General features: G+C 63.0%; 52 protein-coding genes (2 of these 52 running past the window's edge). 27 read left to right on the plus strand and 25 right to left on the minus strand.

What is annotated here, in order from left to right:
- Positions 1-1148, minus strand: the start of a protein-coding gene (locus JJB74_RS12220; protein WP_200592143.1) for a branched-chain amino acid ABC transporter ATP-binding protein/permease. Its footprint begins 1423 nt before the window's first position; 1148 of the gene's 2571 nt are visible here — the first part of the coding sequence; it begins with the start codon at positions 1146-1148; the stop codon falls past the left edge of the window.
- Positions 1145-2020 carry a branched-chain amino acid ABC transporter permease gene (locus JJB74_RS12225; protein ID WP_200592144.1) on the minus strand — a complete coding sequence of 292 codons (876 nt, stop codon included), beginning with the start codon at positions 2018-2020 and terminating at the stop codon, positions 1145-1147. Before JJB74_RS12225 ends, JJB74_RS12220 begins: the two co-directional genes overlap by 4 nt.
- Before the next feature lie 287 nt (positions 2021-2307).
- Between JJB74_RS12225 and JJB74_RS12230 the strand changes: the two genes are divergently transcribed.
- The 11 genes from JJB74_RS12230 to hpxZ all read left to right on the plus strand — a co-directional run bounded on the left by JJB74_RS12230 (position 2308) and on the right by hpxZ (position 12416).
- Positions 2308-3261 (plus strand): polysaccharide deacetylase family protein, encoded by a 954-nt coding sequence (locus JJB74_RS12230; RefSeq protein WP_200592145.1) that lies wholly within the window; start codon positions 2308-2310, stop codon positions 3259-3261.
- A 70-nt stretch (positions 3262-3331) separates the two neighbouring features.
- Positions 3332-4066, plus strand: a complete 735-nt coding sequence (locus JJB74_RS12235) for a GntR family transcriptional regulator (RefSeq protein WP_200592146.1) — start codon at positions 3332-3334, stop codon at positions 4064-4066.
- A gap of 2 nt (positions 4067-4068) precedes the next feature.
- Positions 4069-4992: a LysR family transcriptional regulator gene (locus tag JJB74_RS12240; protein ID WP_200592147.1), complete on the plus strand. Its 924-nt coding sequence runs from the start codon at positions 4069-4071 to the stop codon at positions 4990-4992.
- Between the two features lie 76 nt (positions 4993-5068).
- A complete protein-coding gene (atzD, locus tag JJB74_RS12245; protein ID WP_234484131.1) occupies positions 5069-6184 on the plus strand; it encodes a cyanuric acid amidohydrolase in 1116 nt (371 codons plus the stop codon).
- Complete coding sequence (locus tag JJB74_RS12250) at positions 6184-7671, plus strand: amidase (RefSeq protein WP_200592149.1); 1488 nt, start codon at positions 6184-6186, stop codon at positions 7669-7671. Before atzD ends, JJB74_RS12250 begins: the two co-directional genes overlap by 1 nt.
- The gene (locus JJB74_RS12255) at positions 7668-8912 is read left to right on the plus strand and encodes an FAD-dependent monooxygenase (RefSeq protein ID WP_234484132.1); all 1245 of its coding nucleotides are present in this window, start codon (positions 7668-7670) and stop codon (positions 8910-8912) included. Before JJB74_RS12250 ends, JJB74_RS12255 begins: the two co-directional genes overlap by 4 nt.
- A complete protein-coding gene (locus JJB74_RS12260) occupies positions 8909-9409 on the plus strand; it encodes a VOC family protein (protein ID WP_200592150.1) in 501 nt (166 codons plus the stop codon). Before JJB74_RS12255 ends, JJB74_RS12260 begins: the two co-directional genes overlap by 4 nt.
- A 10-nt stretch (positions 9410-9419) precedes the next feature.
- A complete protein-coding gene (locus tag JJB74_RS12265) occupies positions 9420-10391 on the plus strand; it encodes an ABC transporter substrate-binding protein (RefSeq protein WP_200592151.1) in 972 nt (323 codons plus the stop codon).
- Positions 10391-11254 (plus strand): ABC transporter ATP-binding protein, encoded by an 864-nt coding sequence (locus tag JJB74_RS12270; protein WP_234484133.1) that lies wholly within the window; start codon positions 10391-10393, stop codon positions 11252-11254. The genes JJB74_RS12265 and JJB74_RS12270 overlap by 1 nt, the downstream gene beginning before the upstream one ends.
- Positions 11251-12018, plus strand: coding sequence for an ABC transporter permease (locus JJB74_RS12275; protein ID WP_200592152.1), 768 nt, complete (start codon positions 11251-11253; stop codon positions 12016-12018). Before JJB74_RS12270 ends, JJB74_RS12275 begins: the two co-directional genes overlap by 4 nt.
- Positions 12019-12038: 20 nt before the next feature.
- Positions 12039-12416, plus strand: a complete 378-nt coding sequence (gene hpxZ / locus JJB74_RS12280) for an oxalurate catabolism protein HpxZ (RefSeq protein ID WP_200592153.1) — start codon at positions 12039-12041, stop codon at positions 12414-12416.
- Positions 12417-12553: 137 nt separating this feature from the next.
- Here the strand turns inward: hpxZ and JJB74_RS12285 are convergent, their stop codons facing one another.
- The gene (locus JJB74_RS12285; protein WP_200592154.1) at positions 12554-13789 is read right to left on the minus strand and encodes an MFS transporter; all 1236 of its coding nucleotides are present in this window, start codon (positions 13787-13789) and stop codon (positions 12554-12556) included.
- A gap of 147 nt (positions 13790-13936) precedes the next feature.
- Here JJB74_RS12285 and JJB74_RS12290 point away from each other — a divergent pair, with 147 nt between their 5' ends.
- The 5 genes from JJB74_RS12290 (at position 13937) to JJB74_RS12310 (ending at position 19298) form a co-directional block, all read left to right on the plus strand.
- Positions 13937-14848, plus strand: coding sequence for a LysR family transcriptional regulator (locus JJB74_RS12290; RefSeq protein ID WP_234484153.1), 912 nt, complete (start codon positions 13937-13939; stop codon positions 14846-14848).
- 460 nt (positions 14849-15308) lie between these two features.
- Positions 15309-16544 carry a PQQ-dependent sugar dehydrogenase gene (locus JJB74_RS12295; RefSeq protein WP_234484154.1) on the plus strand — a complete coding sequence of 412 codons (1236 nt, stop codon included), beginning with the start codon at positions 15309-15311 and terminating at the stop codon, positions 16542-16544.
- Entirely contained in the window at positions 16531-16851 is a 321-nt protein-coding gene (locus JJB74_RS12300; RefSeq protein ID WP_200592157.1) for a c-type cytochrome, read from the plus strand. The genes JJB74_RS12295 and JJB74_RS12300 overlap by 14 nt, the downstream gene beginning before the upstream one ends.
- A 252-nt stretch (positions 16852-17103) precedes the next feature.
- The gene (gene opgC / locus JJB74_RS12305) at positions 17104-18369 is read left to right on the plus strand and encodes an OpgC domain-containing protein (protein ID WP_200592158.1); all 1266 of its coding nucleotides are present in this window, start codon (positions 17104-17106) and stop codon (positions 18367-18369) included.
- Between the two features lie 182 nt (positions 18370-18551).
- Positions 18552-19298 carry a family 16 glycosylhydrolase gene (locus JJB74_RS12310; protein WP_200592159.1) on the plus strand — a complete coding sequence of 249 codons (747 nt, stop codon included), beginning with the start codon at positions 18552-18554 and terminating at the stop codon, positions 19296-19298.
- A gap of 39 nt (positions 19299-19337) precedes the next feature.
- On the opposite strand, the gene JJB74_RS12315 is transcribed toward JJB74_RS12310, so the two are convergent.
- From JJB74_RS12315 to JJB74_RS12365, 11 genes are all read right to left on the minus strand, one after another.
- Entirely contained in the window at positions 19338-20489 is a 1152-nt protein-coding gene (locus tag JJB74_RS12315) for a sugar phosphate nucleotidyltransferase (protein ID WP_200592160.1), read from the minus strand.
- 18 nt (positions 20490-20507) lie between these two features.
- Positions 20508-20849 (minus strand): STAS domain-containing protein, encoded by a 342-nt coding sequence (locus tag JJB74_RS12320; protein WP_200592161.1) that lies wholly within the window; start codon positions 20847-20849, stop codon positions 20508-20510.
- A gap of 37 nt (positions 20850-20886) precedes the next feature.
- Positions 20887-21903: a hypothetical protein gene (locus tag JJB74_RS12325; RefSeq protein ID WP_200592162.1), complete on the minus strand. Its 1017-nt coding sequence runs from the start codon at positions 21901-21903 to the stop codon at positions 20887-20889.
- Positions 21904-21909: 6 nt separating this feature from the next.
- A complete protein-coding gene (locus JJB74_RS12330; protein WP_200592163.1) occupies positions 21910-23349 on the minus strand; it encodes a DUF3131 domain-containing protein in 1440 nt (479 codons plus the stop codon).
- Positions 23343-24731 carry a DUF3131 domain-containing protein gene (locus JJB74_RS12335; protein ID WP_200592164.1) on the minus strand — a complete coding sequence of 463 codons (1389 nt, stop codon included), beginning with the start codon at positions 24729-24731 and terminating at the stop codon, positions 23343-23345. Before JJB74_RS12335 ends, JJB74_RS12330 begins: the two co-directional genes overlap by 7 nt.
- A gap of 41 nt (positions 24732-24772) precedes the next feature.
- Positions 24773-26119 (minus strand): DUF3131 domain-containing protein, encoded by a 1347-nt coding sequence (locus JJB74_RS12340; protein WP_200592165.1) that lies wholly within the window; start codon positions 26117-26119, stop codon positions 24773-24775.
- Complete coding sequence (locus tag JJB74_RS12345) at positions 26116-27963, minus strand: glycosyltransferase (RefSeq protein WP_200592166.1); 1848 nt, start codon at positions 27961-27963, stop codon at positions 26116-26118. Before JJB74_RS12345 ends, JJB74_RS12340 begins: the two co-directional genes overlap by 4 nt.
- A 207-nt stretch (positions 27964-28170) precedes the next feature.
- Positions 28171-28653 carry an ATP-binding protein gene (locus tag JJB74_RS12350; protein WP_200592167.1) on the minus strand — a complete coding sequence of 161 codons (483 nt, stop codon included), beginning with the start codon at positions 28651-28653 and terminating at the stop codon, positions 28171-28173.
- Between the two features lie 125 nt (positions 28654-28778).
- Positions 28779-30485 carry a SpoIIE family protein phosphatase gene (locus JJB74_RS12355; protein ID WP_200592168.1) on the minus strand — a complete coding sequence of 569 codons (1707 nt, stop codon included), beginning with the start codon at positions 30483-30485 and terminating at the stop codon, positions 28779-28781.
- Positions 30479-30622: a hypothetical protein gene (locus JJB74_RS12360; protein WP_200592169.1), complete on the minus strand. Its 144-nt coding sequence runs from the start codon at positions 30620-30622 to the stop codon at positions 30479-30481. The genes JJB74_RS12355 and JJB74_RS12360 overlap by 7 nt, the downstream gene beginning before the upstream one ends.
- 226 nt (positions 30623-30848) lie before the next feature.
- The gene (locus tag JJB74_RS12365; RefSeq protein WP_200592170.1) at positions 30849-32720 is read right to left on the minus strand and encodes a CocE/NonD family hydrolase; all 1872 of its coding nucleotides are present in this window, start codon (positions 32718-32720) and stop codon (positions 30849-30851) included.
- Between the two features lie 461 nt (positions 32721-33181).
- On the opposite strand from JJB74_RS12365, the gene JJB74_RS12370 reads away from it, so the two are divergent.
- Entirely contained in the window at positions 33182-34249 is a 1068-nt protein-coding gene (locus tag JJB74_RS12370) for a TAXI family TRAP transporter solute-binding subunit (RefSeq protein WP_200592171.1), read from the plus strand.
- A gap of 46 nt (positions 34250-34295) precedes the next feature.
- Here JJB74_RS12370 and JJB74_RS12375 read toward each other — a convergent pair whose 3' ends face one another.
- The 4 genes from JJB74_RS12375 to JJB74_RS12390 all read right to left on the minus strand — a co-directional run bounded on the left by JJB74_RS12375 (position 34296) and on the right by JJB74_RS12390 (position 38623).
- Positions 34296-35000, minus strand: a complete 705-nt coding sequence (locus tag JJB74_RS12375; protein ID WP_200592172.1) for a TetR/AcrR family transcriptional regulator — start codon at positions 34998-35000, stop codon at positions 34296-34298.
- Positions 35001-35165: 165 nt separating this feature from the next.
- Positions 35166-36413 carry a sensor domain-containing phosphodiesterase gene (locus JJB74_RS12380; RefSeq protein ID WP_200592173.1) on the minus strand — a complete coding sequence of 416 codons (1248 nt, stop codon included), beginning with the start codon at positions 36411-36413 and terminating at the stop codon, positions 35166-35168.
- 361 nt (positions 36414-36774) lie between these two features.
- Positions 36775-38025, minus strand: a complete 1251-nt coding sequence (locus JJB74_RS12385) for a TAXI family TRAP transporter solute-binding subunit (protein WP_234484134.1) — start codon at positions 38023-38025, stop codon at positions 36775-36777.
- Between the two features lie 166 nt (positions 38026-38191).
- Positions 38192-38623: an HIT family protein gene (locus JJB74_RS12390; protein ID WP_200592175.1), complete on the minus strand. Its 432-nt coding sequence runs from the start codon at positions 38621-38623 to the stop codon at positions 38192-38194.
- 405 nt (positions 38624-39028) lie between these two features.
- On the opposite strand from JJB74_RS12390, the gene JJB74_RS12395 reads away from it, so the two are divergent.
- Positions 39029-39448 (plus strand): PACE efflux transporter, encoded by a 420-nt coding sequence (locus JJB74_RS12395; protein WP_200592176.1) that lies wholly within the window; start codon positions 39029-39031, stop codon positions 39446-39448.
- 175 nt (positions 39449-39623) lie between these two features.
- On the opposite strand, the gene JJB74_RS12400 is transcribed toward JJB74_RS12395, so the two are convergent.
- Positions 39624-41858 (minus strand): NADP-dependent isocitrate dehydrogenase, encoded by a 2235-nt coding sequence (locus JJB74_RS12400; RefSeq protein WP_200592177.1) that lies wholly within the window; start codon positions 41856-41858, stop codon positions 39624-39626.
- A 993-nt stretch (positions 41859-42851) separates the two neighbouring features.
- The gene (locus tag JJB74_RS12405) at positions 42852-43229 is read right to left on the minus strand and encodes a hypothetical protein (protein WP_200592178.1); all 378 of its coding nucleotides are present in this window, start codon (positions 43227-43229) and stop codon (positions 42852-42854) included.
- A gap of 305 nt (positions 43230-43534) precedes the next feature.
- On the opposite strand from JJB74_RS12405, the gene JJB74_RS12410 reads away from it, so the two are divergent.
- The gene (locus tag JJB74_RS12410) at positions 43535-44101 is read left to right on the plus strand and encodes a DedA family protein (RefSeq protein WP_200592179.1); all 567 of its coding nucleotides are present in this window, start codon (positions 43535-43537) and stop codon (positions 44099-44101) included.
- Positions 44102-44192: 91 nt separating this feature from the next.
- Here the strand turns inward: JJB74_RS12410 and JJB74_RS12415 are convergent, their stop codons facing one another.
- The 4 genes from JJB74_RS12415 to sdhC are packed head-to-tail and all read right to left on the minus strand — an operon-like array spanning position 44193 to position 47478.
- Positions 44193-44903, minus strand: coding sequence for a succinate dehydrogenase iron-sulfur subunit (locus JJB74_RS12415; protein ID WP_200591181.1), 711 nt, complete (start codon positions 44901-44903; stop codon positions 44193-44195).
- Positions 44904-44916: 13 nt separating this feature from the next.
- The gene (sdhA, locus tag JJB74_RS12420) at positions 44917-46695 is read right to left on the minus strand and encodes a succinate dehydrogenase flavoprotein subunit (RefSeq protein WP_200592180.1); all 1779 of its coding nucleotides are present in this window, start codon (positions 46693-46695) and stop codon (positions 44917-44919) included.
- Positions 46696-46697: 2 nt separating this feature from the next.
- Positions 46698-47066, minus strand: coding sequence for a succinate dehydrogenase, hydrophobic membrane anchor protein (gene sdhD / locus JJB74_RS12425; protein ID WP_200592181.1), 369 nt, complete (start codon positions 47064-47066; stop codon positions 46698-46700).
- 1 nt (position 47067) lies between these two features.
- Positions 47068-47478: a succinate dehydrogenase, cytochrome b556 subunit gene (gene sdhC, locus JJB74_RS12430; RefSeq protein WP_200591178.1), complete on the minus strand. Its 411-nt coding sequence runs from the start codon at positions 47476-47478 to the stop codon at positions 47068-47070.
- Between the two features lie 187 nt (positions 47479-47665).
- Here sdhC and JJB74_RS12435 point away from each other — a divergent pair, with 187 nt between their 5' ends.
- Positions 47666-48601, plus strand: a complete 936-nt coding sequence (locus JJB74_RS12435) for a LysR family transcriptional regulator (RefSeq protein WP_200592182.1) — start codon at positions 47666-47668, stop codon at positions 48599-48601.
- A 370-nt stretch (positions 48602-48971) separates the two neighbouring features.
- On the opposite strand, the gene JJB74_RS12440 is transcribed toward JJB74_RS12435, so the two are convergent.
- Positions 48972-49163, minus strand: coding sequence for a hypothetical protein (locus JJB74_RS12440; RefSeq protein WP_200592183.1), 192 nt, complete (start codon positions 49161-49163; stop codon positions 48972-48974).
- A 319-nt stretch (positions 49164-49482) separates the two neighbouring features.
- Between JJB74_RS12440 and JJB74_RS12445 the strand changes: the two genes are divergently transcribed.
- The 7 genes from JJB74_RS12445 to JJB74_RS12475 form a co-directional block, all read left to right on the plus strand.
- Positions 49483-49656 (plus strand): CsbD family protein, encoded by a 174-nt coding sequence (locus JJB74_RS12445; protein ID WP_200592184.1) that lies wholly within the window; start codon positions 49483-49485, stop codon positions 49654-49656.
- 120 nt (positions 49657-49776) lie between these two features.
- A complete protein-coding gene (locus tag JJB74_RS12450) occupies positions 49777-51384 on the plus strand; it encodes a gamma-glutamyltransferase family protein (RefSeq protein ID WP_200592185.1) in 1608 nt (535 codons plus the stop codon).
- Between the two features lie 13 nt (positions 51385-51397).
- Positions 51398-51862 carry a hypothetical protein gene (locus tag JJB74_RS12455; RefSeq protein ID WP_200592186.1) on the plus strand — a complete coding sequence of 155 codons (465 nt, stop codon included), beginning with the start codon at positions 51398-51400 and terminating at the stop codon, positions 51860-51862.
- Between the two features lie 470 nt (positions 51863-52332).
- Entirely contained in the window at positions 52333-52545 is a 213-nt protein-coding gene (locus JJB74_RS12460) for a hypothetical protein (protein WP_200592187.1), read from the plus strand.
- 69 nt (positions 52546-52614) lie between these two features.
- Positions 52615-52953: a hypothetical protein gene (locus JJB74_RS12465; protein WP_200592188.1), complete on the plus strand. Its 339-nt coding sequence runs from the start codon at positions 52615-52617 to the stop codon at positions 52951-52953.
- Positions 52954-53540: 587 nt separating this feature from the next.
- Positions 53541-54854, plus strand: a complete 1314-nt coding sequence (locus JJB74_RS12470; RefSeq protein ID WP_200592189.1) for a dicarboxylate/amino acid:cation symporter — start codon at positions 53541-53543, stop codon at positions 54852-54854.
- A gap of 128 nt (positions 54855-54982) precedes the next feature.
- On the plus strand, positions 54983-56355 hold the 5' portion of the coding sequence (locus tag JJB74_RS12475) for a sensor histidine kinase (protein ID WP_200592329.1). Its footprint extends 493 nt past the window's final position; only the first 1373 of its 1866 coding nucleotides appear in the window; the start codon lies at positions 54983-54985; its stop codon lies beyond the right edge, outside the window.

Raw genomic sequence — 56355 nt, forward strand, 5'->3', positions numbered from 1 at the left:
GCGAAGCTGACCTCGCTGGCCGCCCGCACGCCGCCGAACACCATGCTGAGCGATTCGGCGCGCAATGCGCGACGCTGGCGCGGCGCAAGAACCGCTTCCGGGTTCGCCATGTTCAGCGTGTCGCCGGGTCGCGCCCCCGCCTGCGCATGACGGCGCAGGCGACGGTGCAGCGCGCCGACGATGCCTTGCGGCGCAATCCACAGCACGACCAGCAGCAGCGCGCCGAATACCAGCAGCCGGTACTGCGCGAGTCCGGCCAGCAGTTCGGGCAGGATGCCGACGATGACGGCGCCCGCCAGCGGTCCCGCGACCGTGCCGGCGCCGCCTATCACGACGACCAGCACGAAGAGTATGGATTGCATGAAGCCGAAACTGTCCGGCGTCACGAAGCCCGACAGCGGCGCGAACAGTCCGCCCGCCAGGCCGGCGAGCAAGGCCGATACCGCGAAGGCAGTGGTCTTGATCACCAGCGGATTGAGGCCGATCGACTCGGATGCGGTTTCGCTGTCCATCACCGCGCGCATGGCCGCGCCCCAGGTGCCGCGGGACAAGCGCGTGAACCCGGCGACGAGCACCATCACGGCAGCCACCGCCAGCAGCGCGATGCCCTGTTCGGTGGACAGGCCGCCGAAGGAAGGCGCCGGTATGCCCATGATGCCGTTCTGTCCGCCGGTCACGCTGCGCATCTCGATGATCGCGTGCTGCACGATGAAGCTGAACGCGATGGTGATCATCGCCAGGTAAGGGCCCTTGACCCGCAGCGCCGGCAGCGCAAGCAGCATGCCCAGCGCACCCGCCACCAGGGCCGCGATCGGCCAGGCCAGCCAGAAGCTCCAGCCCAGCGTGGCCTCAAGTATCGCGACCACATACGCGCCCACCGCGTAGAAGCCGACATGCCCGAACGAAACCTGGCCGGTAAGGCCGAACAGCACGTTCAGGCCAATGCCGACGATGGCGGTCAGCATGACGTTGGCCAGCACGAAGACGTAGTAGCTGTTCAGCGTGAGCGCCAGTCCGAAGGCGGCGGCGAAGGCGATCGCCCAGAGCACGAGCTCGGCCGGCGTGCCCAGGCCGAGCAGCCGCCCCCTGGGCGCCCGGGTATCGGCGCGCGTGTCGCGTGCGGCAAGCAGGATGGACGAGGGCTTCATACCTTTTTCACCTCTTTTCTGCCGAACAGGCCGTTGGGACGCAGCGCAAGCATGACGATCACCAGCGCAAAGCTGATGATCTGGGTGTAGCCGGAACCCAGCGTAGCCGTCACCAGCGCCTCGACGATGCCGAACAGCAGTCCGGCCAGCATCACGCCCCATGCGCTGCCGATGCCGCCGAGGATCGCCGCTGAAAACGCCTTGAGGCCGAACAGCGTGCCCATGTCGGCATTCACATTGAACAGCGGCGCGATCAGCACGCCGGCCACGCCCGCCAGCAGCGTCGACAGCGCGAACGCCGCGGTGACGACGCGCCTGATCGGTATGCCCATCAATTGCGCGGCCGCGCGGTTCTGCACCACGGCCAGCATCGCGACGCCCCAGCGGGTGCGGCGCGCCACCGTGCTCAGAAGAGCGGCCAGCGCCAGGCCGAGCAGCGGGATCAGCAGATGCAGGGGATAGATGCCCAGGCCGAGTCCGCCGATATCGACAGGCGTATTCGCCAGCGGCGAGGGCAGGCTGCGCGGCTCCTTGCCGAAGGTGTGCAGCACCAGGTTGTCCAGCACGATGCCCAGCGCCACGGTGGCGATCAGCCAGGCATTCGAGCCGCGGCTGGCGAAGGGACGCACCGCCAGCGCCTCGACCAGCGCCCCATATGCCGCGCACAGCGCCAACGCGATCGGGATCGCCAGCCACATCGGCCATCCCAGCGTTTGCGCAAAGCTGTAGCAGAGCACCGCGCCAAGCATCATGGAGCTGCCCTGCGCGAAATTGACGGTGCCGGAAACCGCATAGGTGATGTAGAAGCCGAGGGCCATCAGGCCATACATGCTTCCCAGGCTGAAACCGCTGATGAGGGCCGATAACAGCATGAATCAGCTCCTCGCTTGCACTTCATGAGGCGGCACATCGGCGCGCCGGGCAAAGCAGTTCATGGTGGTTCCCCTTGAAACGTTGCAACGGGTTGGCTTTCCCGGCACGACTTATGCAAAGCCCATGCCATCGCAACAGAAAACAGGCTGCTTTGCCGGCAATCAGACGGAGCGATTCGCAGCAATCGCATTCAACGTTCCGCTGCGATGCCCGCCGGCAGTGCGCGCTCATGCAAGAAAACGATGCACGACGCACCCTCTTTGAACATGGACCTGGACCTTCAAGCATGAAGAACAACGACTTCGGACCGCTTCCCACGCACGACCGCTTTCCCTATTCCGCGATCGGCGCGCGGCCGCGCTACCGCTGGCCCAACGGCGCCGGGCTGGCTGTCTACATCGGCTTCAATATCGAGCACTTCGCTTTCGGCGAAGGCATGGGCGCCAGGCTGGGCCCGGCGTGCCCGGAACCGGATGTGCTGAATTACTCCTGGCGCGAATACGGCAATCGCGTTGGCGCCTGGCGCTGCCTCGAGATGTTCGATGCGCTCGGCCTGCCTGCCGGCGTGCTGGCCAACACCGCGCTCTACGATCACTGCCCCGAGCTGCTCGAGGCCTGCGTGCGGCGCGGCGACGAGCTCATCGGCCACGGGCATACCAATGCGATGCAGCAGGGCACGCTGCCCGAGCCCGATGAGCGTCTGTTGCTCGAGCATTGCCGCGAGCGCATGCGCGCGTCGAGCGGCAAGGCGCCGGCCGGATGGCTGTCGCCATGGATCTCGGAGAGCCGGGTCACACCCGATCTCCTTGCCGAGACCGGCTATCGATATACGCTGAACTGGGCCCACGACGATCAGCCGATACGCATGCGCACCCGCAGCGGCAAGACCCTCTGGTCGATTCCGTATCCGCAGGAAATCAACGACATCCCGATGATCATCGCCCGGCAAATGGATGGACGGGACTTCGCCGCGATGATCACGGACCACTTCGATGAAATGCTGGAGCAGTCCCGTCGCGAACCGCTGGTGATGGGAATCGCGCTGCATCCCTACCTGGTCGGCCAGCCCTATCGCCTGCGCCATCTGCGGCGCGCGCTCGAGCATGTGTGCCGCGCGCGCGACCGCGGCGACATCTGGTTCACCACGCCGGGAGCCGTTTGCGATCATGTCGATGCGCTCGGTCTTGCGGAAGCCGGCAGCGACACCGCGCATCGCGTCCTGATGAAAGGCGCCGCATGACTTCCCTGGCGCCCCAGCAAACGATGCAGCCGGATTCCCGGTGTCCGGATGAACCGGCGATGACAAGACGATGAAAAGACACCCCAGGCTCGTAGCCGCCCCTGATGCCGAACCTGCGTCCACCGAAAGCGCGGACGCTGCCGCGCAGCGGGTTTACCAGACCATCTTCGACAGCGTGATGAGCCAGCGCCTGTTGCCCGGAACGAAGCTGCCGGAAGCGGCGCTGTGCGAGCTGTTCCATGTCGGGCGGACCACCGTGCAGAAGGCGCTGCAGCGACTGGCGCATGAATACATCGTCGAGCTGCGCCCGAACCGCGGCGCGATGGTGGCCATGCCCACGCCGCAGGAAATGCGCGAGATCTTCGAGGCGCGCCAGGCTCTGGAGGCGGCCATTCTGGGGCTGGCGGCGCGCAACGCCACCGACGAGGACCTGGCGCGGCTGCATGTCCACCTGGAACGCGAGCATGCGGTCATGCATACCTGGAGGCAGGCCGAATGGGCGCGGCTGGCGAGCGACTTCCACCTGCGCGTCGCCGAGCTGTCCCATAACGCCATCCTGCAGCGCTACCTGGCCGAGTTGCTGTCTCGCTGCTCGCTGATCGTGGCCTTGCATGAGCCCGGCGGACATGCTTCCTGCGAGCATGAGGAACATGCCGGCATCGTTGCCTGCCTGGAGCGGCGCGACGCCGAGGGCGCGGTGCGCGCGATGCAGGCGCACCTGGCGGTGCTGGAGCAGCGCATACAGCTCGACAGTGAAGGTTCGGGCAAGAACCTGGCGCGCATGCTCGGCTTCGACGAGCGATGACCATGCTGCATCCGCCGCGGCTTTACGTGTATCTCGATGCGGTGGCCCGCGCCGGGTCGATCCGCAAGGCAGCCGAACAGCTGCATGTGGCCTCGACGGCGCTGAACCGCAGAATCCTCGAGGCCGAGCAGGCGCTGGGCACGCCCCTGTTCGAGAGATTGCCGCGCGGCGTGCGGCTGACAGCGGCCGGCGAAGTCATGCTTTCCTTCGTACGGCGCAGCCTGGCGGAGCTGGAATCCGCCACCAGCCATATCGAGCAGCTGCGCGGCCTGATGCGCGGCACGGTGCGGCTGGCCTGCGCCGAATCGGTGGGCACGGATATCGTGCCGCGCATCGTCGCGCTCTGGCAGGCCCGGCATCCGGGCGTGCAATTCCGCCTGCAGGTGGGCGGCACCCAGAGCCTGGTGGCGGCCCTGCTCGACGACGAGGTCGAGCTCGTGGCCGCGCATGACCCGCCGCCGCATCCGCAACTCGAGGTGCTGGCCGACATGGCGCAGCCGCTGCATGTGATGATGCGTCCCGATCATCCGCTCGCCGCGCGCGGCAGCCTCAAGCTGGCGGATTGCCAGGCCTATCCGGTCGCCCTTGGCGACGCCTCGTTCGGCAGCCGGCGCCTGCTGGATGCGCATGTGGCGCGCTCGCGCCTGCGGCTGCAGGTGGTGCTTGAGTCCGGTTCGGTGGAAACCATCAAGGCCTACGCGCGCCATGGCGGCGCGCTGTGCTTTCAGTTCGAAGCCGGCACGCGGCGCGACTGCGCGCTGGGCGAGCTGGCGAGCGTGCCGCTGAGCGACGCCGCGCTGGCCGGCAGCCGGCTGCAACTGGCGGTGCGGGCCGGGCGCAGCCTGCCGATCGCGGCGATGAAGTTTGCCGAAGCCTTGCAAGCCGAGTTGTTCCGGGTTCAGCGGCATTCCGACCTGCCCGCATGAGCGCACACAATTTGCGCTCGCTGCGATCGAAATTCGGCGCTACCTGCGCGCACTCGGCATGCCGGAAGATGGGCACATGAGAACCGATGTCCACCTCCTTTCCATGGCCCATCCGGGCGACGTCTCCGCCCTGGATGCCCTTATCCGCAGCGGCGCGATTTGCGCGGCACGGATCGTCGCCGTCATCGGCAAGACCGAAGGCAATGGCGGCGTCAACGATTTCACGCGCGCCTATTTCACCCAGTCGCTGATGCACCTGCTTGCACGGCATCTCGGGGACGAGCCGGCGCGCTTGGCCGCGCGCATCCCGTGCATCCTGTCCGGCGGCACCGAGGGCGTGCTGAGCCCGCACTATGTCGTCTTCTGCCGCGATCAAGCGACGGGCGATGACGATGGCGAAGGCGGCGCGCTCGCGCTCGGGCTGGCCTTCAGCGAAGCCACCCCGACCGAGCGCATCGGTCGCGCCAGCCATGCACGCCAGGTCGCCGACGCGGTGCGCGCGGCCATGCGCGATGCCGGCATCGAACGCACGAGCGATGTGCATTTCGTGCAGGTCAAGACGCCGTGCATCACGGTTGCGCGCGCCGAAGAAGCGCGTGCGCGCGGCGTCGAGCCCGTCACCGGCGACCCGAACCGCGCGATGGCCTATGCCAGGGCCGCCGGCGCGCTCGGCGTGGCGCTCGCGCTCGGGGAAATCGACGATGACGTGCTGAGCGACGCCGCGCTGCTGCGCGACATGCATCTCCATTCGGATCGCGCCAGCGTGTCTTCCGGCGTCGAGATCGCCGGCAATGAAGTCATCGTGCTGGGCAACAGTCCGCGCTGCAACGGCCCTTATCGGATCGCGCACCGGCCGATGCGCGACGCGCTCGATATCCATGCCGTGGTGGATGTGCTTGCCGAGCTTGGCCTGCAGGCGTCGCCGCAGATCGATGGCGCAAGCCTGCAACGCATTGCCGGCGTGTTCGTCAAGTGCGAGCCGCAGCGCCAGGGCCGGGTGCGCGCTTCGCGCCACACCATGCTGGACGACACCGACATCAATGCCCAGCGCCATGTGCGCGGCGCGGTCGGCGGGCTGGTGGCAGGCGTGATCGGCGATGGCCGCATCTTCGTCTCGGGCGGCGCCGAGCACCAGGGACCGGACGGCGGCGGCCTGGTCGCCGTCATCGCCAATACGGCACGAGACGACTGATGCGAGCCGAGCCGTGGATGCTGTCAGCCTCCGCGCTTGCGCGGGCTTATCGCGACGGCGACTTGTCGCCGGTGCAGGCGCTGCAATCGGTGCTTGCGCGCATGGATGCGGTCAATCCGGCGATCAATGCTGTCGTCACCTGCGACCGCGAGGCCGCGCTCGCGGCTGCCGCGCGCAGCCAGGCGCGCTGGCGCGAGGGCAGGGCGCTGTCCGCGCTGGACGGCGTTCCCTTTACCGTGAAGGACAATCTCGCCACCGCCGGCATGCGCTCGACCTTTGGCAGCAGGCTGTACGCCGACCATGTCCCCGACAGCGACGAGCTGCCGGTGGCGCGCCTGCTGGGCGCGGGAGCGGTGTTGCTGGGCAAGACCAATGTGCCGGAGCTGGCGCTGCACGGCTATACCGACAATGCCCTGTTCGGCGTCACCCGCAACCCCTGGAATACCGCGCTCACGCCCGGCGGCTCCAGCGGCGGCGCGGCCGCGGCCGTGGCTGCCGGCATCGCGCCGCTGGCGCTGGCCACCGACGGCGGCGGATCGATCCGCCGCCCGTGCGCGCATACCGGCTGCGTCGGCCTGAAACCCGGCACGGGCCGCGTGCCGCGCAGCGGCGGCTTTCCGGTGTTCCTGCACGATTTCGAAGTGGCCGGCCCGATCGCGCGTTGCGTCGACGACCTGATCCTTGCAATGCACGCCTTGTCGCCATCCTCGTCGCAAGATGCCCGCTCGGCGGTCTTTGCCGACATGCCGTTCTCGGCCGCGCCGCATGTGAGCGCGGCGCGCATCGCGTTGATCGATGCGCTCGGTGATGCGCCAGTGGATGCCGAAAGCGCGCAGGCGGCAGAGGAGGCGCTGCGCTCGCTTGCCGCCCTGGGACACCGGCCGGTGTCATTGCCGCCGGCGCAGCGCGCAGCCCTGGTGCGCGCGATCACCGCGATCAACGAGGATGCCTGGCCCGTGCTCAGCACGAGCGGCCTGGCATGGCTGATGGCGACGCATTTCCCAGGGCGCGAGTCCGCGCTGTCGCCGCCGCTGGCAGTCCTGCTGGAGCAGGGCCGCGCGCGCAGCGGGGTCGACATGATGCGCGCCCTGGAGGCGATACGCCATCTGCGCCAGACGCTGGCGCAAGTGTTGCACGACATCGATTGCCTGTTGCTGCCGTCGGCGGCAAGCCAGCCGTGGCAGGCGGCCGAACCGCATCCGCCTGACATTGCCGGCCAGCCGGTCGGTCCGCGCGGTCACGCGATTTTCACCGCCTTCGTCAATGCCGCCGGCCTGCCAGCCGTGGCGCTGCCCGTCGGCATGAGCACGGGCGGCATGCCGCTGGGCGTGCAGCTGGTCGGCCGTCACGGCGCCGACGGCTGGCTCTGCGCACTTGGCCGCCAGCTCGAAGGGACGCATCAGTTTGAACCGCTGTGGCGCCGCCATGCGACGCACGAAGCCGGTGCAGGCGCACCTGGCATGCAATCCGCTAGAGAGAACGCATGAACATGACTTCCGCTACTTCCCCTTCCTCATTCGCTGCACGTCCGCTGCGCATCGTCATCGTCGGGGCCGGCGTGGCCGGCTGCATCGTCGCGCGCCTTCTGGCGGGACGCAGCGATGTGGAAGTCATCTGCCTCGAGCGCGTCGCGCGCGACGATCACAGCGAGGCCGGCACCGGCCTGAACATCGGGCCCAACGCGATCAAGCTGCTGCGCGCGCGCGATCCGGCGCTGGCTGATGCCATCGCTGCCGCGAGCTGGCCCTGGAAGACCTGGCGCACGTCGCTGACCGATGGCACGGAACTGTTCTCCCTGCCTCTAGCCGAAGTCGCCGATAACGATGGCGTGCGCATACGCTGGTCCGAGCTGTATCGGGTGCTGCGCGTGGCTGCCGGCGATGCGGTCCGCTATGGCGTGGAGATCACCGACATCGGGCGCGGCGTTGACGGCCGCTGCCGCCTGCGCTATGAAGCCGATGGGCAGACCCAGCAGCTCGACGACATCGACTTGCTCATTGGCGCCGACGGCCGCTATTCCGCGACGCGTCGCGCGCTGTCGGGCGCGCCGGCGATGCGCCAGGTCGGCGTGGCGATCTTCCGCCTGCTGGTGCCGGACAGCGCGGGCGGACTCATCGACGATTACGAGCAGTGGTTCAACGGCGCGCACCGGCTGCTGGCGTTCAGGGTGCCTCCCGGCCATGTCTACATCGCCGGCACCTTTCCCTTGCGTCCCGACCACGAGATCGGCGCGCACGACAAGTCGGCCGATGCATTGCGCCGCTATTACCTGCCGCCGAACGCCGCGCCGAGCGCGCAGGCGCGCTGGCTGACCGAAACCCTGTGCGCCAATGTCGAGCAAATCCACTGGGCGCGCCTGCAGGAAACCGCGGTCAGTTACTGCGACGGCGCCGCGCCACTGCTCTACCTTGGCGACGCCGCGCACGGCATGGTGCCGACCCTGGGGCAGGGCGCGACCCAGGCGATCGAGGATGGCTGCGTGGCCGGCGCGCTGATCGCCGCAAGGCTCGCGGCGGGCAGCCGCGATATCGGCGAGTGGCTGCGCGCCTTCGAAACGCTACGGGCCGAGCGCATCCGTTTCGTGATGGATTTTTCGCTGGAAGCCAGCGACACCTTGTTCGCAGGCGCCGATCCGGTCGCAGGCGCGCTGAAAAAGATGGAGCCGCCGTTCCGCGCCAAGCTCGCCCGGCTGTATCGCGATGTCACGCCGCAGGGAGCAGGGGCATGAGCGGCGCCGCCATCCATGGCCTGTTTCATGTCGCGATCAAGACCGCGGACCTGGAAGCGACGCGCCGCTTCTACATCGACGTGCTTGGCCTGGTCGAAGTGCCCAGGCCCGACTTCGGCTATCCCGGCGCATGGCTGGCCTGCCCACACCCCGGCGGCGGCGCGATCGTGCACATCTATGCCGGCGGCCCGGCGCTCGGCACTGAAGGCCAGGCGCCGCAGGGCAGCGCCGCGATCGACCATCTGTCGCTGTCGTGCAGCGGCTTTGCGCAGTATCGCGAGCGCTTCGCCGCGCATGGCCTGGACTGGCGCGAGTTCCTGGTGCCCGGCACCAGCCTGTGGCAACTGTTCGTCTACGACCCGAGCGGCGTGCAGCTCGAACTGACTTTCGAAGGCCGCGCCGAACCCGGAGATCCGCCTGACATGTCGCCGTCTCGGGCCTATGTCGCCGGCTCCAGCTTCTTCGATCGGAACACCTATCCCCTGTTATCAGCCTGAAGGATTGCCCATGAAAATCTCCACTCTGTTCCGCTACGCCTTCAGCCTCGCCGCCGGCCTTGCCGCGATCTCGATCGCGCATGCGGACGACAAGGTGCGCGTCGGCGTATTCGCGTCCAGTTCGGCGCTTCCCTATTTCGTCGGCCTGGAGCGTGGCTACTTCAAGGAAGCCGGCATCGCTGTCGAAACGGTGACGCTGGCATCGGCGCCGCTGATCGTGCAATCGCTGGTTACCGGGGACATCGATGCCGCTTCCAACCTGGTGACGCTGGAAGGCGCGAACATCAGCCAGCGCCGCCCCAACACGCTGACCTACATCTCGCTCAACGGCCAGAATGCGCAGTACATCACGGAACAATTCGTGGTCAAGGCCGGCTCTGCCGCCAAGAGCCTGAAGGACCTGAAAGGCGCAAAACTGTTCTCGGCGCCAGGACCGGCCAATATCGGCACCGCGAAGGCGGTGCTCAAGGCGGCGGGACTGGAAGAGAACCGGGATTACACGATCCAGGAGCAGCAATTGTCGGTGCACCTGGGCGCGCTGCAGGCCGGCACCTTCGATGGCGGCTATACCCTCGAACCGGTGGCAAGCACCATGATCAAGCAGGGCGTGGCGCGCAGGCTCGAGGCTGGGTTGATTTCCACTTACCTGCTCGGCAACGCCTCGGCGCAGGCCTATGCCGCCGGCGGCGCGCTGTCCAACAAGCTCCTGGCCGAGCGGCCCGACGTAGCGGCCCGATTCGCGAAGGCCTGGGCCAAATCGGTGGCCGCGGCCAATACCGACCCGAGCGCGCGCGAACTGCTGGCCAAGGACATGAACGTGCCGGCGCAGCTTGCCTCGACCGTGCCGCTGGCCAATTTCGTCATGGTCAGGGACATGTCCGCATCGCAGAAGGCCGACTTCCAGAAATTCGTCGATATCGGCGTTGGCCTGGGCGTGGTCAAGGGCGCCATCGACACCGCTACCATCATCAAGGGGATGTGATGCGATTGCTGAAATCGATGCCGCAGCCACAGCCGGATCCGCGTGAACAGAACGGCGCCTGGCGCGGCCAGCAGGAGGGCAGGGACCTCGGACACCGCTGGTATGCGCCGGGCACGCACATCACGATCCGCGGACTGTGCAAGCGCTTCGGCGCACACACGCTGTACGAGGACTTCGACCTCGATATCCCGAAGGGCAAACTGATCTCGATCTTCGGTCCCAACGGTTGCGGCAAGAGCACGCTGATCAACATGATCGCCGGCATACTTCCGCATGACCGCGGGCAGATCCTGTTCGATGGCAAGGACGTGCATGAAACCCGCATCGGCTATGTCTTCCAGAATTACCGCGAAGCTGTCTTTCCCTGGATGCGCGCCATCGACAACATCCGCTATCCGCTCAAATACCTGAAGCTGTCGAAGGCGGAGAAGGAGAATCGCATCGATCAGCTGGTGCAGAGCTTCGATGTGAAGATCGACCTGAACAAGTATCCGTACCAGATGTCGGGCGGGCAGCAGCAGATGGTGTCCATCATGCGCTCGCTGGTGATCGAGCCGGAAGTGCTGTTCCTGGACGAGCCGTTTTCCGCACTGGACTACGAGATGACGCAATTCCTGCGCGAGAAGCTGCAGAAGGTCTTCATCGAGCGGCCGGTGACGACGCTCCTGGTGTCGCATGACCTGGATGAAGCGGTGTACCTGGCCGACTATGTGCTGCTGCTGTCGCGCAATCCGACCCGGATTGCCGACTTCGTTCCCTTCGACGCGCCGCGGCCGCGCAATGCGGAAACGACGCTGACGACGGACTTCATCCGCGTCAAGGGTCACAGCCTCGAGATATTCCAGCGCGAGGTGCGGAAATGACCGGCGGCCGCGCGCTCGCCGCGCGCTTCAAGCCCTTGCTCGGCCTGTGCCTGATGGTGGCCTTGTGGGAATTCGCTTTCCGGATGCGCCTGATCGACCCGGTGCTGCTGCCTTCGCCGGTGCAGGCGCTTTCTGCCTTCTGGCACGGGCTGCGCGAAGGCACGCTGTGGGTCGACTTCGAGCGCACCATCGTGCGCACCGCCAGCTCCTTCGGCATCGCGCTGGTGCTGGCCGTGCCGCTGGGTATCCTGCTGGGCTCGTCCGACAAGGTCTACCAGGCGCTGGAATTCCCGATTGATTTTTTCCGGTCCACGCCGGCATCGGCAATGTTCCCGCTGTTCCTGATCCTGTTCGGCAGCGGCGAAGGCACGAAGATCGCGGTTGCCGCCTTCGGCGCGGCGCTGGCGATTCTGTTCAATGTGGCCTATGGCGTGATGCATGCCCGCAAGCAGCGCCAGCTCGCGGCGCGCGTCATGGGCGCCTCGCGCCTGAAGGTGCTGACCGACGTGACCCTGTGGGAATGCCTGCCGCAGACTTTCGTGGGCATGCGCTCCGGCGTTTCCCTGGCGCTGGTCATCGTCATCGTGGCCGAGATGTTCATCGGTTCCACCGACGGGCTGGGACAGCGCATCCTGAAGTCGCAAATGGTGTTCGACATGCCGGACATGTATTCATCCATCTTCGCCGCCGGCGCACTCGGCTATGTCCTCAATCTGCTGTTCATCGTGGTCGAGCGGCGCTTCGTGCACTGGGGTGGCAAATAACAAATGAGGAGTTTTCGCTAATGGTGATCAATGAACCGCAGGTGCTGGCCGAACTGGAGAAGGTCTTCGCCGAGTATGAGCAGGCGCTGGTCGGGAACGACATCGCCACGCTGGACCGCCTGTTCTGGAATTCGCCGCACACGCTGCGCTACGGCGCCGGTGAAAACCTGTACGGGTTCGACGAGATACAGGCGTTTCGCAATGCCAGGCCGGCGCACAATCTCAATCGCACCGTCATCCGCACTGCGCTGACCAGCTTTGGCAAGGACTACGGCGTGACCAACATCGAGTTCAAGCGCGCCGGCAGCGAGCGCACCGGGCGCCAATCCCAGACCTGGGTGCGTTTCGAGGATGGCTGGAAGGTCGTCGCTGCGCATGTCAGCCTGATGACGAGCTGATCTTCATCGCGCTCACTTGTGTTCAGGCTTACTGGTGCCGATGCACCACCACGCCGAGGAACAGGAAATCCGGCCGCGCTGCGGGCACCGTTTCTATTGGCTACACCAGCCTTGCGAGACTACGCGGCACGTATCGGTTAACGCAGATGACAGGCTTGCTCAAGGTGCTTGGGCCTGCCGACTTTGCGCAAGCGGTAGCCGGCCCAGAGCAGCAATATCGCCAGCGGCATCGTCGCGCCGGCAATGGTCAGGCCGAACCAGCCGCCGGCCGCAAAGCTGGCGCTGGCGATGCCCGATCCGGCAGCCGCACCGACGAAGCCGGAACCGATGAAGACGGTGGTGATGCGCGCCCGCGCCTGGGGCGCGAGTTGATAGATGACCGACTGGTGTGCCACCTGCAGTCCCATCACGCCGATGTCCAGCAACAGCACGCCAGCCAGCAGGGCGACCAGCGTATGGGCGCCGAAGCCGATGAATACCCAGGACGCCAGCGTGAGCAGCGCGAGGCCCCAGGTTGCGGCATTGCCATGGCCCCGGTCGGTCAGCCGGCCGACGGTATTCGCGGCAAGCGCGCCGGCGGCGCCGACCAGTCCAAACAAGCCGATCTGTGCTTCGCCGTAATGGTAGGGCGCCCCGGAGAGCAGAAAGGTCAGCCCGGTCCAGAAAACGCTGAAGGTGCCCAGGCCAAGCGCCGAAAAGAGCGCGCGCTGGCGCAGCAGCGGTTCGGCGCGGACGATATCGGCCAGCGAATGCAGCAGCTTGCCGTATTGCAGTGTGCCGCGCGGCGCTTCCGCAGGCAGGATCTGCCGCAGCGCAACCAGCAGTATCGACACCGCCAGCGCAGCGATCACATACATCGGCCGCCAACCGCCGCTCAGTCCGGCAACGGCACCAGCGACGGTACGCGCCAACAGGATGCCGAGCAGAAGGCCAGTCATGACGGTGCCGACCATGCGGCCGCGGCTCTGGTCCGGCGCATGGGAGGCGACCATCGAGGTAATCACCATCACCGCGCTCGACGACATGCCGATCAGCAGTCCGGAAAACGCAAAGACCACGAAGTTCGGGCTGAGCGCCGCAAGCATCAGCGAGGCGATGTTCGCGCCAAGCATCAGCGACAGCAGGGAGCGACGGTCGAGTACGTCGCTCAGGGGCACCAGCAGGAACACGCCCAGCACATAGCCGATCTGGGTCGTGGTGACCAGGTAGCCGGCCCAGCTGAGCCGGATATGAAACGACGCCGCCAGCAGGGCCGTCAACGGCTGTACGTAATACAGGTTGGCGACCAGGACGCCGGCCGCCAGGGCGAACAGGAACAGCCGGATGGGTGAGAGCAGCTTGCCGGCGTCGGCAGCGGTGGAGAGGGGTGACATGGGCAGACCTTTCAGGGGAGTGTTGGTGTACTTGACGGTCCCCAGTCTAGGCGGGTCGGCGATGAAGATAATTACCGCATAATGCGCCTTTACAATTCGTTTTATATGAACAATAGGTAGGTGAACATCGTGGACCGGCTCAAGGCGATGCAAACTTTTGTACGTATTGTCGAAGCGAACAGCTTCTCGAAGGCGGCAGAGACCATGAACCTGCCCCGCGCGTCGCTGACCGCAACCATGCAGAACCTGGAGGCTTACCTGGGCACGCGGCTCCTGCACCGCACGACGCGGCGCATCTCGCTGACGCCCGACGGCGCCGGATACTACGAGACCTGCCTGCGCATCCTCGGCGAAATCGATGAAGCGGAAAATGCATTTCGCGCCCAGGCTGCGCATGACCCGAGCGGAAAGTTGCGGCTGGATCTGCCGGGTGCGCTGGGAAGAAACCTGGTGCTGCCGCAACTGGGCCGCTTCATGGCGCTGTATCCGCGGATCGAACTGGTTCTGAGTCTGGGCGACCGGCTGGTCGACCTGACCCGCCAGGGCGTGGATTGCGCAGTGCGGGTCGGGAGCCTGCAGGACTCGTCGCTGGTCGGTCGCCAGATCGGCTCGATGCAATTCGCCACTTGCGCGGCGCCGTCCTACCTGCAGCGCCATGGCACGCCGGTTGGCCTCGACGATCTGGAGCGGCATGTCGCCGTGGTGCATCTGTCGGGCCGCACCGGGCGCGGGCTGGACATGGACTTCGTGGTCGATGGCAAGGTCGTACCGGTAAAAATGAATGGCCGGATCGCGGTCGACGATGCCGATGCCTATGTCTCCTGCGGCCTGCAAGGCCTGGGGCTGATCCAGGCGGCGCGCTACCAGGTCGCCGCGCACCTGGCGTCGGGCGCGCTGGCGGAAGTGCTGCCGCAGTGGCGCCCGGCGGCAATGCCGGTATCGCTGATTTATCCGCAGGGCCGGTCGTCGGCGCCCAGGGTGCGCGCCTTCATCGCGTGGATCAGCGAGGTGTTCCATCAGCATCCCGACTTTCAGGACGACGTCAGCGGTGCGCGCTGAAGACCGGCGCGATTGCGGTCGCTGCCATCCATGCCTGGATAGACTTCAACCGATGCAGCTCCCCAAGGGCCCGTCGTCACCGCTGCCATATCGTTCAATGTCCGCTCCGATTGCCTCGCGATCAGCATATCTGCGGGGTCAGGCCAGCATTTGAATCCGGCCCGCATCGGGGCATTTGAAAATGGTTTGAACAGGCTTACTGGGGCGTAATGTAGATTATGTAAAACTAGCTATATCAGGATGCGCTGTGCAACGAGACGACGCGTACCTTTGCACACCGATCCTCTTTGTGCGCAACACCGAAATTTTCCGCACGAAAAAGTCAAATGAAAATATTTGCATCGCGGCATGCCTTTTGTTCATTGTGCTTTCTAAAAGTTGTCGCTTAGCATACCCTCCAGAAATTAGAACAATTTTCACACCCCTAGGAGACAACATGAGAGCGAAGCACAGCATCGCCATGGCTGCGGCCGTCCTGATTGCATCGGCATCGGCGCTGGTCCATGCGGACGACAACCTGCAGAAACTTGAGGGCTTCAAGAGCACCGGGGCATCCCTGGACATCGAAACCGTGCCGCAAACCGGCGCGCGCGCCGACGCGCTGCGCTCGAACCTGAAGAACATCAAGCTGCCGCCCGGTTTCAAGATCGATCTGTATGCGGTAGTGCCTGACGCGCGCCACATGGCCGTGGGCCCGTCCACCGGCATCGTCTACGTCGGCACCCGCAAGACCCGCGTCTGGGCCGTCACCGACCGCACCAAGACCCGCGTGGCCGATGAAGTGAAAGTGTTCTCGCCCTCGATTCCGATGCGCGTGCCCAATGGCGTGTGCTTCTCGCCGGATGGCGTGCTGTACGTGGTCGAGCACAACCGCGTGCTCGCCTTCCCGGCCGCCGAGTTCTTCTATGAAGGCCCGGACGTGGCAGCAGCGCAGGTCGTGCCGCAGGGCCAGCTGATCCCGACCACCGAGGAAAGCTTCAACCACGGCGCGCGCACCTGCCGCATCGGTCCGGACAACAAGCTCTACATCACGCTGGGCAACCCGTTCAATGTGCCGGCCAAGGAAAAGCTCGCGCTATACGGCAAGACCGGCATGATGGGCATCATCCGCATGGACCAGGATGGCAAGAACCGCGAGGTGTTCGCCCAGGGGGTGCGCAACTCGGTGGGCATGGACTTCAATCCGAAGGACAAGACCCTGTGGTTCACCGATAACCAGGTCGATGGCATGGGCGACGACACCCCGCCGGGTGAGCTGAACCGCGCGGCCAAGGCTGGCGAGAACTTCGGCTTCCCGTATTACGGTGGCGGCCATGTGCGTACCGTCGAATACAAGAGCGATACCCCGCCGGCCAACGCCGTGTTCCCGGAAGTCGAGTTCGCTGCGCATGCGGCTGACCTTGGCATGAACTTCTATCGCGGCAACATGTTCCCGGCCAAGTACCAGGGCGGCGTATTCGTGGCCGAACATGGCTCCTGGAACCGCACCACCCCGATCGGCGCGCGCGTGATGTTCGTGCCGGTGGGCTCCGATGGTCATGCCGGCAAGGCTGAAGTCTTTGCCGACGGCTGGCTGACGAAGTCGAACGAGTACATGGGCCGCCCGGTCGACGTGGCGCAGCTGCCGGATGGCTCGCTGCTGGTGTCGGACGATTACGCCGGCGCCATCTACCGCATCTCGTATGCCGGCAAGTAAGTTCAGAGCGCTCGTTCTGGCCCTGCTGACGGGCGCGGCCTCCCTTGCCTACGCGCAGGGAGCCGCGCCCGCGAAGGCGGCGCAGTGCTTCGCCTGCCATGGTGCCGACGGCATCGCCAAGATGCCCGACGCGCCGAATCTGGCAGGCCAGAACGAAAGCTATCTGATCAAGGCGCTGCACGATTTCAAGTCGGGCCATCGCGAAAACGAGATGATGTCGCTGATGGCCAAGCCCTTGTCGGATGAGGACATCCAGCAGCTCGCGGCTTACTTCAGCGGTTTCACGATCAGCATCAAGCGTCCCTGAGAAGGAACGCTGAACGAGGGGGCAGCTCGCAGCTTGCCCCCCTTCTTTTCTTCCCCGGCCGCAGGCAAGGAAAACTTCGCCGAGCGCGCCTCCGTTTCTCTTGCGGTCGGCTGCCGCAGCGAGCGCACAAAAACCATGCTTCGCTCACGAACCGCGCAATGCCTGCGTGGAACGACCTCGTGATGAAAGCATCTATCAGCTATCACGCGGCACCCGAGCAAGCAACAGCAGCGTCCTCACCCTTTTCGAGATATGGCTTCCAACGAAATCGGCGCACCCACTCACGGACCGTTTCCCGCGCAACAACCGGCTACGCATGCGCTTCACGCCAGCTGGCGCTATGACGACCGCGGCTGGACCCGCGATCTGCGCATCGATTTCCTGCGCGGTTTCGTCTTTGTTCTGCTGTTCACCAGCCACTTCCCGTTCTTTTCCTGGTTCTCGCTGATCGGCTGGGAGCGGCTTGGCGTCATCTCCTCCGCGGAGATGTTCATTCTGCTGTCCGGCATCGTCACCGGCGCCGTCTACGGCAAGCGCTTGAAGACCGATGGTCTGGATGAATGCACGGTCAAGCTGCTCAAGCGCTCCTGGACGCTGTACAAGACCGCCGTAATCGCGGCCGGCATCGTGGCCTTGCTGCGCCTGCTGCCCTGGCTGGACATGACCGCGCTGACCACGTTCACGGACCCGGTCACCGGCAAGGTCTACCCGCTGTATCCGCCTCTGGATGCCGGCTTCCTGTCGAACCTGTTTCATGTGCTGGTGCTTGCCGCCAGCCCGCATCAGTTCCAGATCGTCGGCCTGTATGTGGTGTTGTTCATCCTGACGCCGTTCCTGTTCTGGGCCATCGATCGCGCCTGGACTGTCCCGCTGCTGATCCTCAGCTGGGTCTGTTACTTCATCAATGTCTTCACGCCCGAGACGCAACCCGGGACCGCGGAAATTACGATCACCGTCGGCCAGTTTGAATATGCATTTCCCCTGATCGCCTGGCAGGTGCTGTTCGTGCATGGCGTCGTCGTCGGCTATTTCCGCCGGCAGATCATGGATTTCTTCGCGACAGTGCCAGGCCGCGCGCTGATTGCGCTGTGCATCCTGCTTTCGCTCGCGCTGATGGCGTTCTCACTGAACCATCCGCTGGAACAGATGCCTTCCTGGTCGAAGCTCAGCATCGTCCCGAGCGCGAGTTTCGACGCGCTGTACCACGCCTACTTCCTCAAGTACAAGCTCGGCTTCGGCCGGATCGTCAACATCACGGCGCTGCTCGTCTCCGGCATGGCGCTATTGACCGTGGCATGGAAACCGATCCACAAGTGGCTCGGCTGGCTGTTCATACCGCTGGGGCAGGAATCGATGTACGTGTTCTTCATGCACCTTTTCCTGATCCTCCTGGTGTTCAATACGCCCTTGCCCGATCTGGACAATGTATGGCTCAACACCGCCCTGCATGCGGCGGCCATCCTTACCTGCTGGATCATGGTGAAAACACGCTTCCTGTTCCGGTGGGTGCCGCACTGAACCACACAGGCGTGCCAGGCTTTGAAAACCCGCTGCGTGCGCTTATCCCTGCTTCCGCGTGTGCCAACGCAATATGCTGTACTGCCCAAGCAACAAGCTGCCAAAAACTATTGCCGCACAGAAACTGACACCACTATAATATTTCTGCAGGGAAATATTATAAACAGCACGTGGATGTCATCATGCGATTCAAGCCGCTCCAGCGCCATCTGGCCAAACTCATTACGCCTTTGCTGCTGATCGGCAGCACTGTTCTTCCGATGTCAGCCTCCGCGCAAAGCACGCAAGTTTTCTTTGACGACTTCACTGCCAAGGGCAGTCTCGGCAGCGCCTGGCAGGTTTCTTCCTGGGTGAATGGCCATCCGTTTGGCTGCACCTTCTCGACGCAGGATGTGTCTGTCAACAAGAGCCTGCTGACGCTCAGCTTCAGCGGCAATTCCGGCAAATGCGCGGAGGTCCGCACCGTCAAGTCATGGCAGTACGGCAGCTTCTCGGTCAGCATGAAGCCGGCCAATGTCGCTGGCACGGTCAGCTCGTTTTTCCTTTATACCGGCGTCGCCGGAACGAGCACCCATTACGAGATCGACATCGAATTCCTCGGCGGCTCGAACATCCTTCATACCAATTACTGGCTGGCGGGCCAGCAGTATCCGCTCGATATCGACTTGTCGACCCTGGGCATCAATCCGTACAAGTCGCTGCGCAAATATGGCTACTCCTGGACATCGACCGGCATCGCCTGGTACGTGATGACCGATGCCGGCCAGTGGCTGCAGCTGCGCCAGGTCGCGGTCCCGGCCATGCCGGCGATGCAACTGATGATGAATGCCTGGTACGGCGACAACCTGGATACCGCGCTGCAGTTTCCCGGGTATTACGCGGGCCAGGCCGGTTCGGCCCAGTACGATTCGGTGTCGATCAGCCAGTAGTCTTCAACGGCGCCTGAAAAAACGCTCCCGGGCTAGGCGCTAAGGGCTTGCCGCCTCGCGCAAGGCTTCATACACCGGGTCATGCATGACCTGCCTGCGCGCGTCGTCCAGCAGCCAGCCGATATCGGCATCGTTGATGTCCACCGAAGCGCCGTAAGGATCGATGAGCTTGCCGGCGAAGACGATGCTGTCCGAGACATTGGCGGCGGAGCTGACACGGGTGTAATCGTCCAGGATGCTTTCGCGCACCACTGCGCCTGCTTCAATCACGCAGTTCGAGCCGATCAGCGTGGGACCGGTGATCTGCGCGCCATCGCCGATGGACGCGCCGCTGCCGATATACACCGGCCCGCTGACATGGATGCGGTCCCAGTTGGCGCGCACGCCCAGGCCCGCGCGTATGCCCGGCCGGATCTCCCTGCCCGGCAGGCGAAAGCCCTGGACCTGCCCGGTCAGCGCCAGTCGCGTCGCATTCCAGAAGTCCACTACGGAGCCGATGTCCACCCATTGGAATGGCAGCGACACCGCGTGCACCGGCAGGCCCTTGCGGATCAGGTCCGGGAACAGCTGGCCGCCGATGTCGTATTCCTGGCCCGCGGGAATGTGATCGAAGATGGCCGGCTCGAAGACATAGATGCCGGTATTGATCTCGGTGGACGCCGCTTCCGCGATGCTCGGCTTCTCCTGGAAACGCAATACCCTGCCCGTGTCGTCGGTGACCACCACGCCATACTTCGACACTTCCTCGCGCGGCACCGAGCGTGTGACGATGCTCGCTATCGCGCCGCTGCGCCGATGGCTGTCGATCACGGCCTTCAGGTCGACATCGATCAGCGCATCGCCGCAAAGCACGACGAAGCTTTGATCGAAGAAGCGGCAGAAGTCCTGGATGCGGCGCATGCCGCCGGCCGAACCGATGGGCTTGTCGATGAATTCGCCATTCTCGAGCTCGCCTTCATAGGAATAGGCGATCTCTACGCCGAAGCGGTCGCCGTCGCGGAAATAGTTCTCGATGTGGCCGGACAGGTAGCTGGTGTTGATGTAGATCTCATCGAATCCATGCCGCGCAAGATGCTCGATGATGGATTCCATCACGGGCTTGCGGACCAGGGGAATCATCGGCTTGGGCATCACCGAAGTCAGCGGCCGTACCCGGGTACCCTTGCCGGCGGCCAGAATCATGGCTTTCATGGTCGGATCCTCTTCAGGCTATGCAGCGGCGCGCCTGAGCGCGTCCTCGCGGGTGTCGGCAATGGCAAATACCTTGTCCATGCGGGTCAGCTTGAACAGGCTCAGCACGCCGCCGCGCACATTGCACACGGCCAGCGCGCCTGTGCCGCCCAGCGCTTTCAGCACCGAGACCATGGCGCCCAGGCCGCTGGAATCCATGAAGTCCACGCCTTCGAGATCCAGCACCAGCCGTTTCTCGCCGCGTCCGATGAGCTCCTGCATTGCGCCCTTGAACGCGGGAGCAACCGAACCGTCCAGGCGCTTCATCGTCGGCCTGACCACAGCCACGTCCTGCTCCTTGCTCACACTGATCAGTTCCATGCCATTCTCCTTTGCTGTGTTTGCCTGATGCACAACCTCACCAGGCCATGCTCCATGAAATCGAGATGCTGCCGTACCGGAAATTGCCCTGCCCTGGCGAACCTGCGTGCCATGGATAGCGATTGCCCGAGTAGTTGTTGTACTGGACCGTGACGGTGCCCGGATGCCAGTCGAAATAGCCGAAGCCGTAGGTGAAGTCCGGATCCCAGGGCTGCTGCTGCGAGCGGTCCGGGTAGTACAGGAAGGTGCCGTTGACATACCAGTTCTCCGGCGTCGTGTAGCGGCACGACAGCGACACCGAGCGCTTGCCCGAGCGCAGCTTCGATGTCTTCAGGTCGGTATAACGCGGCGTGTAGTTGAAGTTGGTCGAGCAGCCGACATCGTCGCGCTCCCTGAGCACCAGCCATGACTTCACCGTTTGCGGAATGACCAGTTTGTAGCCGAGCGACAGTTGCCCCTGCCTGAAATGCGTGAATTCTTCGCGCTGCCCTTCGATCAGGTGGCTGCGATCCGGATTCAGACGGTTGCCGGTGTAATTGCCATACACCAGGCTGAATGTCCCGGGATGCCAGTCGTCGTAGCCGAATACATAGGTAAAGTCGGGATTCCATGGCCTTTGCCTGTCGCCCATCAGATAGCGGTAGAAGGTCACGCCGATGAACCATGCGCTGTACGGGTTGTAGCGAATGTCGGCCTGCAGCGTTGGCGAGACCGCGGGCGAGCCCTGAAAACCGGCGCCCTTGGCTCCGCCCTCCTCGGTGCGCAATGGCATGTCGAGGCCGAGGCGAAGGCGCCAATGGGTGTCTTCAGGCGCCGCGCTGTCGCCTGCCGATGCGCTCGGTGCCACATCGGCGGGTAGTGCCCGACCTTCCCACGACGGCACCTGTTCCGGAAAGCTGCCGGCGCGATTGATCTGCGCCGCGGCCGCCGCATCCGACATACCGTTCAAGCCTTCTGCCGCGCCGCAACTGCCCGCAGCCAGGGCAAGGCCACCGACGATTGCCGCCATGCCCGGCCAGCGGCGCGCGCAGCCTGCGATCCCGGTGATCCGCATGACGCCCTACGGGACCAGCGCCCGGGCCTGCGGCTTGGGCACGCAGGCCGGCCGCTCGGCTGGGAAACAGCGGTTCGGACGGTCATACGGGTCGGCGGTCTGGCGCGCGAGATAGCGCGCCGGCCCCGGCTCGGGCAGCAGCGTTCCCTTCAGCTTGAAGAGCAGCACTTCGAGGATCTCGGCGTTGGTGGTGAGGCCGATGCTGTCGCGCGCGGCGCCGCTGTTCTCCATGCGTCCGTCGAACCAGCCGCGCTCGGCGCTGTACAGCGTCTGCACCGAGCGCATCAGCAGATCCGTGTACTCGCCGGGCCAAAGCACCCACATGCCGAAGGCGGCGCGGGTCGACACCATGGCCAGCTTCGGATATTCCTTGCCGTCCGGTCCCACGGTATTGAAGGCATAGCCGGCGGCGAACACCGCGTCGTAGACCAGGTAAGGCGGCTCGCGCAGCGCGTAGTCGGTGCGCGCGGTCAGCACGCCTTCCCTTTCATGCCGCAAGGCCTGCACCTTGTAGACCGCGTCCGCCATGCCGCGCCAATCGGTCGCGCCTGCGGTGTCTTCACCGGGATACCTGAAGCCGTACTCCATGCCGAGCAGCACATACGGCATGGTCAGCACCGGCGTCTGCACGCCGGACAAGCGCGATTCGCGCGCGTCGTACTGCACCGGAATGCCATAGATGTTGACCGTCTCCGTCTCGGGCTCGCGCCACAGCCGGCGTGCATCGAAGCCCCATGCCGCGAATCCGGCGGCTCCGACCTGCTCGTAACCGAGCCTGCCTTCCTGGTAGCGATTGCGCTTGCCGTTCTCGATCGAGACGCCGTACATGGCGCCGCAGTCGTCGATGACCTGGCAGAAGTTCATCCGGAACACGACCTTGTCGACATATTCGCGGTATTGCGGATAGCGCTCGCCAACGATCCGCATCCAGGCCAGCAGCCTGCCTGTCTCCACCGCGGACCAGCCGATGTCGGCCGGCTTGTTGTCGTAGCTGACCATCTTCCCGGTCAGCGCGTTGTAGACCTTGCCCGGCACGCTGGCTTCGGACAGGTCCATCTGCTGCAGGAATGCGAGCACCCGGGAAAGCCGGGCGTCGAACTCATGGGCGTCGATCAGCTCGATCTCGCGCGCTGCGACCAGTGCGGCAAGGTAATCGCCGAGATGCCACATCGAAAACGTCGGCGTGCGGTCGCTTCCATTCACCAGCCCGTTCTCCGGGTTGGTGTTGTTCTCAAAGTAGCGCCAGGCAATCTTGGCCCATTGGGTTTCCTTCTCCGTGAGCTTGCCGTAGCGCCCGATGCCGCCGACATGCTCGGCATACGCCTTGGCGCGCTCAACGCCGCCGGACAGCAGGCCGCATCCGGCCAGGCTTGCGAGCAGCATCAGCACGGCGCAGCAGCGCAGCCGCTTGCCTATTGCGATCCTCATCGGGCGCAGCATCAGCATGCGGGACCGCCGTCGCCGCGGCATGCCGCATTCGTGTCCGGCTCGCGCGCCACGTTGAAGTTTGTCCGCAGCTCGGCGCCGTAAGGATTCGCCGCCGCCCTTTCCCACAATCCCTTGCGCTGCGCGCCTTCCTTCAACAGCGTGCCCTGTGTCTTGAACAGCAGCGCTTCGAGCATGATGCCGTTGTTATTGGCCGTGAATGCCTTGATCGGCCCCTTGCCGTTCTCCAGCAGCGCTTCATAAAAGCCCTTGCCCGGATCATGCTGTTTGGCGATGGCCGCAAACAGCCGATCGGTGTAATCGGACTTCCACAATACCCACATGCCGAGCGCGGCCTTCAGCGACACCGCCGCGAACTGCGGCACGTACTTGCCGGTATCGGTGATCGTGTTCCACGGAAAGCCATCCGAATACACGGTGTCATAGACGAAATAGGGTTCCTGGTCGAGCTGATGCTCGGAGCGCGCGGTCAGGATGCCGCTGGCCTTGTAGCGGTTCTCCTGCGCCTGATAAACCCGGTTGGCGAAGTCGCGCATCCAGTCGCGTCCCGCCTTCGTGCCAGCGTCGCCCGCCCGGGAACCGGCTTCCCAGCCGAACTCCAAACCGTCGAGCACATAACTCTCCGAGACCACGTAATTGTGCTGGTAGTACTTGCGCGGATCGCGGGTGTCATAGGGCACCTGCACGCAATACACCGGCACCGTCTCGAAGGGCTCCGGCTCGGACGCGCGCCGGGTGGAAAAGCCCCAGAACCGGAAGCCCATCGCCGAATATTCCTCGTAGCCCAGGCGACCTTCCTGCACGTACTGCACCTTCTTCTCGGGCGACAGGCTGGCGCCGTACATCACGCCGTCGCGGTCCAGCACATGGTCGAACTTCCAGCGCAGCACGAAGCGATCGATGCCGTCCGCATGCTCGGGATAGCGCTCCTTGATGATCTTCAGCCAGATCAGCAGGCGCCCGAGATCGATCGCGGAATAACCGATCTCGCCAGGCTTGTTCGCATAGTCCGCCTTCTCGGTGGTTTTGGCGTTGTAGACCTTGTTCGGCAGCTCGCCGCGGAAGAAGTCGAGGCGGTTGAAGGTCTGAATGATCGCGGCAAGCCGCTTGTCCAGCGTCGCGCGGTCGATGATATGCAACTGCTCGGCAGCCACCAGCGCGCCGAGGTAGGAAGCGGTGTCCCACATCGTCGTGGACGGATAGCCGTCGACCGCGTTGACCAGGCCATTCTCCGGCTGAGTGTTGTTCTCGAAGTACTTCCAGGCGATGCGCGCCATCTGCATCTCCTGCTCCGTGAGCGGACCCGAGCGGTGCGCATAGCCGGATGCGGCAAGCGCGCCGGGGCCGCACTGCGCCGCATGTGTCGCCCGTGTCGATACCATGCAGCAGGCCGTTATCAAAACGATCGCGCACACGCGTGTCTTCAATTCCCGCCTCCCTTGCGCAAGCCCAGCAGACGGCCCTGCGCCATATAGGCAAGGCTTTCGAGAACCACCGCGTTGGTATTCGCATTCAGCGAGCGGTTCGGCGCGCCGCCGGCTTCGTATTTGCCGGCATACCAGCCACGCTCGGGATCGTTGAGGCCAGCCACCGCGTCGATCAGCCGGGTGCTGTATTCCGACTGGTACAGCGCATGCCAGCCGAACGCTGCCTTGACGCTCAGCGTGCGCAGCTCCGGCAGCGATTCGCCATTCTCGGTAATGGTGTTCCAGGCGCGGCCGTCGCTGTACACCGCGTTGTAGGCGAAGTAGGGCGCACGGTCGAGGTGGTCTTCGGTGACGGCGGTCGGCACGCCGGTCTTGCGGAAACGTTCCTGTTGCGCGCGGTACACCCGCCACGCCAGTTCCTGCGTCACGCTATCCCAGCCGAATTCGAGGCCGTCGAGCACATACGGCTCGCTGACGACGAAGTTGCGCGCGCCGAATTCCTTCGGATCCCGGTCGTCGACCGGAACATGGATGCCATACACATCGACCCAGGAAAGATGCGGCCGGTAGTCCAGCGCATCGCGCATATCGATGCCGTACAGCGCATAGCCCGCCGCGGCGTACTGCTCATAGCCGAGCCTGCCTTCCTGCAGCTCGCGGGCCGAGCCATCCGCCGCAAGGCTCGTGCCGACAAGGCTGCCGTGGCTGCGCACCCGTGGCAGATCGTAGCGGCTGACCACCCGTGTCACCGCTTCGGCATGCTCAGGGTATTGCAGCGCCACGATGTCCAGCGCCACCAGCAGGCGCCCGATATCGAGGGCGGACCAGCCGATACCATTCGGCGCCGGCTTGCCGCTGTAATCCGCCATCGCCAGCGACGACGTGTCATATGACTTGTTCGGCAGCACATCCCGATACAGGGGCATGCGCGCCAGCGAGCGCAGCGCCTGGTCCATGCGGGCATTGAACTGCGCCGTGTCGATCACATCGATCTTCTGCGCCGCGATCAGCGCCAGCAGGTAGGACGCCGTGTCCCACATCGTGGCCGCGGGATAGTCTTGCACCGAGTTCACGAGGCCGGTCTGCGCGTCGGTGTTGCGCTCGAAATAGCGCCATGCGATGACGGCCCATTCCCGCTCCCTGTCGGTCAATGCGCGCGGTGCCGGCAATGACGGCAGATCCGGGCTGGACTGAACCACAGCAACGCGGCCCGGCCTGTGCTTCGCCGCTTCCCTTTCGCCGACGGCGCTCTGCCGTTCGATCCAGACCGCAAGCAGGGTCGCCACCAGCAGCGCGGCGACGAAGGCGATGGTGCTGCGCGCCTTGACGATGGGCGAAGTCATAGCGCCCCCTGTTTTGCGCCCGCCGCAGCGGCTTCCATGCCGGCGGCGTCTTCCTCGGGCGGGCTCCAGGTCGCCGCGCGTATGATCGGCAACATCACGAGCACATTGTTGGCGGCCCATACCGCGTTCACCATCAGGCTCGGTAACTCCTCGCTCACCCCGAGGCCGAACACCCGGAAGCAGGCGAACACGAAGCCGGCCACGGTCAATGCCGATACAACGATCTGCGGAATCACCAGGCGCAGGAAATTGCCTTCCTGGCGCTCCTTGGGCGTCACCGGGAATTTGATCTTTTCGCCCTTGAGCACGGTCCACAGCGCGCGCAGGTTGACCGAGAAGAAGGATAAGTACGAAGCCTTGCCTTCCCATTGCCAGACGCCCCACATGCCGAACATGAACGCAATCTCGTTGACCACGATGAAAGGCACCGCATGCCAGTAAAAGGATTCGGAATACGAGGACAGCGGCGGGATGCCGGTGAAGAAATAGATGATGGGCGCGGCCAGGAACATCAGATTCCAGATGGCGCCGAAATAGGACCAGAAGGTGGACAGGTACATCAGGCGCTGCGCCGGGGTCATGCGTCCCCGGAACAGTGGGTTATCGCGAAAGCAGATGTCCAGCGTGCCGCCGGCGTACTTGAAGCGCTGGATCATCCATGACAGCAGATCCTGCGGCGACAGCATCTTCGACTCGACCTCGGGATGCATTACCGACTTCCAGCGCCGGTCCACATCGTTGTGCAGCACGATCGAGGTGTAAATGTCTTCGGAGACGTGGAATTTGTACGGCGTGAACTCGGTCTCCAGGATCACCTGCGTGCGCATGGCGTCGCTGAAATCGGCGCGGATCTCGGCGTCGCCGATGTCCTTCGCATAGCGGCTGACTTCCTTGTCCACCGATAGCGCAAAGGCGCGCAGCGCCGCCTGCATCACCGCTTCGCGCCGATGGATCGATCCGGCGCCGCAGCAGAAGGCGGCATTGGCCCAGTTGCGCCGGCGCAGGATGATGTCGTAGAACATCTTCGGATCGTTGATGAACGGGTCGCGTCCCACCGGGTATTCGCCGATGAGCTTCTCCACCGCGCGTCCCAGCCATTCCCCGGGACGGCCGATCTTGCCGCGCAGGTAGACCGGCAGCGGTATGCCCTCGGGGATGTCGTAGAACCATTGCGGCGTCTGCACCCAGGCCACATCGGGATCGCGGAAATAGCCCAGGGTATGCTCGGCAAAAGTTGGGAACAGGCGGGTATCGGCGTCGCAGATGATGATGAAGTCGCCGCTGGTGTTCTCGAGCGCATTGCGCAGGTTGCCCGCCTTGAAGCCGATGTTGCTGGACCGGGTGATGTAATTGACGCCTTCCTCTTCGGCCACAGCGCGCATGGCGGCTCGCTTGCCATCGTCCAGCACATGCACGCGCAGATCCAGCGCATGCGGATAGCGCATCGCCTTGGCGTCGCGTATCGACAGCCGGACCAATTCCTCTTCCTCGCTATAGGTGGTGATGAACACATCCAGCGCCACCGGCCGCTCGAAGTCCGGCGTGTCGTGCACGCAGTCGCGCGCACTGGCCGGTGGCGCCTGGCGCGGTGTATCACGCAGCTTCCACAGGTTGAAGGTGAACAGCACGAGGCCAACATAGGACAGCGTCTCGGCCATAACCAATGGCACGGCGAACCACAGCGCATCCATGTTCAGCGATGATGTCCAGCGCCAGCGCAGGTAATTCGCGCCGAGGACAAGCGCCACCACGACAAGGAATTGCCAGATGAGCTCGATGACGGGGGAATGCGGCAGGGGCGGCGGCGGCCTTCGGTTTTCGAATTGTTGGAAGTAGAAGCGCAATGCCGTTTCCCCTCTCGCTCTGGCCCGGAAGGTCATGCGTCTGGCAATGACTGCGCCAGAACACAGTCATCCACTGCGGCGCATGCAAAGGAACATGCATGCGTCACCTTCAGGGCATTGTTTTCTTGTTTCCTTTTGAAGAAATGTGTCAGCGAAAGTTCGACGGCGATTACTGGAAGTGCAGCACTATTGATCAAATCTGTACCGCTACCCGGAAATCACCGCCTTCTCCATTCTCAGCGTGTTCACGTTCTCGCCGCGCCGATAGGCAATGCGATCGAAGGTCGCTCGCATCAGCGCCAGGCCCATGCCGCTTTCGGGCAGGTGCGCAATGTCAGCAGGGTCGAAGTCGAATGCCTCCGTATCGGCATGGAGCTGCAAGTCCTCCGCCATCGGCTTGCCGTGATCCGTCAGCTCGATCACGATCAGGCCATTCGAGAAGTTGTAGCTGATTTCGATGAAGCCGGGATGGCCTTCGCCGTAGCTGTGCCTGACGATATTGGTCATCGCCTCGACGACACCGATCTCGATTTCGTTTTTCGCTTCCTCACCCACCTCGGCGGGCAGAAACACGCGCAGCGCCTGGGCCACCCGCGCTACATCATCCAGCGTGGCTTCGAACATGAAGCTGGCACGGCGCTCGGCGGCCTGGCGCGGCGCTGCGGGCAAAGGCGGAACATCTTCGGTCATGGCATTCCCTCTTCCATATGCGACCCGGCATGCCGTCTTGCATGGCACGGGGTAGCAAGCGTGCGTACGATGACGACTTCACACGGTGGCGGTTCGGCGCCGGCAGCAAGCATGCGCCAAAGCATTCAAAGTCTGTTATCGAATTCGAGCACGACAAAGGTCATATCGTCCTTTATTTCTCCGGTCCCGTCCTGCCAGTTCAGGATGGCTGCTTCAACGGCGGACTTGATCTCCGGGAGCGAGGCCTGTCCCATGCGCTCGACCACGCTTGCCAGCCCATCGTGCCCGAACTCGCGCCCTTCGGCATTGACTGCTTCGGAGATGCCATCCGAGTAGAGATAAAGCCGCGAGGCGGGCCGAAGCTCTACCGATACCGCTTCATATTCGGCGTTCTCGAGTATGCCGATCGGCAAGCCGCCGCGCCCCAGTACTTGCACACCCTGCTCGTGCGCATGGGTCAACAGCGGATAGGGATGGCCTGCCTGCACCAGAGCAGCGCGGCCGGTCTCGGTATCCAGCAAGCCATACACCATGGTCAGGTACATCCCCGTACGGTTGGTGGCGAAGAATTTGCGGTTTACCTCGCTTGCCACCGCAGCAGCGGTCGTTCGCAAATCTTCTTCACAGCTGTGCAACAGGAACAGCATGTCGCTCTTTGCCGCGTAAATCAGGCGCTGGACCGTGAAGCCCAGCAGCGCCGCTGAAACGCCATGGCCCGACACATCGGTGACATGGAAGCAGACATACCTGTCGTCCAGCGAAAAATAATCGAAGATGTCGCCGCTCAGATAACTCGATGCCAGGAAAAGCCAGTCGAAGCATGCCTTGCCTATGCATTGCGGCAAGGGCAGAAACTGCTTCTGCGTCTCCTGCGCCACGGCCATCTCGGCGTGCAGTTGTCCATAGGCTTGCGACAGTTCGCGGTTGCGGCTGCTCAGCTCTTCCTGGAGCATGGCGCGCGCGCGCTCGGCTTCCTTGCGCTCGCTGATGTCATGGCCAACCGCGACGATGGTATCGGTTTCAGCCGCGCGCAGCCGCTGCATGCGCACTTCCAGCGTTCCGGGCTGCCCGCTTTCGCCAGCCGACGCCCGCTCCACCTCAACGATGACTCGCGGCGCCGCGCCCTCGCGCAGGGACAGCAGCGCCGCTTCGTGCCTGGATGCAGCGGCCTTGCCCAGCATGCGATCGAGCCTGAGCCGCCCTACCCTGCCGGATGCCAGGCCGGCGGAACGAAGCGCCGCGGCGTTGGCATAGATGCCGCGCAGGGATTTCGTGTCCGCCAGCAGAATCTCGTCCGGCAGCTCATCGAGCACCCGGCTCATCATCTGCAGATGCCGTTCCTCGCGCCGCGCCTTGAACAGCACGCCGATCACACGGGATAGCTGCTTGAGCGACTCGACCTGCCAGGTATCCAGCCTGGTCGGCTTGTCGGACAGCACGCACAGCGTGCCAAGCTTGTGCCCTTCCTCGCTGACCAGGGGAACGCCCGCATAGACCCGTATGCCGAGTTCGCCGGTGACGAAGGGATTGTCATGGAAGCGTTCATCGAGCGTGGCGTCGGGCACATGCAGGATGTCTTCCTGGACGATGGCATGGCCGCAGAAGCTGATGTCGCGCTCGGATTCGCGCGGTCCCTTCCAGCCATAGGTGGCCTTGAACCACTGGCGCTTGCGGTCCACCAGCGATATCAGCGCATAAGGCACGCCGCAGATCTTGCCGGCAAGCGATGCGACCTCATCGAATACGGCTTCGAAAGGCGTATCGAGCAATCGATAGCTTTCCAGGTTTTCCAGGCGTTCCGCCTCGTTTTCGGGTATCGGCGCTTTTACCATGGGGCGATCTGATGGGTCGCGCAGTTGTGCTTGCCGAGTCGGCTTTCCATGCGGCTGGGCAAAGGCGGAAGGTAAGGCAGCGCCTGGGTCCATGCCTGCAATGCCATGCCGCCAGCCGGCGGAATGCCGAATCTCATCGCCACCTCACAGTTGCCAAAGACGATGAGACAGGAATAGTGCGCAAGCGTTGGCGCAAGTTGCTGAATGTTTGCGCCTGTCTGCATGCATGCCGCGAGCGGCGCACGCTTCACGGCCATGCGGCCGTCCCGAATGTAGCAATCGTGCCGCCATGATGCCCCGCGACTCGCGCGCGGGACACCGCGGCTGGCGTTTCGAACTGCTCAGTTCGCGCTCAGTTCGCGCTCAATTTACGATCGGCAGCGCAGCGCTGAGCCCGGTGACGTTCACGCTCAGCGGCAAGCGGGTGTGGTAGTTGAAATACTGCGGATGGTAGCCATACACCGCCAGGCCGAGTTTTTCATTTCCGTGCAACACCATGCTGATGCCGGGCAGCTGCACCGTCTGCTCGCCAAAGCCGGCAACGGGCCATACCTGGTCATGCACCAGTTGCTGGCTGCCGTCCGGCAGCATGCGCACCAGGCCCAGGAATACGATCGGCGGATTGTCGGTAGCGGTGGCAAGCGGATCGGTCGGCGCAATGTTCAGATGCACGCTGGCGATGCCCATCAGCGTGCGGTCCGCACCCGAAGCGCCTGCGAGTGTCACCACGCTTGCCGCGTCCGGGCCGGTATAGGCGGCCAGTGCGGGCGAGGACAAGGTCGCCGGATCATTCGGAACCACCACGCCGGCCAGCGCCGGCGGCAAGCCGGTCATCAGGTTCTGCAGTGCCGCCGGACTGGCAGTGACATTCGTGCCGCCGCGTTGAATGATCGGCGCGCCGGACGGATTCGGCCCCAGCTTCGCGACTTCATAACACTTGCCTTCCGCAGTCTCTCCTTTTGGCCCGCTGTTCGGATTGCCGTCTTCCAGCACGGCGCGCACATCCGGCACCGTCAGGTAATCCGCGGAATAGGAAGCGTCGAGGCGGGAATCGATCAGGTTCTGCGACAGGAAGGAGAACGCCAGACGCGCGACCGGCAAGGATTGGCCGCCGCAGGACACATTCTCTTCGGTGAACTTTGATCCGCTGGTGCTGGAGACCAGCACATCGGGATGGCCAAAGCGTACCGCCATGAATTTCGAGGCGCTGTTGGTTTTGCGATAGCACTCGAAGTTCTGGAAGCCTTCGTTCAGATTGAACAGCACATCGTTCGATCCCTGGATGAAGAAGGCGGGAATGCCCGGCTGCTGCATGTCGGGGCTCGCGCCTTCGCAATACGACACGGCGCTGTGCAAGTACATCTTGCGACTGAAGTCGGCGCTGACCTGGTTAAAGGTGCTGGCATCAACGAAGGCCTGGTAGGTGAATGGCTCGGCGCGCCCGAGCCCGGCGGCGCCGACGCCGACCAGCAGCGACAGGTATTCGCTCTTGGGTTGGTTGTAGATGCTGTAGCGCAGGTCATACCAGGTGGTGGTGGGCACGAGCGCATCGATGCGCTTGTCCACGCCGGCGCCTATGGTCTGGTAGCCGCCGCCGTAGGAAAGGCCAACGGCGCCGATCACCGGGTCCGGCACGCCGCTGGCATTTTTCCTATGAGCCAGACGCGGCAGATTGGCTTGCGCCCAGTCGATGATGGCCTTCACATCCCGGCCTTCGATCTCGGGATCCATCACATTCGCGAACCCGCCGGAGTCACCAAAGCCGCGCTGGTCGAAGCTGATCACATACCAGCCCTGCCCCGGCTGCTTGCCGCCCTGCCTGCCGCTGTCGAGCGCCAGCTTCGCCGTCTGCAGCGGTGTATTGGCGGCGTCACTGTAGGCTGTCGTGTCGAGATTCTTGGTGCGCTTGCCTCCCCAGCCGTGGCCTTCGATCAGCAGCGGCGCCGAGTTGCCGACCGGGATATTGGGCGCATAGACGGTGAAGGTGATGACAGTGCCATCGGCGGACACCGCCGAGGCGTCATAACGCGTGGCGGTCTGCGCCGGCGCGAGGTCATTCAATGGCGCCAGCGTGCTTGCATCCACCGTGGCGAGCACAGGATCCGTCGACAGCACCGTGGTGCTCAATGCGTTGACCCGCGGTGTCGCGGAGCTTGTGCTGTCACCGCTGCCGCATGCGGCGAGTGCCGCGGACAATCCGGCGATACCGGCAAGTTTCCAGACGGGGGTTTTCATCGAAATCTCCTTTCAGATGGACGTCGGACGTCGTGATGCTGATTGAGCATTCGCGGTTTTCCATGAGGCCGCGCGGCGCACATGCATCCGATTAGCCGACTTGGAAGTACGACAGTTCCGCTATGCAGAATCTTGTTTTGTTTTTTTATTCTAGCGAAGCGGCATCAGCCCGCCGTTGATTGCAAACAATCGGTTTCCACCGCGTCACAACACGAAATCATTTTTCGCAATGCAAAATGCATGGCTCCGGATGGCACTGCGCGGATCATGAATTTGGAACGTCCGCCAGCGCGGCATACCCGCGATAACGGTGTTACCGGTTTCGGTAGAGCCATCCCGAACTTGAGAGACGTCAATGGCAATCCGACTTCAGGTGATAGAACAGGGCTTCGATCCCCTTATTGCTTGCATCCCGGCAGCGAGTGCCTCGGCATTCATGCGCCGGATCCGGCTCTGTGAACATGAAGCTACTTTCCCTGCTGCTTGCGCTGGCCATGTTGCTGCTGTCGCCGCTGCATGCGGCCGCCATCGACTACAAGATCGTCACCGCATCCGAGCGCGGCACCTATATCCAGATCGGGCGTGACCTGGCGAAATACGTGGCGCCCGCCGCCAATATCGGGCTGGAAGTCTTGCCATCGAAGGGGTCCAGCGAGAATGTGCAGCGCCTGCGCTACGAGCCGGGAGTGAAGCTGGCGCTGGTGCAGTCGGATGTGTACCAGGCCTTTCTCGACCAGGCAGCCGCGGGAAATGCGCAGGCCGGCCGCATGATCAAGCCCTTGCGCGCGGTCATGCCCTTGTACAACGAGGAAATCTACTTCGTCGTCCGCGCCGACTCACCCTTGCAGTACATCCATGAAATCAGGGACCGTAAGCTGGCCATCGGCCCGGTCGGCAGTGGCACCGCATTGTCGGCGACCACGCTGTACCGCCTGATGTTTGGCAAACCGCTGCCGGAAGCCAATGCCACCTATATCAGTAATGAAGAGGCGCTGATCCGGCTGACGACCGACAAATCCATCGATGTCGCCGTCATCGTCGCCGGTCAGCCGGCCAAGCTGTTCGTGGACATGAAGCCGGAGGCGCGCCGTTACATCAAGCTGCTGCGCCTGGACAATGCCGCGCCGGAAACCGAGCGCGCGCTGCAGACCTACTATCCGGCGCAGATCGAGAAGAGCAGCTATCCGAACTGGGTCGACGAACCGGTGCCTACGCTCGCGGTCAAGGCTTTCCTGGTGACCTACGACTACGGCGCCGCGCATGGCACCGCCGACAATCTCGCCGCCTTTGCCAAGTCGCTGTGCTCCAACTTCGACACCCTGCAGGAAAAGGGCCATGCGAAATGGAAGGAAGTGAAGCTCGATCTTCCAACACTCGGCAAGGGCTGGTCCTATTACCCGCCGATGGAACGCGCGTTGCGCAGCTGCCTTGCCAACCGCGGACAGAATGACACGCGCCCGATGCTCAACCCGGCGTCTTCCGGCGCATGCACGCAGCAGCAAAAGGTATTGGGGCTTTGCGGAACCTGAGGCACTGCGGCACGGCGCAAAGAATCGGCAGCGAGCACCGGATTCATTACGTGTCGGCCTCGGTGGCAGCCGCGGCAATGCCGCCGCTCAGGAAGGATGTGATCTGCGCCAGCACCTCGTCCGGATCTTCGGGATGGCAGATGCCGCGTGCGAGTTCCTCGAGCCGGTGCGTATCCGAGAACGCATACATGTAGGCGCCGACCATCAGCGTCACCCGCCAGTACACATCCTTGGCCGGCAGATGCGGCAGGGCTTCGCAGAACGCTTCGACATAGGCGCGGGTAGAGGCATCGTAGGCTTCGTTGCGCAGGCGGTAGGAAATTTCCGGCGGCTCGGTATGCAGCCGGGCCTGCAGCCGGATGAAGGCCCGACCTTCGGGCGTGGCGCGCAGCGCCAGCGTCGGTGTCAGGAACGCGAGAACGATGTCGCGCACCGAAGGCTTGTTGCCATCGCGGCGCAGTGTCGCCAGGTTTTCCAGACGGTCGTCCGATATCTTGCGGCCGCGGCGCAGGAACACCTGTTCGAACAGACCGTATTTCGAGCCGAAGTAGTAACTGATCAGCGCCTGGGTGACCTGCGCCTTCTGCGACACCTCGCGCAGTGTGGTGCCGGCATAGCCGAGGTCGGCGAAGGTCACTTCGGCGGCATCGAGTATGGTTTCGCGCACATTGCTGCCTGCGCCTTCCGGCCGTCCTATCTTTCCCCGCCGGGCAACGGCTGATGCCGTGGGCTGCCGACTCGCGTTCGCCATGGGTTCCGCCTCCCTCTCGGTCTCTTCTGGAGGCGGGGATTCTAGCAAATCGGCGCGCGCTGAAGGCGCAGCGGAAAACGGCTGCGGCTCGCCTTGGGCCGACCCGTCGGTGATATCGGTCAGCGAGCTTTCAACTCTCTGCGGGCATTGAAGGACGATCGCAGCTCAAGCGTCCATCCTGCCGCATCTGGCCACCACATCTTCGATCCTCATTGGCGCGCCGAGCAGAAAGCCTTGCGCCAGCGGTATGCCGATGCGTATCAGCGTGCTGAGTTCCCCGAGCGTCTCGATGCCTTCGGCAACGATCTTTGCGCCGGTTTCCCGGGCGAACTCAGCCAGTGCAGCCGTCAGCGCGCGGCGGGCGCTATCGGTATCGATATGCCGCACCAGGCTGACATCGAGCTTGATGATGTCCGGCGCCAACTGCAGGATATGGCGCAGCGACGAATGCCCGGCGCCGGCGTCATCGACGGCGATGCGCACGCCCGCGGTACGCAGCGGCGCGAGCGTTGCCAACAGGTCTTCATAGCGCAGCACCAGCGCATGCTCGGTAATCTCAAGCACGATCCGCTCACAGGGCATGCCCAGCAATTCCGCGGCCAGCGCACCGCTCAGCACCAGGTCCGGCGAAGCATTGATCGATACATACACCTCCTCCGGCAAACGTGGCAGCGCCTGCAGCGCCAGGCGGATCGCGGCAATTTCCAGCGTCTGCGACATGCCGATCTCGGCGGCTTCATGGAACCACAAGTCCGGGGCGCGCAGCGGTTCCGTGGCAAAGCGGGACAAGGCTTCCACGCCGGCGATACGCTTGCCTGCCACATCGCGTATCGGCTGATAAACGACCGACAGCAGGCCGCTGCCAAGCACTTCCTGAATGCGATTGCTGATCTGCCTGTGCTTGCGGATGGCGATCGCCTCATGCTCGATATGCGTGGCGGCCAGGTCCGCGCATACGCGCAACAGGCCGAGATCGCGTTCATTGAGCGTCGCATCCGCGTCGCCACCAAAGCAGCACAGCGTGCCGTACAGGCTGCCGTCGGACAGGGTGACCGGCACACCGATATAGGAGCCTATGCCCAGCGTGCGAGTGATCGGAAGCCGTGACGCCTCCGGATTGGCGGAGGTGTCCGGCAGCACCTGCGGCATGCGGCCATCCACCAGGCGCTGGCAATACGTGTCCTCGAGCGGATCGCCGCCACCGACTTCAACAGGAGAAGACACGTCGCTGGCATCCACCATTCGGAACACGCGTCTTCCCCCCGAAAACTCGGATAGGAAAGCCACGTCCATGGCGAGGTAGTGGCGTATCGACTGCAGGATGCCCGAGAGCGTTTGCTGAGAAGGAACGAGCCCGTCGCTGACAGCCTCGGCGAGCTGGGTAAGAAGATCGGATGGTAAGCGTGCGGACATACGGACGAATGAAAAGAATCGTTGACCGGAACTGCCGCGGCCGCCCGCTGCGGGCCAACCGTTCCCCAGGGCAGAAGTTGGCTTGCCGCCGACTGCCTGCTCTTCGGGAACATTGTTACAAAACTGGTGCAGGATTTCCTTGCAAATAGACGGATGCACGCGTTTCGTCAAAGCTAGCGGCGACGATCACGCTTTGTTCGCTCCCGCGCCGCAGACCTTGTACGTTTCATGCGTACGGTATTGCACGAGGATATTTGTTGCCGCGCAAAACCAATGTACCGCCGGGAGGTTTCAAGGCCGCACCGCTTGTCTGTCGCATGCATGCGCAAGAGCGCCCCGCAGATGTAGGCGCCATTTGTGATCAAGGCGTCGTTTCGCCCGATCCGCTGGAGGTATGGGAAAGCATGAGATTGCGCACAAAGCAGATATGGCCACGCAGGCCGTAGAACAGATCGCCGAACGCGGCCGGCACATTGATGCGCGACACCGACTCTTCAATATGATCCAGCTGCCGCAACACCTCTTCACGCGCCTTCGGATCAGACGAAGGATGGAAGGCATCGCGCTCCAGTTCGAGCAGCGCGCGGTACCAGCGGTGTATGCGCGACTCCATGCGCCAGCGATAGATGGCTGGCGCCATCTTCAATGCCGGAATCAGCACCAGGGCGAAAGGCACGACGAAAGCGATGATCCGCGCGATCAGGCTGGCCACGCCATAAGGAAAGCTGCGGTAGAGGAAGCTCTTTCCCGAGGCGTAATAGCGACTGGCATCCGGACTGATGCGGAAGGCATGCTCCTGCGGCGCCGGAAATTCGCCGCGCTTTCTGAAGAGACTGGCGCCGCCATGCAACTCTCGCGCCGCCTCGAGGAGCAGATCCGACAGCGCGGGATGCAGGTTGTCGCGTGCGACCAGCTCGACGGTCGGCCCGATCAATGTGGTGCTCTCGGCCGGGATGTTTCTGCCGAAGTCGAGCGTACCTTCGGGCAGGCTCAGCTTGTTCAGGTTATTGAAGCGCCGGACATAGGCATCAGCCTGCCGCACATTGAACAGATGAATGTCCGGCGCGCGCAGCAGCGTGCGCATCATGTCGCCGGAGGTCGATTCACCCATGACGAAGATCGCGTCGACGCGGTTTTCCTGCAGCGCACGCAATTCGTCGCCATCGGCAACCTTGACGAAGCGTGTGCCATCGTCCTCGATGCCATTGGCTTTCAGCAGTGCGAGCGCCAGCGCATGCGCGCCGCTGCCCTCCTCGCCGATGTCCAGGCGCAGCCCGCGGAAATCGGCGATCAACTCCCTGGTCGCACCACGGTAGAAGATCATCAGCGGCTGGTAATTGATGCTGCCCAGCGACATCAGCTTGCCAGTAGCGGACTTGGACACATCCTGCTTGCCCGCCTCGCCGCTGAGCACGAAGCCGACATCGACGCGGACATTCGGATCGGACAGCTTGAGCAGGTTATCGCTCGAACCTTCAGATGGAAGGATGTCGACGGCAACGCCTTCCCGCGCCAGGATCTGCCGGTAGCGCTCGGCATAGCGCGCGAATGAACTGCCCTTGGGCCCGCTGGTGATGACGATGTGGTTCGGTGCGCCGAAGTTGGTGAGCATGACGACAGTCGTGCCCAAGCCCAACGCGATGGCAATGATGATGGCGACGGAGACAACCTGTCCCCGTCCAAAAAGGCGGTTCAGTCTTGCGAGCATGCTGGTGTGACGAATGGCGAAAGGCGAAAGGCGGTATGCGGCGCAGTCGGGATGCGCGGTGGCTTTTCGATCAGCCGATGTCCCTGGGCAGCGCGGCGATGATCCGGTCGGCGATTTCGCGCAGCTGAGCCGGATCCGCCTGTACCGCAGCATGCGGCTTCAACGCATCGCCCTCGCGCCGCGGTATGACGTGGAAATGCACATGCGGCACCGTTTGCCCCGCCGCGCGGCCATTGAACTGGGCGATCAGGACGCCCGGCGGATTCAGAGCCGCCTTCACTGCACGAGCCACGCGGTGCGTGGTGCGCATGCAGGCCGCGGCGCCCTCGACCGACAGCTCGAAGATTTCGACTGCCGGCTCCTTCGGCATGATCAGCACATGGCCTTCGGCCTGCGGCATGATGTCCATGATCGCGACGGTCAGGTCGTCTTCATACACGCGGATCGAAGGAAGCTCACCGCGCAGGATGCGGGCGAAGGGATTTTGCGGATCGTAGCTCATGGTGTTCCCGGGGCAAAGGCGACAGCGAGATGCGGACCAGTCGGCTTCCGCGTTGCTCGGTGCGAAAGGTCCGCCCGGTCCGGACGGTTCGCCATTTTAGAGCGATTTCGCAGTTCGACAGCCTCTGCATGCAACATGCATGGTCGCTACGCACCGTCCAGCCGGCAGAGCGATACGCCTTCAGTGGGAAATTCTTGCGGCGGCCGGAGCTAATTCCGGCCCTTGGCTAATCGGTAACCAAATCCACACGTGCCATTTCTAGCGCCTCTAGCCGGCGCGCCGCGATGCGCATCATGCCGCGCTGAACTGACAAATTGCTGAACCGTCAGGCGCCGGCATCCCGACCATGGCGCACCCGGGTGGAGGCAAACGCCTATAATGCCGACCGCCAACGAAGGAGGAGTCATGCAGGGTTTCAAGCGTCGCGCGCTTTATGTCATTGTTTTTGAAGCGATTGCCATCTCGATATGCACTGTCTGTTTTGCGCTGTTGTCCAGCAAAAGCCTGGGCCATGCCGGCGCGCTGTCGGTGGCGACCTCGGCGATCGCCGTGCTGTGGAACCTCGCCTTTACCACCATGTTCGAAGCCTGGGAAGCGCGCCAGACCACGCGCGGCAGAAGCATCAGGCGCCGCATGGCGCATGCGACCGGCTTCGAAGCGGGCCTGCTGATCCTGCTGGTGCCGCTGTCGGCCTGGTGGCTGGAGATCGATTTCGCGCGCGCGCTGGCGATGAACATCGGCTTGTCCGGCCTGTTTCTGGTCTATACCTTCGTCTTCAACTGGAGCTTCGACCGTATCTTCGGGTTGCCGGCCTCGGCGCGTTGAGGCATTCGTGTCAGGCCCCAAGCCGGAGCAAATACTCTGCCTAAAAAGGCGCCCTGCCTGGCTGGAAGAAGATGTCGGCAACGGCAGTGGACCATTCACGCTGTGCATCGTGGCGCAGACATGAAAAAAGCCGGCATCCCGAAGGAATGCCGGCCCGTGCATCTCTGCAAGCGCTTCAGGCAGCCAGGCCTTGCAGCGCCGCGTTGAAGGTCGCGCTAGGCCGCATCACTGCGCTAACCTTCGCTTCTTCCGGCTTGTAGTAGCCGCCGATGTCGGCCGGCTTGCCCTGCACTTCCAGCAACTCGGCAACGATCTTCTGTTCGTTCTCGGCCAGCGCCTTGGCCAGCGGCGCGAAGCGCTTGGCCAGCTCAGCGTCCTGCTGCTGCGCGGCCAGTTCCTGCGCCCAGTACATCGTCAGATAGAACTGGCTGCCGCGATTGTCGAGCTCACCGGTCTTCGGCGACGGCGACTTGCGGTTATCCAGCAGCTTGCCGGTAGCCGTATCCAGGGTCTTGGCCAGGAGCTTCGCACGCTCGTTGCCGGTCTTGATGCCCAGCTCTTCCAGGCTCACCGCCAGCGCCAGGAACTCGCCCAGCGAATCCCAGCGCAGGTGGTTTTCCTCGACCAGCTGCTGCACATGCTTCGGCGCCGAGCCGCCCGCGCCGGTTTCGTACATGCCGCCGCCGGCCATCAGGGGCACGATGGACAGCATCTTCGCGCTGGTGCCCAGTTCCATGATCGGGAACAGGTCGGTAAGGTAGTCGCGCAGGATATTGCCGGTGACCGAGATCGTGTCCAGGCCGCGCATCACGCGCTCGAGCGTGTAACGCATCGCGCGCACCTGCGACATGATCTGGATGTCCAGGCCGGTGGTGTCGTGATCCTTCAGGTAGGTCCTGACTTTCTTGATCAGCTCGTTTTCATGCGGACGGTACGGGTCCAGCCAGAACACGGCCGGCATGCCCGAATTGCGGCAGCGGGTGACGGCGAGCTTGACCCAGTCGCGGATCGGCGCGTCCTTGACCTGGCACATGCGCCAGAGGTCGCCCTTCTCGACGTTCTGCGACAGCAGCACTTCGCCGGTCGCGATGTCGGTGATGTTGGCTACGCCGTCTTCGGGAATCTCGAAGGTCTTGTCATGCGAGCCGTATTCCTCGGCCTGCTGCGCCATCAGGCCGACGTTGGGCACGGTGCCCATCGTGCGCGGGTCGAAGTTGCCGTGCCATTTGCAGAAGTTGATCATCTCCTGGTAGATGCGCGCAAAGGTGCTCTCAGGGATCACGGCCTTGACTTCCTTCAGGCGGCCGTCGGCGCCGTACATCTTGCCGCCGGCGCGGATCATCGCCGGCATCGACGCGTCGACGATCACGTCGCTGGGCGAATGGAAGTTGGTGATGCCCTTGGCCGAATCAACCATTGCCAGTTCCGGGCGATGCTCGTGGCAGGCGTGGATGTCGCGCGTGATTACCTCGCGCTGCGAATCCGGCAGCGTGGCGATCTTGTTGTAGAGATCGACCATGCCATTGTTCAGGTTCACGCCCAGGCTCTCCAGCACCGCGGCATGCTTTTCCAGCGCTTCACGATAGAAGATGCGCACGCAGTGACCGAAGACGATCGGATGCGACACCTTCATCATCGTTGCCTTCACATGCAGGGAGAACATCACGCCGGACTTGCGCGCGTCTTCGATCTGGCGCTCATAGAAGTCGCACAGCGCCTTGACGCTCATGAACATCGAATCGATGATCTCGCCTTCCTGCAGCGCGACCTTGGGTTTCAGCACCACGGTCTTGCCGCTCTTGGTGACGAGCTCCATCTTCACGTCGCGCGCGCGGTCCAGCGTCATCGACTTCTCGCCATGGTAGAAGTCGCCGGCATGCATGTGCGACACATGGGTGCGCGAGGCCTGCGACCATTCACCCATCGAGTGCGGGTTCTTGCGCGCATATTCCTTCACGGCGCGCGGGGCGCGGCGGTCCGAGTTGCCTTCGCGCAGGACCGGGTTCACTGCAGAGCCGATGCACTTGCCGTAGCGAGCCTTGATCGTCTTTTCTTCTTCGGTCTTCGGATCGGCCGGATAGTCGGGAATCTTGTAGCCCTTGCCCTGCAATTCCTTGATCGCCGCCAGCAGCTGCGGCATCGAGGCGCTGATATTGGGCAGCTTGATGATGTTCGCGTCCGGCTCGAGGGTTTTCTTGCCGAGTTCGGCAAGAGCGTCGGGCACGCGCTGCTCAGGCGTCAGGTACTCGGCGAAGTTCGCCAGGATGCGCGCGGCGACCGAGATGTCGCTCTGCTCGACGTGAACGCCCGCGGTGCTGGCGAAGCTGCTCACGACGGGCAGGAAGGCATAGGTCGCCAGCAGAGGCGCCTCGTCGGTAAGCGTGTAGATGATGGTCGGATCGCTGCTCATTCGCTATTTCCTCGGTTCTGGCGAAGCCTCTTGGGGTTCGCATCACAAAAAACGGCCGGTTGGGGCCTGCGCAAAACGCCTGGCTCTTTAACGTCCCGGCCTGATGGCCAAGCGTGGTGTATGGATCGTCGTAGACGCGGGCAGCGCCATGCGGAATCGGCTGCAATCTGTCCACGACTGCGGCGCCCGGTGTTGCCACGTCACCATGTCTTATATAAGACATAAGAGAGACACCGTATTATGCACGAGCTTTTCACGATGTGCCACATCAAGTGCTGCCTCTGCGACTTTCCTTCGCGTCAACCCCCCATTGATCTTCCTTCCTGAACTGTTCAGGTCAGTCGTCAATTGCTTCGATGCTTCGATGCTTCGATGCTTCGATGCTTCGATGCTTCGATGCTTCGAATCGCACCGGAGGAGTTGCAGCAGGCGGTGCGCGGGCGCCCCGGTTCGAGGCTGTGTGCAATTCCCGATCCCGCTGCGGCGACACTCTTTCCTGCGCTTGCGCATCGAGGCGCGCGCCACTTGCCTTCGACGATGGCAAGCAGGGACAAGTTCTTCGCAGGCCAGTCGTGGTTGCCGACACGGAGATTAAAGGACAGCCGGCGCAGAAAATTGCGGCTGCCGGTCGCATAGCTCGTGCAGCGCATGGAGGTATGGAGATTACGGGACGCGATGGTGTTCGTGCATGCGGCTGGAGACCGCGCTGAACAGTTGGTAGCAGTCCGCCTCTGACGATCGCTTGATGAATCGATCCAGATGAAGAACACAGTCGTGACACTCGACGAGGCAGCGTGTCGTCAAGGTGGTAACGAACCTGATCGGTGCCAAACGACATCGCTGCGCAGCGCGCCTTGCAAGCGAGCTATCTGGCTCTGTTGCGAACACGAGAATGCCCTGTCACGCCATATTTCGCTCATGCGTATACGTGAACGGCGACCATCCATGGGTCGCCATGGATGGTCGCCGCGCCCGAGCGGCGTCGCTCGTCGCTTACTGCATGCTTCCACCCAGCATCAATGCACGCTGATGCGAGATTGCGTAGGCCGAGCGCGCCTCGTCCATTTCCTTCCGGTATGTGCCTCGTGCAGTGTCGGCGCATGCGCCTTGCGGCGGGTTTGCCGGTGCGCCGCAGCGTTTCAACGCCAGCGCATAGCGATGCTCGGCATTTTCCGTACGGGTACGCAGCGCGATTTCAGCACGATCCTCCGCAGCTTCTTCGCGCGGAGGCATGGCCTGCAGCGCAGTTCCGGCATCGGTGATCGTCGTCTTCTGACTCACGTGCGCCACCGGGGTGGCGCCGACCTGAAAGGATGCGGTGAACAGCACGGCGGATGCAAATAGAAGGGACGCGATGCGATGGATACTCATGGAAACTCCGATAGCGGGGAACGCAAATTGAACCATGCCACGGCAATCTTGAAAACCTTGTGCGTATGCAATCCTGGTTGCAAGGAACCAAGCACGACAGGTATTAGTCATACGGAGTCGAAACATGAAGCAACATACGTCACGGCATGAGCCTTCCCTTAAGGCAATCCGTTTCGCAATCCAGGCGCGCCACACCGACTTTCAAGAAGCGTGAAGTGTCGCCACCCGAACTCCCGATGCCTGCAACTGCCGGAAAATTATTCCAGCAGGCATTCCCCGGATCATCTCTCAGCGTGGAAATGTGCATGGATATACCAAGCCTGCTTCAGCATTACGGATACTTCGCAGTCGCCCTCGGCGCCTTTCTTGAAGGGGAAGCGATTCTTCTCGTCGCCGGCGCCGCTGCATGGAGCGGTTATCTGGTATTGCCGAACGTGGTTCTGGTTGGCGCAGTCGCAAGCTTCTTCGGCAATCAGCTTTACTTCGCATTGGGACGGCGCTACGGACCGGCGCTGCTGCAACGGCGCCCAGCACTGGAGGTGCGGACCCGTCGCGTCAACGCGCTGCTCGAGCGCTATCACCTGCCGCTGATTCTGGCGTTGCAATTCCTGTATGGCTTGCGCATTGCCGGCGCATTGGCGGTTGGCATGAGCAATGTGCCATGGTTGCGCTTCCTGATCCTCAACCTGATCGGCGCATTCGGCTGGGCGCTGTGCGTCACTGCCAGCGGCTATGGATTTGGCCGCGGCCTGGCTTATCTGCAGCAACACATTGACGCCGATGTCGCCTGGCGTGTGCTCGTATTGCTGATGGTGGCCGTGCTGGCATGGATTTTCCTGCGTCGCAAAGGCGAAAAGGCTAACGCCCGTTAAAGCGCGTGAGCATGGAAGGCAAAGGGGCCGGGATGCAATGCACACCCGGCCCCTCTTGTTTCGAACCGGCATTCCTGCCGGGAAAGCGCGTTTACACCGCGCGACGGACCAGAAGCTCCTTGATCCGGCCAATGGCTGCGTTCGGGCTCAGGCCCTTCGGGCACACGTCCACGCAGTTCATGATCGAATGGCAGCGAAACAGCCGGTATGGGTCTTCCAGGTTGTCCAGGCGCTCGTTGGTCGCTTCGTCGCGGCTGTCCGCAATGAAGCGGTACGCCTGCAGCAGACCGGCCGGGCCGACGAACTTGTCCGGGTTCCACCAGAACGACGGGCACGACGTCGAGCAGCACGCGCACAGGATGCATTCGTACAGGCCGTCGAGCTCCTCGCGCTCGGCCGGGTACTGGATGCGCTCCTTCTCCGGCGGGATCGAATTGTTCACCAGGTACGGCTTGATCGAGTGGTACTGCTTGAAGAAGTTCGTCATGTCCACGATCAGGTCGCGGATCACCGGCAGCCCCGGCAGCGGCCGCAGCACGATCGGCTGGCTCAGCTCGTTCAGGTTCGTGGTGCAGGCCAGACCGTTCTTGCCGTTGATGTTCATCGCGTCCGAGCCGCACACGCCTTCACGGCAGGAGCGGCGCAGCGCCAGCGAATCGTCCACGTCGGCCTTGATGCGCTGCAGCGCGTCCAGCAGCATCTTGTCGGTGTCCTTGAGCTCCACCGTGTAGTCCTGCATGTACGGCTTGGCGTCCTTGTCCGGGTCGTAGCGGTATATCTTGAATTTCAGAGTGCGTGCCATTTTGCGGGGTCTCTCAGAATGTGCGGGCCTTGGGCTTGAACGTCTCCACCGTCAGCGGCTTCTGGTTCACCGGCTTGTATTCCAGCCGGTTGCCTTCGGAAAAGAACAGCGTGTGCTTCATCCAGTTCTCGTCGTCGCGCTTTTCATAGTCGCGATGCGCATGCGCGCCGCGCGATTCCTTGCGCGCCGCCGCCGAGATGATCGTTGCCTTGGCCGTTTCGATCAGGTTGTCCAGCTCCAGCGCTTCCACCCGCGCCGTGTTGAACACTTTCGACTTGTCCTTGAACGACACGTGCTTGCGTCGCTCGTCCAGTTCCATGATGGCTTTCACGCCCTGCTGCAGCAGCTCGTCGGTGCGGAACACGCCGCAGAAGTGCTGCATCGAGCCGCGGATCGCGTTGGCCACGTCCTGCACCCGCTCGCCGCCAGTGGACGTCTCGAGATGGTTCAGGCGATGCAGCGCCAGGTCGGCCGCGTCCGCCGGCAGCGGCTTGTGCAGCTGCTTCTTCAGGTCGCTGTGCACGATGTGGTTGCCCGCGGCCCGGCCGAACACCAGCAGGTCCAGCAGCGAGTTCGTGCCCAGGCGGTTCGCGCCGTGCACCGACACGCAGGCGCATTCGCCCACCGCGTACAGGCCGTTGACGACTTCGTTCGGATTGCCGTTCTTCGGCGCGACCACCTGGCCATAGATGTTGGTGGAGATGCCGCCCATCTGGTAGTGGATCGTCGGCACCACTGGGATCGGTTCCTTGGTCGCATCGACGTTGGCGAACTTGTGGCCGATCTCGAGGATCGACGGCAGGCGCTTGCGGATGGTGTCCGCGCCGATGTGGCGCAGGTCCAAGAGCACATGGTCCTTGTTCGGACCGCAGCCGCGGCCTTCCTTGATTTCCTGGTCCATCGAGCGCGATACGAAGTCGCGCGGCGCCAGGTCCTTCAGCGTCGGCGCATAGCGCTCCATGAAGCGCTCGCCCTGGCTGTTGATCAGGATGCCGCCTTCGCCGCGCACGCCTTCGGTGATCAGCACGCCCGCGCCGGCCACGCCGGTCGGGTGGAACTGCCAGAACTCCATGTCCTGCAGGCCGAGCCCGGCGCGCGCGGCCATGCCCATACCGTCGCCGGTGTTGATGAAGGCATTGGTCGATGCGGCCCAGATGCGCCCCGCGCCGCCGGTGGCAAACACGGTGGTCTTGGCTTCGAGGATCATCACTTCGCCGGTTTCCATCTCCAGCGCCACCACGCCGAGCACGTCGCCGTCCTGGTCGCGGATCAGGTCGATGGCCATCCACTCGACGAAGAAATGGGTCTTGGCGCGCACATTGCGCTGGTACAGCGTGTGCAGCATCGCGTGGCCGGTGCGGTCGGCCGCGGCGCAGGCGCGCTGCACCGGCTTCTCGCCGAAGTTGGCGGTATGGCCGCCGAACGGGCGCTGGTAGATGGTGCCGTCCGGGTTGCGGTCGAAGGGCATGCCGAAGTGCTCGAGCTCGTAGACGACCTTCGGCGCTTCGCGGCACATGAATTCGATGGCGTCCTGGTCGCCGAGGTAGTCGCCGCCCTTGACGGTGTCGAACATATGCCAGTACCAGTTGTCCTCGCTCATGTTGCCCAGCGAGGCGCCCACGCCGCCCTGCGCGGCCACGGTGTGCGAGCGCGTCGGGAATACCTTGGACAGCACCGCGACGTTCAGGCCGGCCTCGGCCAGTTGCAGCGACGCGCGCATGCCGGAGCCGCCGGCGCCGACGATGATGACGTCGAAGCGGCGCGAAGGAAGGGAAGATTGGATTGCAGCCACGTTCAGATTCTCCACAGGATCTGCGCGGCATAGCCGGCGCAGCCGATCAGCCACGCAATCGTGGCCACTTGCAACAACAGCCGAAGCACCACCGGCTTCACATAGTCCATCCACACGTCGCGCATGCCGACCCAGACGTGATAGGCGAGCGCCACGAAGGTGACGAAGGTGGCGATCTTGAACCACTCGTGGGCGAACAGGCCGGCCCAGCCTTCATAGCTGAAGTTGCGTCCGCCCAGGAACACCGCCAGCAGGATGATGGTGTACACGCCCATGATGATGGCCGTGGCGCGCTGGGCGAGCCAGTCGCGAAAGCCGTAGTGGGCGCCGACGACGAGGCGCTTGGCGCCGATGTTCTTGCTGATTGCCATGTCAGAACGCTCCAAACAGTTTCAGGGCCACCACCAGGGTCAGCACCAGGCTGACGGCCAGCACGCTGAAGGCGGAATGGCGCGAGCCATCCTTGGACAGGAACATGTGCACGTCCATGAACAGGTGGCGGATACCGGCCAGGAAGTGATGCAGGTAGGCCCAGGACAGCGCCAGGATGATGAGCTTGGTGATCGGGTGAGCGACGATGCCGTGCAGCGTGGCGAAGGTGGATTCCGAGGTCAGGCTCTGCTCGAGCAGGTACAGCACAAAGGGCAGCAGCAGGAACATCAGCACGCCGCTGATGCGGTGCAGGATCGATACCCACGCCGCCAGCGGCATGCGGTACTTCATGATCTGCGTGACGTGAATGTTGCTGAACTGGGGCCGGCTTTTCTTTGCCGCTTCTGACATGGGCTTCCTCACTTCGATGGATAAGGGCTGAACCGGAGTGCCGCGTCGACGAGCTGTGCTTGCAGCGGGGGTTCTTTAGAGACTGCGTATTGTCCTACGATGCCGTTATACTGTCCAATATCTTGAAACTCTGCCTGAAAGAGCTTTAACAGATAACGCAGCGAATTACGCAAACCGGGAACACCACATGGAACTTCGCCACTTTCGCTATTTTCTGGCGGTCGCGCAGGAAGGCAATGTCACCCGCGCTGCGGAAAAACTGGGCATTGGGCAGCCGCCGCTGAGTCAGCAGATTCTTGCGCTGGAGCGGGAAATGGGCGTGCAGCTGTTTCGTCGCACCGGCCACGGCGTCACGCTCACTGAGTCCGGCCAGGCGCTGTTTGCCGACGCCAAACGCCTGCTCGACGATGCCGACAATGCCGTGCTGAATGCGCAGCGCGCTGGCCGCGGCGAGACCGGTCATATCCATCTCGGCTTTACCGCGTCTTCGGCATTCAACCCGGCGGTGCCGGCGTTGATACGCGCATTCCGCAATGCCTATCCCGGCGTTGGTTTGAGTCTCGTAGAGGGAAATACCGCACAGCTGCTGAATTTTCTCGAGGAAGGCAGGCTCGATTTGGCTTTCCTGCGTCCGGGATTGCATGCCTTCAACGGGATTTCGCTGTACCGGATTTCAGATGAACGCATGAAGATCGTCCTGCCGCTGAAACATGCGCTGGCAAAAAGAAAAAGCGTGGCCTTGTCCGCGCTTGCCAATGAATCTTTCGTACTGATTCCGCGCGCGGCCAGTCCAACGCTGCATGATGAAATTGTCAGCGCCTGCAGGGCGGCGGGGTTCGAACCGAAGCTGGGCCAGCAGGCGCCGCAGCTTTCCTCCGTGGTCAGTCTGGTGTCCGCCGAGTTCGGCATTTCGATTGTCCCCGCCTCGGTAAGCCAGATTCGGGCCGAGGGCGTCGTCTATGTCGACATATCGGGCGCGAGCGTGCGCACTCGTCTGGCATTGGCTGCGCGCGAAAACGATGATTCGGCAAAAACTGCCAATTTTTTCAATATGGCAAAGCAGATGCGAGTCGAGCGCAGTGATACATCGATTGAGGAAAACGAGGATAAAACGCCGGAATGAATCGTTGCTTTTTCATGCCAGGAATTGATGAATTAATGCAAACTTAATCCCGGCAACTTTCAGCAGAAGACCGATCATGCTGAGCATAAAATGCATTTCCTGCACAGTAACTTTATTTCCAAACACGAAAAGAAGAATAATAAAAGGCAGGAGAATACAGAAAATGGGAATATTGCCGCGCAGGCTGAGTCGCCAAAATTATCCTGCTTGCATGAACGCACAGAATGCATTTCATGCATTCCGAATGGGAAAGATAAAATTTACCGAACGCAAGGGCAGCGCCTGGTTCGGTATTTCAGTCAGGAAATATAGTGTGGGAATGCCGTTACATTGCATCAGCAACGGCACAGAGTAGGGGCGAAATCCGCCCTCAATGTAGTCGCTCAGGGCGCCTTGCTTGGGGAACCGGCTCGTCGTTCCACAACAGAAGCGGCGTACCGTCAAGGTCGCAGCCGTCTTTCAGAAAGGCATTCAGGATGTCTTCGTCGCTGAGATGTGCATTGAACAATTCATCCGCGTCATCGATGATTTGCAAATTTTCCGTTCTTGCGATGCTTGCCATTTCGCTTAATCCCATTACTGTTGTGCCCGATTGAGCAGCGGATGAATTATACCCACGGGAAAACTGGCGCGAAAAGCAAAAGCGCATTAATGGTTGAGATATTTAGTCAATTGCTGCATTTTTGCATACGCTGATTAACAATTCGCTTTCCAAACAGAAATTAAGTGATTTCCTCAAGGAATGTATTTCCCCTATTAAATGGGCGCGTTGCATTGAAATATGCGCTTTGTCCTACACTGCAATCCGGTTTCGTCCGATGCACGCATTGTCGAGTTGGCTCTAGTCTTGATTCCGCCACTTAACCATTTCGGAGGCCATCATGAACAAAGATCAGATCAAGGGCGTAGCCAAGGATATCGCTGGCAAGGCGCAGGAAACCGCTGGCCAGGTGACTGGTAGCAACAAGCAGCAGGCGAAGGGCGTCGCAAAGCAGGCCGAGGGCAAGGTGCAGAAGGCTGCAGGTGATGTGAAGGATGCCGTGAAGAATCGTTGATCCGATACGGCGCAAGAAAGGCGGACTCGATGTCCGCCTTTTTTATTGCGGTGCTATCGTTTGCGCTTTCCCGCGCAGTGCCGCCAAGGCGCATGCACCCTTCTCCCCGGCGAAACGTTCATGAAATTCTTCGACGCCCAATCCTATCCCTACCCTTCCCGTCGTAACGCGGTCTATGCCCGCCGTGGCATGGTCGCGACGTCGCAACCGCTGGCGGCGCAAGCCGGGCTGCAGATATTGCAGGCCGGTGGCAATGCGATTGACGCCGCCATTGCTGCCGCCGCCGCGCTGACTGTGGTGGAGCCGACGGCCAACGGTATCGGCGGCGATGCGTTCGCGCTGGTTTGGCACGGCGGCAAGCTGCACGGATTGAACGCCAGCGGCCCGGCGCCGCGCGCGGCCAGCATCGACGCCTATCGCAAGCTGGGATGCGACGCCATTCCACTGTACGGACCGCTCTCTGTCACGGTTCCCGGCACGCCGGCAGCCTGGGCGGCGCTGGCCAGGCGCTTCGGCAAGCTCCCACTGACGAAGACGCTGCATGCCGCCATCGACTATGCGCGCGAAGGCTTTCCGGTATCCCCCTCGATTGCCTACGCTTGGCAGACGGCGACCAAACTGTTCCGAGGTGCGTTCAAGGGCGAGCATTTCCAGCACTGGTTCGACACCTTCGCGCCGCAACGTGCGCCGCGCGCCGGGGAGATCTGGCGTTCGCACACCCATGCGGCCACCCTCGAAGCGATCGCGCAGACCGATGCCGAAAGCTTCTACCGCGGCGATCTCGCTGAGCGTATCGCCGCCTTCCTGCAGCAAAGCGGCGGCCACATGACGGCGCAGGACCTCGCCGACTACGCGGTGCAATGGGTCGATCCGATCAGCGTGGACTACCGTGGCTACCGTGTCTGGGAAATTCCACCGAACGGCCAGGGCCTGGTTGCGCTCATCGCGTTGAACATCCTCAAGGGTTTCGACGTCAGCGACCGCGATACCGTGCGCACCCTGCACCGACAGATCGAGGCGATGAAACTGGCATTTGCCGACGGACTGGCGCATATCGCTGATCCGGCGCACATGCGCATGTCGGTGGAAGACCTGCTGTCCGATGCGTATGCCGACGAGCGACGCGCATTGATCGGCGAAGAGGCGCTACTGCCTTTGCCCGGTGTTCCAGCGCGCGGCGGCACCGTGTACCTGTGCACCGCGGACAGCGAGGGCAACATGGTGTCCTACATACAGAGCAACTACCTTGGCTTTGGCTCGGGCATGGTCGTGCCGGGCACTGGCATCGCGCTGCACAACCGCGGCAACAATTTCTCGCTCGACCCTGCGCATGCTAACCATATCGCCCCCGGCAAGCGGCCTTATCACACCATCATTCCGGGCTTTCTGACCTGGGATGACAGGCCAATCGGGCCCTTCGGCGTGATGGGTGCCTTCATGCAGCCGCAGGGCCATGTGCAGATGATGATGAACAGCATCGACTTCGGGCTCAATGCGCAGGCATCGCTGGATGCGCCGCGCTGGGAATGGGAGAAGGGCTTGCGCGTGAACATCGAAAGCACCACGCCCGAGCACCTGTATCGCGGCCTTGCCGACATCGGCCACGATGTGTTCTGGTCCAACAACCGCATCGGCTTTGGCCGCGGGCAGATCATCTGGCGCAATGAGGAGGGCGTGCTCTGCGGCGGCACCGAACCACGTACCGACGGCGCCGTCGCAGCCTGGTAGGGAGCATCGCCGCATGGAATGGATCAATGGCATTGTGCGCGCCGGCTATGGCGTAGCCAGCGGCAGCGGCGCGGATCGCCGCTATCCCGCCGGGACAATACGCATGCAACAGCCGTTCTTTCTCGAGCGCGGCATCGATCTGTCGCCCTACTTTCCCGGAACGCTGAACATCGATGTGGCGCCGAAAGCGCCAGTGCCGCGTCGTCCCATTTTTGACGGCTTGCTCCGCTGGTACGCCGACATTGAGGAACGTTTCCTGCTGTCGGAAACCGAGATCGAGGCGTCCGGGAAAAGATATGCCGGGCTCTGGTACTACCCGCATCCGCAGACCAAGCCGGCGCATGTGCAGGCCGATACCGTAGTGGAGCTGCTCATGCCATGGATCCCGAATCTGCACGCCGGCGATGCGGTCCGGGTCGGATTAGCGCAGGGTGTGCCTGAAAAGGTGGCAAAACTTGTTCACAAATTCCGTGAATAAGTCTGTTGATAGCGGCTTGGCATCCGTGCCAGGGCGTTGATTCCAAACAAAAAATGCTGGCGCGTTAAAAATGCGTCAGCGCTGCCTGTGCACAGCCCTGTCCAGCGATCGTTCCACAGGAATTGCGCACGTGAAATACACAGTGTTTCCACAAGCTTGTCGAATGAACTCGACGGTACGGGACGCTGTCCACACTGCAAGTCCCTGGGCACGCGAGATGCTTTGTAGCGCGGGTGCATTACTTCTGTTCTCCGGCAGCAAGGCAAGGCAAATGATGTCGCGTCAGTCGCCGGTAAGGCACAACCGCGATGATTTTCGCGGTGCGTATTCCGGCATACCGACATGGCGATGCAAGTTGCGAGCATGAGATGGACACGCGCTGTGTACTTGGTCCCGTCGTCGCATGGCGGCGAAGTCAAGCGAAGCACCCCAGCAAACGGGGCCAATAATCGAACTCGAGAGGAAAGCCAATGAAGTCCCATCTGTCCACGATCCACGACATCCTGCTGCTGCACGCCGTGGTCGTGACCATCATCATGAGTGGCATCCTGCACCTGTGGACGATCAGCGGCACGAGCGACCAGGCGCTCTCGTATCTGAAACAGGTGGGATGCACTTACGAAATCATTAACACCGCGGCTTCAGCCGTGTCCAAGATTAATCGGGAATGCCTGTCGCGTTAGATTCTCTTGCACAAGATCGTCAGAGGATGAAGGCATTGACATCGATTCAGTACGCAAGGAAAGAAAGAAATGTTTTACCTTGCGCGCACTATCGCCGCCGGCAAGGCCCTGTCCAGGAGGCGAAACTGGCCACTGCTGATTGAAAGCCGGATGCAAGTGTTCCGCCATTCCCGCCAAGCAGATTCATGCTTCTTCGCCCCTCTTTCCACTGCGCGTGATAGCGGCGCGCCATGCCCGATCGGCATCGATTTTTCCATGGATCGCCTCTGCGCCGTGTCAATACCAAGCGCCGTGCTGCGAATAATGCTGGTCTTCCTCCATCTCACCGCAGAGGCTGGTGGTTTATGGAAGACCGAAGGTATGCGCGTTTTGAGAAGCGCAAGAAAAGCGACACCTTGCTCGGGTTGATTGCATTCGTGCTGATTGCCGGGCTGGTCCTGCTGCTGATGTTCAAATTCGTTTTCCGATTCTGAACACCGATGACTGGCGCATCCGGAATCCCGAACTGATGAAGCTTGCGGCGCCGGCGTCATGAATGACGCAGCATGGCCAGGCATTGCGGGATGCCGCCCTCTCCCCCATTCGCGCCGATGTCAGATGGCAGCGCCAAGAGGATCGGCCCACACTCCGGCGCACAGTGCCGGCCGTGCCCTTGGGCGAATCCGTGAACGCTGATTATCCACCTTTATTTACTGCTGGCAATATTTCCCGCGAAAAATTCTACGCGACGGCGTCCTTTCTGCTTTGTCCGCTTCTCTATCTCATTCGGAATTCCGAACGCCAAGTCGACATCAGTACGGAAATCCGGTCGGCCGTATAGGAATTCGGATAGCAAACTCCCGTGATTTCAAAGGCTTGTGGAAAAATCCGGCTCGGCGGAACAGTGGCACGCTCCGTGCTCACTGAGGAACTGCCTCGATCAACCCAATGCGCGGAGACCGCACCCGGCGAGGCACTCCTCCAATGATGAAGCCTGAGAACACAAGGACGTTTCGATGAAAAAGAACCGACTCACCACCTGGATTGCCGTTGCCATGCTGTGTGGCATCGCCGCTGGCTACGCAACCCATGTGCTTGCTCCCGATCCGGCCACCGCGAAAGAGATTGCCGGCTACTTCTCCATCGTCACCGACGTGTTTCTCCGACTGATCAAGATGATCATCGCGCCGCTGGTGCTGGCAACCCTGGTCACCGGCCTAGGCGGCATGGGCGATGCGAAGGCAGTCGGCCGCATCGGCGCCAAGGCGCTCGGCTGGTTTTTCTGCGCATCGCTGTGTTCCCTGATCATTGGATTAATCATGGCGAACCTGCTGCGTCCGGGCGATGCAATTGGCGTGCCGCTGCCCGACCCCGGCAGCGCAACCAACCTGAAAACTTCGGCGCTGAACCTGAAAGACTTCATCGTCCATGTGTTCCCGAAGAGCATTTTTGAATCCATGGCCGGCAATGAAATTCTGCAGATCCTGGTTTTCGCCACCTTCTTCGGCCTGGCGCTGGGCAAGCTGAAAAACAGCGCCGCGCAGACGCTGCTCGGCACTACCGCCGAGATCGGCCATGTGATGCTGCAAGTCACCCACTATGTGATGCGCTTTGCGCCGCTGGGCGTGTTCGCCGCGGTCGCCTCGGTCATTTCCACCGAAGGCCTCGGCATTCTGCTTGTCTACGGCAGGTACATGGGCAGCTTCTTCCTTGCCCTGGCCACGCTCTGGCTGGTCCTGATCGGCGCCGGCTTCTGTGTGCTGGGCCGCGACATGTTCCGCCTCTTGAAAGCGATACGCGAGCCGATGCTGATCGGCTTTTCCACCTCGACCAGCGAAGCTGCCTATCCGAAGCTGATGGAACAGTTGGAGCGCTTCGGCATCCGTGACCGCATCACCGGCTTCGTGCTGCCGCTCGGTTATTCCTTCAATCTCGACGGATCGATGATGTACACCGCCTTCGCCGCGCTGTTCGTCGCCCAGGCCTACCAGATTCCGCTCACGCTCGGCCAGCAAATCACGATGCTGCTGGTGCTGATGGTGTCGTCCAAGGGCATCGCCGGCGTGCCGCGCGCCTCGCTGGTCGTCGTCGCGGCGGTATTGCCGATGTTCCACCTGCCCGAAGCCGGTCTGCTGATCATCATGGGCGTCGACCATTTCCTCGACATGGGTCGCACCGTGACGAACGTGCTCGGCAATGCGATTGCCACTGCCGTGGTCGCAAAATGGGAAGGCGACGTCGATACGGTCCATGAAGGCGCGCCGGCAGGCTCGCTTGCCGAAGCGGTGCCGGACGAGGATGAAGACGCACGCGTTGCGCAACGCGCGTGAACCGGCTCGCCCGCCGCTGGTGGCTGCGGGCGCCTTTGCAGGCGGGTTCCTGTTCGGGTAACGATTCATCGAGCGAGAAATTCCCGAGCGGCGGCATAATTCGGGAACCCGAACGCTCCCTGTTCCCGATGGCCGCCAAGCAAAAGCGATCCCGCCTTCTCGCCCTGTTCGCATTCGTCCTCCTAGTTGGCGCAGCCGGCGTCACAACCTACCGTGCCAGCATCACCGCCGGCACGGCCGAGCTCGAGGCCACCGGCCGCCATCGCCTCGACCTGTACGTGGCCAGCCTGGAACGCGAAATCGACAAATACGCGTACTTCCCGACCACGCTGGGCCTGGAGCGCGATGTGCTGGCCCTGCTCGAAGCGCCGTCGGCCACGCGCGCCGAGGCGGTGAACCGCTATCTCGAACGCCTCAGCGAGCGCGCCGGCACCTTCTCGATCTACATCCTCGACAGCGCCGGCCGGGTCGTCGCCAGCAGCAACTGGCGGCGGCCGGACAACTTCATCGGCGAAGACCTGTCTTTCCGACCGTATTTCCGCCAGGCGATGACCCAGGGCAGCGGCCGCTTCTTCGGCATCGGCACCACGCGCGGGGAACCGGGCTACTACCTGTCCTCGGCGCTCGTCGATGGCGCGCAAACGCTGGGCGTGGCCGTGGTGAAGGTCGGCCTGGACCAGCTCGAGAATTCCTGGACCACGGCCGAAGCGCCGGCGCTGGTCTCGGATGAAAACGGCGTGGTCATCCTCACTTCCGTGCCCGAATGGAAATTCACCACACTGCGGCCGCTCGATGAAGCCGCGCGCAATGCGCTCGACCGTTCGCTGCAATACAACCGGCGCACGCTGCGGCCGCTTGCCATGCGCACGCTCGCCACGCTGGCGGGCGGCGCGCAGCAGGTGCGACTGTCCGACCCGGATGCGCACGCCCCGTCCGCCTTCCCCCGCGCCGGCGTGTACCTGGCGCAGAGCCGGCCGCTGCCCGGCACGCCATGGCAGGTCACCGTGTTCTCGCCGCAGCGCGAGCTGCGCGCGATGGCGGCAAATCGCGCGGCGCTGGCCGGCGTGGGCGCCGCCTTCCTGTTCCTGCTCGGCCTCATGCTGGAGCAGCGCCGGCGTCACCTGCGCGACCGGCTTGCAGCGCAGGCGGCGCTGCAGCGCGCGCACGATGAACTGGAGCGCAAGGTGGTCGAACGCACGACCGATCTGTCATCGGCGAATGCGCTGCTGCAGCGCGAAGTCCTCGATCGCACCGCCGCCGAGCGCACGCTGCGCGCGGCCCAGGATGAACTGGTGCAGGCCGGCAAGCTGGCCGTGATCGGGCAGATGGCGGCCGGCATCGCGCATGAGCTGAACCAGCCGCTGGCCGCGCTGCGCACGCTGTCCGGCAATGCGCGCAAGTTCCTGGCACGCGGCATGCAGGACACCGCCAGCGCCAATCTGGAGCGCATCGATGAACTGGTCGATCGCATGGGCCAACTCACCGCCCAGCTGAAATCCTT

It is taken from the genome of Noviherbaspirillum pedocola (genome assembly GCF_016632335.1).
Taxonomy (GTDB): Bacteria; Pseudomonadota; Gammaproteobacteria; order Burkholderiales; family Burkholderiaceae_D; genus Noviherbaspirillum_A; species Noviherbaspirillum_A pedocola.

What these genes read in the sequence shown, in the direction of transcription:
- JJB74_RS12410 (WP_200592179.1), top strand. Translation starts at nt 43,535, where the DNA reads ATGGATATACCAAGCCTGCTTCAGCATTACGGATACTTCGCAGTCGCC.
- JJB74_RS12300 (WP_200592157.1), top strand. Translation starts at nt 16,531, where the DNA reads ATGCCGGCAAGTAAGTTCAGAGCGCTCGTTCTGGCCCTGCTGACGGGC.
- JJB74_RS12265 (WP_200592151.1), top strand. Translation starts at nt 9,420, where the DNA reads ATGAAAATCTCCACTCTGTTCCGCTACGCCTTCAGCCTCGCCGCCGGC.
- JJB74_RS12365 (WP_200592170.1), bottom strand. Translation starts at nt 32,720, where the DNA reads ATGAAAACCCCCGTCTGGAAACTTGCCGGTATCGCCGGATTGTCCGCG.
- JJB74_RS12290 (WP_234484153.1), top strand. Translation starts at nt 13,937, where the DNA reads ATGCAAACTTTTGTACGTATTGTCGAAGCGAACAGCTTCTCGAAGGCG.
- opgC (WP_200592158.1), top strand. Translation starts at nt 17,104, where the DNA reads ATGGCTTCCAACGAAATCGGCGCACCCACTCACGGACCGTTTCCCGCG.
- JJB74_RS12405 (WP_200592178.1), bottom strand. Translation starts at nt 43,229, where the DNA reads ATGAGTATCCATCGCATCGCGTCCCTTCTATTTGCATCCGCCGTGCTG.
- JJB74_RS12390 (WP_200592175.1), bottom strand. Translation starts at nt 38,623, where the DNA reads ATGAGCTACGATCCGCAAAATCCCTTCGCCCGCATCCTGCGCGGTGAG.
- JJB74_RS12465 (WP_200592188.1), top strand. Translation starts at nt 52,615, where the DNA reads ATGTTTTACCTTGCGCGCACTATCGCCGCCGGCAAGGCCCTGTCCAGG.
- JJB74_RS12370 (WP_200592171.1), top strand. Translation starts at nt 33,182, where the DNA reads ATGAAGCTACTTTCCCTGCTGCTTGCGCTGGCCATGTTGCTGCTGTCG.
- JJB74_RS12400 (WP_200592177.1), bottom strand. Translation starts at nt 41,858, where the DNA reads ATGAGCAGCGATCCGACCATCATCTACACGCTTACCGACGAGGCGCCT.
- JJB74_RS12450 (WP_200592185.1), top strand. Translation starts at nt 49,777, where the DNA reads ATGAAATTCTTCGACGCCCAATCCTATCCCTACCCTTCCCGTCGTAAC.
- JJB74_RS12455 (WP_200592186.1), top strand. Translation starts at nt 51,398, where the DNA reads ATGGAATGGATCAATGGCATTGTGCGCGCCGGCTATGGCGTAGCCAGC.
- JJB74_RS12315 (WP_200592160.1), bottom strand. Translation starts at nt 20,489, where the DNA reads ATGAAAGCCATGATTCTGGCCGCCGGCAAGGGTACCCGGGTACGGCCG.
- JJB74_RS12440 (WP_200592183.1), bottom strand. Translation starts at nt 49,163, where the DNA reads ATGGCAAGCATCGCAAGAACGGAAAATTTGCAAATCATCGATGACGCG.
- JJB74_RS12395 (WP_200592176.1), top strand. Translation starts at nt 39,029, where the DNA reads ATGCAGGGTTTCAAGCGTCGCGCGCTTTATGTCATTGTTTTTGAAGCG.
- sdhD (WP_200592181.1), bottom strand. Translation starts at nt 47,066, where the DNA reads ATGGCAATCAGCAAGAACATCGGCGCCAAGCGCCTCGTCGTCGGCGCC.
- JJB74_RS12355 (WP_200592168.1), bottom strand. Translation starts at nt 30,485, where the DNA reads ATGGTAAAAGCGCCGATACCCGAAAACGAGGCGGAACGCCTGGAAAAC.
- JJB74_RS12445 (WP_200592184.1), top strand. Translation starts at nt 49,483, where the DNA reads ATGAACAAAGATCAGATCAAGGGCGTAGCCAAGGATATCGCTGGCAAG.
- JJB74_RS12335 (WP_200592164.1), bottom strand. Translation starts at nt 24,731, where the DNA reads ATGGTATCGACACGGGCGACACATGCGGCGCAGTGCGGCCCCGGCGCG.
- JJB74_RS12310 (WP_200592159.1), top strand. Translation starts at nt 18,552, where the DNA reads ATGCGATTCAAGCCGCTCCAGCGCCATCTGGCCAAACTCATTACGCCT.
- JJB74_RS12285 (WP_200592154.1), bottom strand. Translation starts at nt 13,789, where the DNA reads ATGTCACCCCTCTCCACCGCTGCCGACGCCGGCAAGCTGCTCTCACCC.
- JJB74_RS12385 (WP_234484134.1), bottom strand. Translation starts at nt 38,025, where the DNA reads ATGCTCACCAACTTCGGCGCACCGAACCACATCGTCATCACCAGCGGG.
- JJB74_RS12235 (WP_200592146.1), top strand. Translation starts at nt 3,332, where the DNA reads ATGAAAAGACACCCCAGGCTCGTAGCCGCCCCTGATGCCGAACCTGCG.
- JJB74_RS12295 (WP_234484154.1), top strand. Translation starts at nt 15,309, where the DNA reads ATGGCTGCGGCCGTCCTGATTGCATCGGCATCGGCGCTGGTCCATGCG.
- hpxZ (WP_200592153.1), top strand. Translation starts at nt 12,039, where the DNA reads ATGGTGATCAATGAACCGCAGGTGCTGGCCGAACTGGAGAAGGTCTTC.
- JJB74_RS12225 (WP_200592144.1), bottom strand. Translation starts at nt 2,020, where the DNA reads ATGCTGTTATCGGCCCTCATCAGCGGTTTCAGCCTGGGAAGCATGTAT.
- JJB74_RS12350 (WP_200592167.1), bottom strand. Translation starts at nt 28,653, where the DNA reads ATGACCGAAGATGTTCCGCCTTTGCCCGCAGCGCCGCGCCAGGCCGCC.
- JJB74_RS12325 (WP_200592162.1), bottom strand. Translation starts at nt 21,903, where the DNA reads ATGCGGATCACCGGGATCGCAGGCTGCGCGCGCCGCTGGCCGGGCATG.
- JJB74_RS12270 (WP_234484133.1), top strand. Translation starts at nt 10,391, where the DNA reads ATGCGATTGCTGAAATCGATGCCGCAGCCACAGCCGGATCCGCGTGAA.
- JJB74_RS12380 (WP_200592173.1), bottom strand. Translation starts at nt 36,413, where the DNA reads ATGTCCGCACGCTTACCATCCGATCTTCTTACCCAGCTCGCCGAGGCT.
- atzD (WP_234484131.1), top strand. Translation starts at nt 5,069, where the DNA reads ATGAGAACCGATGTCCACCTCCTTTCCATGGCCCATCCGGGCGACGTC.
- JJB74_RS12250 (WP_200592149.1), top strand. Translation starts at nt 6,184, where the DNA reads ATGCGAGCCGAGCCGTGGATGCTGTCAGCCTCCGCGCTTGCGCGGGCT.
- JJB74_RS12340 (WP_200592165.1), bottom strand. Translation starts at nt 26,119, where the DNA reads ATGACTTCGCCCATCGTCAAGGCGCGCAGCACCATCGCCTTCGTCGCC.
- JJB74_RS12415 (WP_200591181.1), bottom strand. Translation starts at nt 44,903, where the DNA reads ATGGCACGCACTCTGAAATTCAAGATATACCGCTACGACCCGGACAAG.
- JJB74_RS12255 (WP_234484132.1), top strand. Translation starts at nt 7,668, where the DNA reads ATGAACATGACTTCCGCTACTTCCCCTTCCTCATTCGCTGCACGTCCG.
- JJB74_RS12360 (WP_200592169.1), bottom strand. Translation starts at nt 30,622, where the DNA reads ATGAGATTCGGCATTCCGCCGGCTGGCGGCATGGCATTGCAGGCATGG.
- JJB74_RS12320 (WP_200592161.1), bottom strand. Translation starts at nt 20,849, where the DNA reads ATGGAACTGATCAGTGTGAGCAAGGAGCAGGACGTGGCTGTGGTCAGG.
- JJB74_RS12240 (WP_200592147.1), top strand. Translation starts at nt 4,069, where the DNA reads ATGCTGCATCCGCCGCGGCTTTACGTGTATCTCGATGCGGTGGCCCGC.
- JJB74_RS12230 (WP_200592145.1), top strand. Translation starts at nt 2,308, where the DNA reads ATGAAGAACAACGACTTCGGACCGCTTCCCACGCACGACCGCTTTCCC.
- JJB74_RS12460 (WP_200592187.1), top strand. Translation starts at nt 52,333, where the DNA reads ATGAAGTCCCATCTGTCCACGATCCACGACATCCTGCTGCTGCACGCC.
- JJB74_RS12470 (WP_200592189.1), top strand. Translation starts at nt 53,541, where the DNA reads ATGAAAAAGAACCGACTCACCACCTGGATTGCCGTTGCCATGCTGTGT.
- JJB74_RS12435 (WP_200592182.1), top strand. Translation starts at nt 47,666, where the DNA reads ATGGAACTTCGCCACTTTCGCTATTTTCTGGCGGTCGCGCAGGAAGGC.
- sdhC (WP_200591178.1), bottom strand. Translation starts at nt 47,478, where the DNA reads ATGTCAGAAGCGGCAAAGAAAAGCCGGCCCCAGTTCAGCAACATTCAC.
- JJB74_RS12375 (WP_200592172.1), bottom strand. Translation starts at nt 35,000, where the DNA reads ATGGCGAACGCGAGTCGGCAGCCCACGGCATCAGCCGTTGCCCGGCGG.
- JJB74_RS12260 (WP_200592150.1), top strand. Translation starts at nt 8,909, where the DNA reads ATGAGCGGCGCCGCCATCCATGGCCTGTTTCATGTCGCGATCAAGACC.
- JJB74_RS12275 (WP_200592152.1), top strand. Translation starts at nt 11,251, where the DNA reads ATGACCGGCGGCCGCGCGCTCGCCGCGCGCTTCAAGCCCTTGCTCGGC.
- JJB74_RS12330 (WP_200592163.1), bottom strand. Translation starts at nt 23,349, where the DNA reads ATGCTGATGCTGCGCCCGATGAGGATCGCAATAGGCAAGCGGCTGCGC.